The organism is Micromonospora sp. CCTCC AA 2012012 (genome assembly GCF_040499845.1).
In the GTDB taxonomy this organism is placed as follows: Bacteria; Actinomycetota; Actinomycetes; order Mycobacteriales; family Micromonosporaceae; genus Micromonospora; species Micromonospora mangrovi.
Map to the genome: position 1 here is coordinate 1,646,969 of NZ_CP159342.1, position 57,671 is coordinate 1,704,639.

Annotated in this window: 49 protein-coding genes (1 of these 49 cut by a window edge); 26 read left to right on the plus strand and 23 right to left on the minus strand. The window is 72.3% G+C overall.

The window, feature by feature from the left end:
* Window positions 1-25: 25 nt before the first annotated feature.
* On the minus strand, window positions 26-1,567 hold the full coding sequence (locus ABUL08_RS07450) for a VCBS repeat-containing protein (protein WP_350935806.1): 1,542 nt from the start codon (window positions 1,565-1,567) through the stop codon (window positions 26-28).
* Between the two features lie 196 nt (window positions 1,568-1,763).
* Here ABUL08_RS07450 and ABUL08_RS07455 point away from each other — a divergent pair, with 196 nt between their 5' ends.
* The 5 genes from ABUL08_RS07455 (at window position 1,764) to ABUL08_RS07475 (ending at window position 6,122) form a co-directional block, all read left to right on the plus strand.
* A complete protein-coding gene (locus ABUL08_RS07455) occupies window positions 1,764-3,359 on the plus strand; it encodes a BTAD domain-containing putative transcriptional regulator (RefSeq protein WP_350935807.1) in 1,596 nt (531 codons plus the stop codon).
* Between the two features lie 71 nt (window positions 3,360-3,430).
* Window positions 3,431-3,562 (plus strand): hypothetical protein, encoded by a 132-nt coding sequence (locus ABUL08_RS07460; RefSeq protein WP_350935809.1) that lies wholly within the window; start codon window positions 3,431-3,433, stop codon window positions 3,560-3,562.
* On the plus strand, window positions 3,559-4,878 hold the full coding sequence (locus ABUL08_RS07465) for an MFS transporter (RefSeq protein WP_350935811.1): 1,320 nt from the start codon (window positions 3,559-3,561) through the stop codon (window positions 4,876-4,878). Before ABUL08_RS07460 ends, ABUL08_RS07465 begins: the two co-directional genes overlap by 4 nt.
* A gap of 38 nt (window positions 4,879-4,916) precedes the next feature.
* Window positions 4,917-5,714 (plus strand): FkbM family methyltransferase, encoded by a 798-nt coding sequence (locus tag ABUL08_RS07470; RefSeq protein WP_350935813.1) that lies wholly within the window; start codon window positions 4,917-4,919, stop codon window positions 5,712-5,714.
* Between the two features lie 24 nt (window positions 5,715-5,738).
* Entirely contained in the window at window positions 5,739-6,122 is a 384-nt protein-coding gene (locus tag ABUL08_RS07475) for a VOC family protein (protein WP_350935814.1), read from the plus strand.
* Between the two features lie 103 nt (window positions 6,123-6,225).
* Here ABUL08_RS07475 and ABUL08_RS07480 read toward each other — a convergent pair whose 3' ends face one another.
* The 12 genes from ABUL08_RS07480 to ABUL08_RS07535 form a co-directional block, all read right to left on the minus strand.
* Window positions 6,226-9,363 (minus strand): amino acid adenylation domain-containing protein, encoded by a 3,138-nt coding sequence (locus ABUL08_RS07480; RefSeq protein WP_350935816.1) that lies wholly within the window; start codon window positions 9,361-9,363, stop codon window positions 6,226-6,228.
* Between the two features lie 3 nt (window positions 9,364-9,366).
* On the minus strand, window positions 9,367-16,737 hold the full coding sequence (locus ABUL08_RS07485) for an amino acid adenylation domain-containing protein (protein ID WP_350938540.1): 7,371 nt from the start codon (window positions 16,735-16,737) through the stop codon (window positions 9,367-9,369).
* Between the two features lie 48 nt (window positions 16,738-16,785).
* A complete protein-coding gene (locus ABUL08_RS07490; RefSeq protein WP_350935819.1) occupies window positions 16,786-16,980 on the minus strand; it encodes an MbtH family protein in 195 nt (64 codons plus the stop codon).
* A 2-nt stretch (window positions 16,981-16,982) separates the two neighbouring features.
* Complete coding sequence (locus ABUL08_RS07495; RefSeq protein ID WP_350935821.1) at window positions 16,983-17,846, minus strand: [LysW]-aminoadipate kinase; 864 nt, start codon at window positions 17,844-17,846, stop codon at window positions 16,983-16,985.
* Between the two features lie 7 nt (window positions 17,847-17,853).
* Complete coding sequence (gene argC / locus ABUL08_RS07500; protein WP_350935823.1) at window positions 17,854-18,873, minus strand: N-acetyl-gamma-glutamyl-phosphate reductase; 1,020 nt, start codon at window positions 18,871-18,873, stop codon at window positions 17,854-17,856.
* The gene (locus tag ABUL08_RS07505; protein WP_350935826.1) at window positions 18,870-19,043 is read right to left on the minus strand and encodes a lysine biosynthesis protein LysW; all 174 of its coding nucleotides are present in this window, start codon (window positions 19,041-19,043) and stop codon (window positions 18,870-18,872) included. The genes argC and ABUL08_RS07505 overlap by 4 nt, the downstream gene beginning before the upstream one ends.
* A 14-nt stretch (window positions 19,044-19,057) precedes the next feature.
* Window positions 19,058-20,008 carry a transketolase family protein gene (locus tag ABUL08_RS07510; protein ID WP_350935828.1) on the minus strand — a complete coding sequence of 317 codons (951 nt, stop codon included), beginning with the start codon at window positions 20,006-20,008 and terminating at the stop codon, window positions 19,058-19,060.
* Window positions 20,005-20,835, minus strand: coding sequence for a transketolase (locus tag ABUL08_RS07515; RefSeq protein WP_350935830.1), 831 nt, complete (start codon window positions 20,833-20,835; stop codon window positions 20,005-20,007). The genes ABUL08_RS07510 and ABUL08_RS07515 overlap by 4 nt, the downstream gene beginning before the upstream one ends.
* Window positions 20,832-22,124: a DegT/DnrJ/EryC1/StrS family aminotransferase gene (locus tag ABUL08_RS07520; RefSeq protein ID WP_350935833.1), complete on the minus strand. Its 1,293-nt coding sequence runs from the start codon at window positions 22,122-22,124 to the stop codon at window positions 20,832-20,834. The genes ABUL08_RS07515 and ABUL08_RS07520 overlap by 4 nt, the downstream gene beginning before the upstream one ends.
* 19 nt (window positions 22,125-22,143) lie before the next feature.
* Window positions 22,144-23,166: a BtrH N-terminal domain-containing protein gene (locus tag ABUL08_RS07525; protein ID WP_350935835.1), complete on the minus strand. Its 1,023-nt coding sequence runs from the start codon at window positions 23,164-23,166 to the stop codon at window positions 22,144-22,146.
* Window positions 23,156-23,746 carry a hypothetical protein gene (locus ABUL08_RS07530; RefSeq protein ID WP_350935836.1) on the minus strand — a complete coding sequence of 197 codons (591 nt, stop codon included), beginning with the start codon at window positions 23,744-23,746 and terminating at the stop codon, window positions 23,156-23,158. Before ABUL08_RS07530 ends, ABUL08_RS07525 begins: the two co-directional genes overlap by 11 nt.
* A 148-nt stretch (window positions 23,747-23,894) precedes the next feature.
* On the minus strand, window positions 23,895-24,626 hold the full coding sequence (locus tag ABUL08_RS07535) for a sulfotransferase-like domain-containing protein (RefSeq protein ID WP_350935838.1): 732 nt from the start codon (window positions 24,624-24,626) through the stop codon (window positions 23,895-23,897).
* Between the two features lie 206 nt (window positions 24,627-24,832).
* Here ABUL08_RS07535 and ABUL08_RS07540 point away from each other — a divergent pair, with 206 nt between their 5' ends.
* From ABUL08_RS07540 to ABUL08_RS07575, 8 genes are all read left to right on the plus strand, one after another.
* Window positions 24,833-25,711, plus strand: coding sequence for a RimK family alpha-L-glutamate ligase (locus ABUL08_RS07540; protein WP_350935840.1), 879 nt, complete (start codon window positions 24,833-24,835; stop codon window positions 25,709-25,711).
* The gene (locus ABUL08_RS07545; protein ID WP_350935842.1) at window positions 25,708-26,862 is read left to right on the plus strand and encodes a M20/M25/M40 family metallo-hydrolase; all 1,155 of its coding nucleotides are present in this window, start codon (window positions 25,708-25,710) and stop codon (window positions 26,860-26,862) included. The genes ABUL08_RS07540 and ABUL08_RS07545 overlap by 4 nt, the downstream gene beginning before the upstream one ends.
* Before the next feature lie 17 nt (window positions 26,863-26,879).
* The gene (locus ABUL08_RS07550) at window positions 26,880-30,137 is read left to right on the plus strand and encodes a non-ribosomal peptide synthetase (protein WP_350935844.1); all 3,258 of its coding nucleotides are present in this window, start codon (window positions 26,880-26,882) and stop codon (window positions 30,135-30,137) included.
* Window positions 30,138-30,143: 6 nt separating this feature from the next.
* A complete protein-coding gene (locus ABUL08_RS07555) occupies window positions 30,144-32,765 on the plus strand; it encodes an acyl-CoA dehydrogenase family protein (RefSeq protein WP_350935846.1) in 2,622 nt (873 codons plus the stop codon).
* A complete protein-coding gene (locus ABUL08_RS07560; protein ID WP_350935847.1) occupies window positions 32,711-33,976 on the plus strand; it encodes a cytochrome P450 in 1,266 nt (421 codons plus the stop codon). Before ABUL08_RS07555 ends, ABUL08_RS07560 begins: the two co-directional genes overlap by 55 nt.
* Window positions 33,977-34,007: 31 nt before the next feature.
* On the plus strand, window positions 34,008-34,586 hold the full coding sequence (locus ABUL08_RS07565; protein ID WP_350935850.1) for a GNAT family N-acetyltransferase: 579 nt from the start codon (window positions 34,008-34,010) through the stop codon (window positions 34,584-34,586).
* Window positions 34,587-34,603: 17 nt separating this feature from the next.
* Complete coding sequence (locus tag ABUL08_RS07570) at window positions 34,604-35,926, plus strand: MFS transporter (protein WP_350935852.1); 1,323 nt, start codon at window positions 34,604-34,606, stop codon at window positions 35,924-35,926.
* 446 nt (window positions 35,927-36,372) lie between these two features.
* A complete protein-coding gene (locus ABUL08_RS07575) occupies window positions 36,373-38,211 on the plus strand; it encodes an NB-ARC domain-containing protein (protein ID WP_377522600.1) in 1,839 nt (612 codons plus the stop codon).
* Here the strand turns inward: ABUL08_RS07575 and ABUL08_RS07580 are convergent.
* Entirely contained in the window at window positions 38,162-38,854 is a 693-nt protein-coding gene (locus tag ABUL08_RS07580; RefSeq protein WP_350935855.1) for a response regulator transcription factor, read from the minus strand. The genes ABUL08_RS07575 and ABUL08_RS07580 overlap by 50 nt on opposite strands.
* Window positions 38,851-39,081 (minus strand): phosphopantetheine-binding protein, encoded by a 231-nt coding sequence (locus tag ABUL08_RS07585; RefSeq protein WP_350935857.1) that lies wholly within the window; start codon window positions 39,079-39,081, stop codon window positions 38,851-38,853. Before ABUL08_RS07585 ends, ABUL08_RS07580 begins: the two co-directional genes overlap by 4 nt.
* Window positions 39,082-39,435: 354 nt before the next feature.
* On the opposite strand from ABUL08_RS07585, the gene ABUL08_RS07590 reads away from it, so the two are divergent.
* The 3 genes from ABUL08_RS07590 to ABUL08_RS07600 all read left to right on the plus strand — a co-directional run bounded on the left by ABUL08_RS07590 (window position 39,436) and on the right by ABUL08_RS07600 (window position 44,043).
* On the plus strand, window positions 39,436-40,224 hold the full coding sequence (locus ABUL08_RS07590) for a hypothetical protein (protein ID WP_350935860.1): 789 nt from the start codon (window positions 39,436-39,438) through the stop codon (window positions 40,222-40,224).
* Window positions 40,225-40,612: 388 nt separating this feature from the next.
* Entirely contained in the window at window positions 40,613-42,511 is a 1,899-nt protein-coding gene (locus ABUL08_RS07595; RefSeq protein WP_350938542.1) for an AfsR/SARP family transcriptional regulator, read from the plus strand.
* A 239-nt stretch (window positions 42,512-42,750) separates the two neighbouring features.
* Window positions 42,751-44,043 carry a GAF domain-containing protein gene (locus ABUL08_RS07600; protein WP_350935862.1) on the plus strand — a complete coding sequence of 431 codons (1,293 nt, stop codon included), beginning with the start codon at window positions 42,751-42,753 and terminating at the stop codon, window positions 44,041-44,043.
* A gap of 132 nt (window positions 44,044-44,175) precedes the next feature.
* Here ABUL08_RS07600 and ABUL08_RS07605 read toward each other — a convergent pair whose 3' ends face one another.
* Both ABUL08_RS07605 and ABUL08_RS07610 read right to left on the minus strand, forming a co-directional pair.
* Complete coding sequence (locus ABUL08_RS07605) at window positions 44,176-45,300, minus strand: SPFH domain-containing protein (RefSeq protein ID WP_350935864.1); 1,125 nt, start codon at window positions 45,298-45,300, stop codon at window positions 44,176-44,178.
* A gap of 32 nt (window positions 45,301-45,332) precedes the next feature.
* Entirely contained in the window at window positions 45,333-45,530 is a 198-nt protein-coding gene (locus tag ABUL08_RS07610) for a hypothetical protein (protein ID WP_350935866.1), read from the minus strand.
* Between the two features lie 215 nt (window positions 45,531-45,745).
* On the opposite strand from ABUL08_RS07610, the gene ABUL08_RS07615 reads away from it, so the two are divergent.
* From ABUL08_RS07615 to ABUL08_RS07625, 3 genes are all read left to right on the plus strand, one after another.
* Window positions 45,746-46,444 (plus strand): SDR family oxidoreductase, encoded by a 699-nt coding sequence (locus tag ABUL08_RS07615; protein ID WP_350935868.1) that lies wholly within the window; start codon window positions 45,746-45,748, stop codon window positions 46,442-46,444.
* Between the two features lie 114 nt (window positions 46,445-46,558).
* Window positions 46,559-47,116, plus strand: coding sequence for a dihydrofolate reductase family protein (locus ABUL08_RS07620; RefSeq protein ID WP_350935870.1), 558 nt, complete (start codon window positions 46,559-46,561; stop codon window positions 47,114-47,116).
* A gap of 141 nt (window positions 47,117-47,257) precedes the next feature.
* Window positions 47,258-48,082, plus strand: coding sequence for a methyltransferase domain-containing protein (locus ABUL08_RS07625; RefSeq protein WP_350935872.1), 825 nt, complete (start codon window positions 47,258-47,260; stop codon window positions 48,080-48,082).
* A gap of 98 nt (window positions 48,083-48,180) precedes the next feature.
* On the opposite strand, the gene ABUL08_RS07630 is transcribed toward ABUL08_RS07625, so the two are convergent.
* Window positions 48,181-48,624 carry a winged helix-turn-helix transcriptional regulator gene (locus tag ABUL08_RS07630; protein ID WP_350935874.1) on the minus strand — a complete coding sequence of 148 codons (444 nt, stop codon included), beginning with the start codon at window positions 48,622-48,624 and terminating at the stop codon, window positions 48,181-48,183.
* 58 nt (window positions 48,625-48,682) lie between these two features.
* Here ABUL08_RS07630 and ABUL08_RS07635 point away from each other — a divergent pair, with 58 nt between their 5' ends.
* Complete coding sequence (locus ABUL08_RS07635; RefSeq protein ID WP_350935877.1) at window positions 48,683-49,564, plus strand: SDR family NAD(P)-dependent oxidoreductase; 882 nt, start codon at window positions 48,683-48,685, stop codon at window positions 49,562-49,564.
* A gap of 21 nt (window positions 49,565-49,585) precedes the next feature.
* Here ABUL08_RS07635 and ABUL08_RS07640 read toward each other — a convergent pair whose 3' ends face one another.
* Entirely contained in the window at window positions 49,586-50,572 is a 987-nt protein-coding gene (locus ABUL08_RS07640; RefSeq protein ID WP_350935879.1) for a zinc-dependent alcohol dehydrogenase family protein, read from the minus strand.
* Between the two features lie 53 nt (window positions 50,573-50,625).
* The gene (locus ABUL08_RS07645) at window positions 50,626-50,910 is read right to left on the minus strand and encodes an antibiotic biosynthesis monooxygenase family protein (protein WP_350935881.1); all 285 of its coding nucleotides are present in this window, start codon (window positions 50,908-50,910) and stop codon (window positions 50,626-50,628) included.
* Window positions 50,911-51,123: 213 nt separating this feature from the next.
* Here ABUL08_RS07645 and ABUL08_RS07650 point away from each other — a divergent pair, with 213 nt between their 5' ends.
* The gene (locus ABUL08_RS07650) at window positions 51,124-51,672 is read left to right on the plus strand and encodes a YceI family protein (protein ID WP_350935882.1); all 549 of its coding nucleotides are present in this window, start codon (window positions 51,124-51,126) and stop codon (window positions 51,670-51,672) included.
* A gap of 35 nt (window positions 51,673-51,707) precedes the next feature.
* On the opposite strand, the gene ABUL08_RS07655 is transcribed toward ABUL08_RS07650, so the two are convergent.
* Window positions 51,708-52,127 carry an MmcQ/YjbR family DNA-binding protein gene (locus tag ABUL08_RS07655; protein ID WP_350935885.1) on the minus strand — a complete coding sequence of 140 codons (420 nt, stop codon included), beginning with the start codon at window positions 52,125-52,127 and terminating at the stop codon, window positions 51,708-51,710.
* 177 nt (window positions 52,128-52,304) lie between these two features.
* Between ABUL08_RS07655 and ABUL08_RS07660 the strand changes: the two genes are divergently transcribed.
* Window positions 52,305-52,988 (plus strand): nucleotidyltransferase domain-containing protein, encoded by a 684-nt coding sequence (locus tag ABUL08_RS07660; RefSeq protein WP_350938543.1) that lies wholly within the window; start codon window positions 52,305-52,307, stop codon window positions 52,986-52,988.
* A complete protein-coding gene (locus ABUL08_RS07665) occupies window positions 52,985-53,770 on the plus strand; it encodes a nucleotidyltransferase domain-containing protein (protein WP_350935887.1) in 786 nt (261 codons plus the stop codon). The genes ABUL08_RS07660 and ABUL08_RS07665 overlap by 4 nt, the downstream gene beginning before the upstream one ends.
* A gap of 10 nt (window positions 53,771-53,780) precedes the next feature.
* On the opposite strand, the gene ABUL08_RS07670 is transcribed toward ABUL08_RS07665, so the two are convergent.
* On the minus strand, window positions 53,781-54,485 hold the full coding sequence (locus ABUL08_RS07670; protein WP_350935889.1) for a GAF and ANTAR domain-containing protein: 705 nt from the start codon (window positions 54,483-54,485) through the stop codon (window positions 53,781-53,783).
* Window positions 54,486-54,776: 291 nt separating this feature from the next.
* Here ABUL08_RS07670 and ABUL08_RS07675 point away from each other — a divergent pair, with 291 nt between their 5' ends.
* The 3 genes from ABUL08_RS07675 (at window position 54,777) to ABUL08_RS07685 (ending at window position 57,073) form a co-directional block, all read left to right on the plus strand.
* On the plus strand, window positions 54,777-55,139 hold the full coding sequence (locus ABUL08_RS07675; RefSeq protein ID WP_350935891.1) for an STAS domain-containing protein: 363 nt from the start codon (window positions 54,777-54,779) through the stop codon (window positions 55,137-55,139).
* 131 nt (window positions 55,140-55,270) lie between these two features.
* A complete protein-coding gene (locus ABUL08_RS07680; protein WP_350935893.1) occupies window positions 55,271-56,200 on the plus strand; it encodes a diacylglycerol/lipid kinase family protein in 930 nt (309 codons plus the stop codon).
* A 90-nt stretch (window positions 56,201-56,290) separates the two neighbouring features.
* A complete protein-coding gene (locus ABUL08_RS07685) occupies window positions 56,291-57,073 on the plus strand; it encodes an AfsR/SARP family transcriptional regulator (RefSeq protein ID WP_350935895.1) in 783 nt (260 codons plus the stop codon).
* A 12-nt stretch (window positions 57,074-57,085) separates the two neighbouring features.
* Here the strand turns inward: ABUL08_RS07685 and ABUL08_RS07690 are convergent, their stop codons facing one another.
* Window positions 57,086-57,671: the final stretch of a tetratricopeptide repeat protein gene (locus ABUL08_RS07690; protein ID WP_350935897.1), read on the minus strand. The gene runs 1,496 nt beyond the window's last position; only the last 586 of its 2,082 coding nucleotides appear in the window; the start codon falls outside the window, past its right edge — the gene reads right to left on this strand; the stop codon is at window positions 57,086-57,088.

Below are 57,671 nucleotides of genomic sequence, written 5' to 3' on the forward strand. Positions count from 1 at the left end.
AACGGACGGCTCACCGGTGCCGGTCCTACGCGGTGGTGTAGACGGAGTTGTTGCTGACGGGGATGTCGTGGCAGCCGCCGTAGCGGTAGCTGGAGACGATGCTTCCGCTCAGCCGGACGTTGTACATCTGCCAGGTGGACCCGTTGGTGCAGTCCTGCCGGTAGAGGACGAGGTCGGCGTAGCCGTCGCCGTTGACGTCGCCGGTGGTGGGGATGTCCGTGCAGCCGCCGAATCGGAGGTCGGTGCGGATGGTGCCGCCGAGCCGGACGTTGTACATCTGCCAGGTGGACCCGTTGGTGCAGTCCTGGCGGTAGAGGACGAGGTCGGTGTAGCCGTCGCCGTTCACGTCACCCGTGCTCGGGATGTCCGTGCAGCCGCCGAATCGGAGGTCGGTGCGGATGGTGCCGCCCAGGCGGACGTTGTACATGTTCCACACCGAGCCGTTGGTGCAGTCCTGCCGGTAGAGGACGAGGTCGCTGTAGCCGTCACCGTTGACGTCGCCGGTCGTCGGGATGTCCTTGCACCCGCCGAAGCGCAGGTCGGTGCGGATGGTCCCGTGGAGGCGGACGTTGTACATCTGCCAGGTCGAGCCGTTGGTGCAGTCTTGGCGGTAGAGGACGAGATCGGTGTAGCCGTCGCCGTTGACGTCGCCGGTGGTGGGGATGTCCTTGCAGCCGCCCCAGCGCAGGCCGCCCTCGATCTGGGTGCCGGTGGCGCCGCTCTTGATCCACCAGGTGGAGCCGTTGGTGCAGTCACGGCGGTAGAGGGCCATGTCGGCGGTGCCGTCGCCGTCGAAGTCACCGGTCAGCGGGATGTCGTTGGCCCCACCCCACCGGTGGTCGTTCCACAGGTCGGCCTTCGTGGTCCAGGATCGTACGTCCCACACCGACCCGTTCACCGGGTCCGGCCGGTACAGCGCCAGGTCGCTGGAACCGTCGGCGTCGAAGTCGGCGACCACCCGGCCACCGTCCTCAATGATGTTGTTGTAGCGGAAGAAGCGGTAGTCGCCCACCGGGTGCCCCGACCAGGAACTGTCGGACCGGCTCGCGTGCGTGACGTGGGCGATCGGCGAGGAGCCGAAGCTGTAGTAGGAGAAGTGGACGTGATCCGCTTCCCAGGCCTCGAACAGGATGGCGTGGGTGCTGACGTCGTCGATCAGGTCGCCGGGTCGGAGGCTGTCGAAGCTGATCTCCGTGGAGATGCTCGGCAGCTGAGAGGTGTTGTACCCGCCGGCCGACTCGTTCGGCTGGCCGAGCGCCACGTGCCAGGCCATCGAGACGTAGCCGGAGCAGTCGGGCGCGTACATGGTGCCCTGGGGGTCGGGATAGAAGCTCGACGAGTTGCGGGAGTTGTCGTACTGGAGTGACGCGCGTTGGTCGTACCAGAAGCGAGCGCGATCCAGCACCTCGCTGCGGGTGATGGACCCGCCGATCGAGGAGGCGGCGTGCGCGGCTCGCGGCACCGCGGTCACCGCGGTCACCGCGGTGGCGGCCCCGGCGGCCAGCAGCACGAAGGCCAGCGCGGCGCGCACCAGGTGCGCGAGGACGGTACGGCGGGATTGGTTCAAGGAGGACCTCCGGTCACGTGGAAGACGTGGCCGGATCGTGTCCGAGGGCGCTGGAACGAAAGTGGACAGATTGTTGCAGGCCGATGGAAGGCGCACGTCGGAGCCGGTCCCGGAACCGCCGGTCGCGCTAGATCAACCCCTTGAATCCGGCGTACGCCCTCTGGTTGGATGACGCGACACGGCTTGCATCACGGGGGTGGTCGAGGTCGAGTTCAAATTGCTGGGGCCGTTCCGTGCCTTTCGGGACGGAGCGGAGCTGGACCTGGGTCCGGCGAAACAGCGGATCCTGCTGGCCGCGCTGGCGGCGGAAGCCGGACGGCCGCTGTCCGCCGAGACACTCAGCGCCCGGCTCTGGGACGGTGACCCGCCGGACAACGCCAGGCGTCTTCTCCACACCTACGTCGCCCGGGTACGACGGATCCTCGCGCAGGCAGCACCCGGCACCGGCTCGACGGTCGAGGTGGGCCGCACCCCCGCCGGTTACCGGCTGGTGGCCGATCAGAAGGCCGTCGACCTGCACCGGTTCCGGCACCTGCTCCGGGACGCCCGCCGGATCACGACAGCACCCGTCGACCGCCTGACCCTGCTGGACGAGGCCATCCGGCTCTGGCAGGGCGACCCGATCGCCGACATGACGGGGGAGTGGGCGACGCGGCTCCGGCAGAGCCTGCGGCAACAGCGGCTGGACCTGGTGGCCGACTGGGCCCGCTGCGCCCTGCACCTCGGCCGGTACGACGAGGTGGCCCCGCTGCTGGAGGCGACCCTGGCGGACAACCCGCTGGCCGAGCCCCTGACGGTGCTCCTCATCGAGTCGCTGCTGGCCACCGGGCACCACGCGGAGGCCCTGACCCGCTACGCCTCGATCCGCGACCGGATCCGCGAGGAACTGGGCGTCGAGCCCGGGCCCGAACTGCGCCGACTGCACCAGCGGCTGCTCCGGCGCGACCGACTCGGCCAGGCCGGCGACGAGGGGTCGCGGCCGTGGCGCGAGCCGCAGATGCTGGGGGTCGACCGACCCGTACCCCTGGCTCCTGCGGGGTCGGGGGCCGGGCCGCGGCGGCGGCGCGAGGGGTCACCGCCGGGCGACGCGGCGGATCCGGCCGGGCGGGGTCCCGGCCGTGCGGTACCCGCTGCTCGCCAGCCCGGCCCGGAGCTGGACCGGGACCGGGTGGTCGCCGCCGCGGTCGCGGTCGCCGACGCGGACGGCATGGCGGAGCTGTCGATGCGGCGGGTCGCCGTCGAGCTGGACGTCTCCACCGTGTCGCTGTACGGGCACGTGGCGAGCGAGGACCTGCTGGTGGGATACATGATCGACGCGGTGCTCGGCGAGCAGCCGTTGCCGCCGCCCGCGCCGGGTTGGCGGGCCGAGTTGGAGCAGGTGGCGCGGGCCGCGTGGGCGGCGTTCACCCGGCATCCGTGGGTCGCCCAGGCCATGTCGCTCACCCGTCCGCAGCTGTCCCCGAACGGCCTGGTCATCGTCGACCGGGTGTTGCACGCCCTCACTGGCACCAGCCTCAGCACGTCGGAGCAGTTGCACGTACACGTGATGTTGATCAGTTTCGTGCGCGGCGTCGCCGCCTCGTTGGAGCCGGAGGTGCGGGCGGAGCGGGACACCGGCCTGACCAACGAGGAGTGGATGGAGACGCAGGAGCACGCGTTGCGGGAGGTGGCGTCGGCCGGGTCACCGCTGCTGCGCGCCGCGCTGAGCAAGGAGTTCGACTTCGACCTGGACACGCTGTTCGAGTTCGGGCTGGCCCGGATGCTCGACGGGCTGGCCACCCGGCTGGAGTGACCCCGCGTCCTTGACCCTCGACCTGGTCGAGCCCGGACGATCGTCGCATCAACCGATCGACGGCCCACGGGATGACCATGTTTCTCCGCACTCCACCGCTCGCCGCGCACCGCCACGTCGACGTCGTCGACCCGCCACCGCTCCCGCGCCGGATCGACCTCCGGGGGCGGGTGGGGTCGCCCGGGCCCGGCGGCGTCGCGTGAGCGCCGACCGGTCGATGCTCGCGGTGCTGAGGATCCCGGACTTCCGTCGCTACGTCATCGGGTGCACGGCGTCGGGATTCGGCGACAGTCTGACCCCGTTCGCGCTGGCCTTCGCCGTCCTGGAGCTGACCGGCTCACCGTCGGCGCTGGGCCTCGTGGTGCTCAGCACCCGCCTGCCGATGATCCTGCTCGCGCTGGTCGGCGGCGTGGTCGGGGACCGGTTCTCGCGTCGTACGATCATGCTGGTGACCGACGTGGTCCGCTGCGTCGTGCAGGCCGCCACCGCGACGATCCTGCTGACCGGCGTGGCGCGGGTGTGGATGCTGATCGTGCTGCAGCTGGTCGCCGGCGCGGGCGCCGCCTTCTTCAACCCGGCCGCGCAGGGTCTGATCCCCGCGGTGGTCGACAAGCCGCGCCTGCAACAGGCCAACTCGCTGCTGGCCATGTCGCGCAGCGCCGCCTCGATCGTGGCGGTCGGGTCGGCGGGCGCGCTCGTCGCGCTGGCCGAGCCGGGCTGGGCCATCGGCGTCGACGCGTTGACGTTCCTGGTCAGCGCCCTCGCCCTGGCCCGGCTGCCGCGTACGCTCACCGCCGCCCGGCCGGGCCGCCGGGCCGGACTGGTCGCCGGTCTGCGCAGCGGCCTCGGCGAGGTACGCGGCCACCCCTGGCTGTGGGTCTGGGCGGCGCACGCCGGTCTGGTCAACCTGTTGGTGATCTCCCCGATCTTCGTCCTCGGCCCGTTCGTCGCCGACGACCACCTCGGCGGCGCGCCGGCCTGGGCCTCCGTCGGCATCAGCTACACGGTCGGCGCCCTCGTCGGTGGTCTCGTCAGCTCCCGGTGGACGTCCTCGCGGCCGATGGTGGCCGCCGTCGGCTGCTTCCTGCTGATCGTGCCGCTGGCGGTGGCGCTCGCCGTGCCGGCGCCAGTCTGGCTCCTCGTCCCGGCCGGTCTGCTGGGCGGTCTCCAGGTGTCGATCTACAACGTCTTCCAGAGCACGGCGGTGCAGCGTCACCTGCCCGACCATCTGATCGCGCGGGCGACCTCGGTGCTCATGCTCGGCGCCCTCGTCGCGGTCCCCTTCGGTACCGGGCTCGCCGGCCCGGTCGCGGCGGCCTGGGGCACCCGTACGGTCCTGGGTGCCGTCGCGCTGCTCGCCGTGCTCGTCACCGTCGGCACCCTCGCCCTCCCGGCGACCTGGCGCGTCGTCTCGACACCGCCGGTGCGGGTGGAGCCGGCCCCGGCGGCCGTACCCGCCCCGACCGATCCGGCGGACGGGGTCCGGGACCCGCTTCCGTTGCGGCGGACCACGGCATAACCGGGATGATCCGGTACGGACCGGGCTAGGTTGGTGCGGTGGACGCCCGAACTGTCGTGATCGAGGCGCTCAAGGCGGACCCCGCAACGTCGTCCTTGCGCCGCTCGCTGGAGTTCTATTACGGCAACCCGGCGCGTGACGACGCGATGGACGCCTTCTTCTCGCGTTTCGTCGCGGCCGGCGACCTGGTGTTCGACGTCGGTGCACACGTGGGCGACCACGTCGGCTGCTTCCGCCGGCTCGACGCCCGGGTGGTCGCGGTCGAGCCGCAACCGGTCTGCGCGCGCGCCCTCCGCGCCATCTACGCCGGTGACGAGCGGGTCGTCCTGGTCGAGGCGGCCTGCGGCAGGTCGGTGGGGCGGCTTCCGTTGGCCGTCAACACGGCCAACCCCACGCTCTCCACCGCCTCCCCGCACTTCATCCACGCGGGCCATGATGCGGACGGCTGGCGGCACGAGGTCTGGGACACCGGGGTCGAGGTCGAAGCGGTCACCCTCGACTCGTTGGTCGACACGTACGGCGTCCCCGCCTTCGTCAAGATCGACGTGGAGGGCTTCGAGGACGTCGTCCTGGCCGGGCTGAGCCGAGCGCTGCCGGTGCTCTCCTTCGAGTTCACCACCATCGCCCGGCCCGTGGCGTACCGCTGCCTGGACCGGCTCGTGGCGCTCGGCTTCGACGCCTTCAACGTCGCGCCCGGGGACGGGGGTGCACTGACGTTTCCGGGCCCGGTGACGGCCCAGGAGATGGCGGACCACCTGCGAGCGCTGCCGCCCTCGGCGAACTCGGGTGACGTGTACTGCTGGTCGGGCCGCGCCGCACCCGTCCGGCCGGGATAGCGCAACGCCGCGTACGTTGGCGCCATGGCGACTTTCTGGACCTTGGGATGCGACGCCGACGATCCGCAGCGGATCGCTGCCTTCTGGGCGCTGGCCCTCGGCTATGTCAGGGAATCCGGCTTCGACGAGCCCGACAACGCGTCCATCGTCGACCCGGACGGTCGCGGACCGGCCATCAGTTTCCTGAAGGTGCCCGAGGCCAAGCGCCGCAAGAATCGCCTGCACATCGATGTTCGGGTGGCCGGGCCGGGCCCCTGGGACATGGCCGAACGCGCCCGGCTGATCCGGCAGCGAGTCCCCGAGTTGGTCGCTGCCGGCGCGACGGTGCTCCGCGAGGAGTGGTACGGCGATGTGCTCGGCCACGTCGTCATGCAGGACCCCGAAGGCAACGAGTTCTGTGTCGCGTGAGGCCGCGGCCACCTCGCCGGGCCAGGCGGTCGCCGGTCGAGGGCCGGCGTCAGCCGAGGCCGCTCGTGCCAGCCGGCACGTGGCGGCCCGCGCGCCGCTCGGGTCAGCCGGGCTCGGCGGCGGCCATCGTGGCGGCCAGACCGGCGACCGTGGGATCGGAGAAGAGCGTCCGGATCGGTAGGTCGATGCCGTAGTCGGCGCGGATCCGGGCCATCAACCGGGCCGCCGTCAGCGAGTGCCCGCCGAGGGCGAAGAAGTTGTCCCGGACGCCGACCGGCGCCGGCAGCAGCAGCAGTTCGGCCACGATCGCGGCCAGTCGGGCCTCGACAGGGGTACGCGCGGCGACCGGCTCCTGGCTCGACGACGCGCTCCAGTCGGGCTCGGGCAGGTTGCGGTAGTCGATCTTGCCGCTGCGGGTGAGTGGCAGCTCGGGCAGCACCACGTACGCGGCCGGGACCATGTACTCGGGAAGCGTCCGCCGCAGGTGGCCGCTCAGCCCGGCGGGCGGCTGGTCGGCCCCGTTCGCGGTGACGACGTAGCCGACGAGGCGTACGTCGTCACCGCCGCCCCGGACCGACACCACGGCCTCGGCGATGTCGGGGTGGCTGCGCAGGGTCGCCTCGACCTCGCCGCTCTCGATCCGGTACCCGCGGATCTTGATCTGCCGGTCGACCCGGCCGGCCAGCTCGATCCGGCCGCTCCGGCGCCATCGGCCGACGTCACCGGTCCGGTAGAGGCGGGCGCCCGGCCGGGGGTCGAACGGGTCCGGCCGGAAGCGGGCCGCGGTCATCCCGGGTGAACCGTGGTAGCCGTGGGCCACCCCGGCTCCGCCGATGCAGACCTCCCCGAAGACGCCGGGCGGGACCGGCCGCAGCCGGGCGTCGAGTACGTACAGCCGGGTCCCGGCGATGATCGACCCGATTTCGATCGGGGCGGGCGATCCGGCGACGGCGTCACCGCCGGAGTAGATCGTTGTCTCGGTCGGGCCGTACAGGTTCCACACGCGCGCCTGCGGGCCCGCGCCCATCAGGTCCGCGAGGTCCCGGGGCAGGGGCTCCCCGGCGGTCATCCGCAGCGACACGGTGTCCGGGATGCCGCCGGCGTCGATGAGCATCCGCCAGCCGGCCGGTGTGGCCTGCATGGCCGTCGCGCCGCTGTCGATCAGCAGTTCGCGCAGTCGGGCCGGGTCCTTGACCTGGTCGGTGTCCGCGACCACGACGCGTCCGCCGGCGAGTACCGGCGCGATCAACTCGACCAGGGCGATGTCGAACGCGAACGTCGACACGGCGACGAACCGGTCCCGCGGACCGAGGGCCAGCTTCGGCACGACCGCGTCGAGCAGCGCCGCGATGCCGCCCTGGGTCACGGTGACCGCCTTCGGCCGGCCGGTCGACCCGGAGGTGAAGATGGTCACGGCCGGGGCCGACGGCGGCCGGTCGAGTACGGGCTCGGGCCGCTCCGGGTCCGCGGGGAGCGCGGCCAGGTCCACGACAGGTATCGGCGCCGCCGTCGGCGGGAGGGTCGGCGCGCCCGCGACGCCGCTGTCGACCACGATCGCGGCCGCCCCGGCATCGGCCAGCATCATGGCGATGCGCTGTTCCGGATAGATCGGGTCCAGCGGTACGTAGGCCGCGCCGGTCGACCAGACGCCCAGGACCGTGGGCAGCAGCCGGGTGCCGCGGGGCAGCAGGATCGCCACCCGGTCGCCCGCGCCGACGCCGCGGTCGGCGAGCGCGGCGGCGATCCGCCGGGCCCGGTCGCGCACCTGCGCGCCGGTCAGCTCGCCGTCGCTGCCGGTGACCACGACCGAGTCCCCGGCACACGCCGCGTGCAGCCGGGCCACCGCGGTCGCGTCCGGGTCGAGGCGCGGGCCGCCGTCCGGCCAGCGGTCGGTGACCAGGGCCGACAGCTCGGGGGACATGATCTCCGCGGCGGCGACGACCCGGTCCGGGTCGTCGGCGAGGCAGCGCAGGATCGCCTGGAAGCCGTCGCTCACGAGTTGCCCGGTCGCGTCGTGGAAGAGGTCGCGGTTGTAGGTGACCCGCACCTGGGGGCCGTCCTCCGCCTCGGTGACGGTCAGTTCGATCTCGAACTTCGTGGTGTCGTTCTCCACCAGCTCGGGTCGCCAGTGGAGCCCGCCGCGGTCGGGGACGGCCCAGGACTCCTCCATCGCGAACATCACCTGGGTCAGCGTGAACCGGGCCGGGTCGCGGTCGGGGCGCAGCAGCTCCACCATCCGCTCGAACGGCAGCTCCTGGTGGGCCAGCGCCCGCGCGGTCGCACGGTGGACGGAGCGCACCAGGTCGCCGAGCGTGGCGTCCCGGTCGATCCGGACCCGGACCGGCACGGTGTTCATCAGCAGGCCGACCATCGTCTCCGTCTCCGGCCGGGTCCGGGCGGCCATCGGTACCGCGATGACCAGGTCGTCGGCGTCGGTCAGCCGGGACAACACGACCGCGTAGGCGGCCAGCAGGACGGCGAACACCGTGGTGCCCTGGCGGGCCGCGAGCTGCCGGAGCGTGTCGGCCAGGCCGTTGTCCAGTGTGGTGTGCAGGGACCGGCCGGCGAAGGTCTGGCGCGCCGGGTACGGTTCGTCGTTCGGCAGCGACAGCGACGACGGCGCGTCGGCCAGCTCGTCCTGCCAGAACCGGCCGGCCGGCGCGAACCCGCCGTCCTCGGCGTGCCCGAGCTGCCAGATGGCGTAGTCGGCGTACTGGATCGCCGGCTCCGCCACGGTCGGCGCGCCGGCGCGGACGATCGCCTCGTAGTCGGTGGACAGCTCGTCGAAGAGGACCCGGAACGACCAGCCGTCGGCCACGATGTGGTGGGCCACCACCGCGAGGACATGGGCGTCCGCCGACATCCGGACCAGGGTGGCCACGGCGAGCGGCCCGGTGGCCAGGTCGAAGGTGATGCCGGCCATGTCGCGGATCAGCGCCCGGGCCGCCGGTGTCCGCTCGCCGTCGGGCCGGTGCTCGACCGAGGCGATCCGCAGCGGCCGCGGATCCGGCTCGTCGTCGATGATCTGCACCGGCACGCCCGCCTCGTGGCGGAACGTGGTGCGCAGGGACTCGTGCCGGGCCAGGGCCGCGTCCCAGGCGCCCTGCAGCGCGGTGACGTCGAGCGGACCGTCCAGCCACACGGCCCAGGAGATGTTGTACGTGGGCAGGTCGGGGTCCATCTCGACCAGTAGCCACATCCGCCGCTGGGCGAACGACGTCGGGAGCTCGTATACAGCCACGCCTCAGCCTTCCTGACTCTGCTCAGCCGTCTTCTGATCGACTGCGACCAGGCGCAGTTCGCTGGTGTAGCGCTGGCCGTCGGCGTCGACGAGCCAGGCCTGATCCGGTTCCGGCAGCATCTCGACGACGGTCACCGTCGCCTCGGCCCCGGCGTGGCGGCGGCACCGCCGTACCGACCGGGAGATCAGGTCGATCGACGCGAGACTGGTCAGGTCGGCGTAGATCGGCTTGCGCTCGCCGGAGAACCGGAGGAACACGTGCCGGGGGAGTCCGTGGCCGGTCGCCCAGGCCCGGGCCTGCAGGTACCGGGTGCTCTCGTCGGCCGTACCGGCGAACGCGAGGGCGGTGGCGGCGAACGTCCACCGCTCCCGGCCGATCACGAGATCGTCCACCGTGACGCGGGGGGTGTGGGCGGCGGGCGGCACCGGGTCGAAGCTGTTGATGATCACGCTGATGATCAGGTCGCCGAGGACCGGGAGCAGCTCGCGCTCGAAGGTGCCGTCGCGGCGCCGGACCCGCAGCCCGGTCGCCGAGTCGACCACGTCGCAGTCGCCCACGGCCAGGGTCGTGGCCGGGTCGTAGCCGTTGGCGTCGTGCGACCAGAGCAGCCACCGGTCGCCCGGGGACACCAGCGCACCGGCCTGCCGGGTGGCGCTGCCGCTGATCTCGGCCGTCTCGGCCTGCCAGACGACCGGTCCGGCGAGGTCGTGTCGCATGGCCGCGTGGTAGCCGTCCGGGTCGTCGTGCAGCTCCAGCCACGTGCCGTAGCGGGCGGTGACCTTGCTGGGGTGGACCTCGCCGAGCACCCAGGTGAGCCGGCCACCGGCGGCGGCGTCCGCTCCGGCGATCATCAGATCCGGACTGTGGAACACGGCCGTCGGCCACGGCCGTGGCGGGGACGGGAACCGGTCGGCCGCCCGCCGCCGCAGGTCGGCCGAGCGCAGCCGGACCCGCCGGGAGCCCTCGGGCAGGTCGAGGATCGCCGACCAGCGCTCCTGCAGCGCCGTCACCGCAGGCCGGATGAGGGCCGGCGCCCGGTGGAACAGGGCGTCGTTGACGAGCAGCCAGAAGTCGGCGAAGGGCACGACGTCGGTGCCGAGCGCGGCGGCCCGCTTCCGGTGGGCCGCCTCGAAATGGCGGGTGTACAGCTCGGCACAGGCACCGAGGAACCATCGGGCGCTGTCGAGCACCAGCGCCAGCGGCTCCCGGATCCCATCCAGGGTGTCGGCGCCGAGCCGTACGGTGTCGGCGCGCCGGCACTCCTCGTAGGCGACCGTGCGGCCGGCGTACAGTTCGCCGGCCCGGCGGGTGGGCGGGACGCCGGCCAGGCGGGTGAACGTCTCCTCCAGGCCGGCCATGGCCGCGGCCAGCCGCTCCGGGTCGCCGGCCGCGTCGGCCAGCGCGTCCCGGGCGGTGGTCAGCTCGTCGAGTGCCCGGGTGGCCGCCTCCCGTACGGCGTCGTCGGTGACCCGGGCCAGCAGCGCCCGCATGGTTCGCTCCGGATGGATGTCGGGCGGGGAGATCTCGACCTGCCAGGCCAGTCGGCGCTGGTCGGCCAGTCGGGCCAGCACGGCGAAGACGTCGTCGACGTCGCGCAGCCCGGCCGACTCGTCGGCGAGCGCCAGGTCGGCGACCGCACCGGCGTCACGCGCGCCGTCGACGGCCCGCAGGACCGCCGCCTCGGCCGGGGTCAGCGGCACCGGCGGCGCCAGCGGCACGCGGAGCTGGGTGCCGTCGAGGCCGACGAACGGCATCCGTCGCGGTACGAGCCAGGGGCGAAGGGCCGTGGTGTGGTCGGCCAGGATCGCCGCCACCGCCCAGCCCTCCAGGTAGGTGATGCGCTCGGCCAGGAACCGCCCCGCCGGATCGTGGGTGATCCGCAAGCCGGTGCCGTCGTCGATCCGCGACCAGCTCACCGGGCCGAAGAAGCCGATGGTGTCGTTCTTCGCGCAGTACCGCTGCAGGTAGCTCGCGACGAGCGCCTCGTGCTGGCGGGCCTTGGTGTCCCGCCTGGCTGGCTCCGGTCCCCGCCGGACGACGGGGTCGAGGCCGGTCGTCAGCGCGTGCCGGTTCTGCCAGGCGACCGCTTCCCGCAGCGCCGGTCGGCTGGCCGCCTCGTGCAGGGCCGCGGACTGGCGTCGCACCGCCGCGGCGAACGCGGCGGAGTAGGCGGCCATGGCCGGCTCGCCCGCGGCGACGACGGCGTCGGCCGCCTCGGCCAGGTCGGCGGCGCCGAGGTCGGCCAGCAGGTGGACCGGGAAGCCGGCCGCCCGCAGGCAGACCGTCCGCCACAGCGCCCAGTCGCCGCCCAGGTGGACCAGGTGCGGCGCGAGTTTCCGGCCCGGCGGCGGCTGCGGGGCGCGGGTCCGGTAGGCGCGGCGGTCCTGGCGACCGATGGTGGCCGGTCGCGCCGGAGCGGTACCGGCCCGGTCGCGGGCGGCGTCGATCGCGGCGGCGCACTCGACGAGCGTGGGCTTCTCGTAGAAGGTGGCCATCCGCAGCTCGACGTCGAACATCTCGCGGATCCGGAACATCAGGCGGGACGCCAGGAGCGAGTTGCCGCCGAGGGCGAAGAAGCTGTCCTCGCGGCCGATGTCGCCGTGCAGGTCGGGGTCGGGCAGCAGCCGCCGCCAGGTGTCGGCCAACCGTTCCTCGGTGTCGCCCCGGGGCGGGGTGACCGGCCCGCGGGTCTGGACCTCCGGCGCGGGCAGCGCGGCCCGGTCGATCTTGCCGTTGGCGTTGAGCGGGAACCGGTCGAGGGCCTTGAACCCGGTGGGCACCAGGTATTCCGGCAGGCGTCCGCTCAGGAAGTCGCGCAGCGACGCCGGCCCCAGGGTGCCCGGGTCGACACCGTCGGCCGGGGTCACGTACGCGATCAGGTGCTTCTGCGCGCCCTGACCGGCCACCAGGACGACCGCGTCGCCGACGTCCGGATGCGCGCGCAGGACCGACGCGACCTCGCCGGGCTCGACCCGGAAGCCACGGATCTTGATCTGGTCGTCGACGCGGCCGACGAACTCGAGCGTCCCGTCGGCGCGCCAACGGGCCAGGTCCCCGGTCCGGTACAGGCGCGTGCCGTACCCGTGGGGATCGGGCACGAAGGCCCGCGCGGTGGCCGAGGCGTTGCCGACGTAACCGCGGGCGAGGCCGTCCCCACCGGTGAACAGTTCGCCGGTCACGCCGATCGGCACCGGCTGGCCGCTGTCGTCGAACAGGTGCACGGTGGTGCCCTGGATCGGGCGGCCGATCGGCACCGTCGACGCCACCACCTGGTCCGGGCCGGTCATGACGTGGCACGTGGTGAACGTGGTGTTCTCGGTCGGGCCGTACCCGTTGACCAGCGGTCGGCGGTCGCGGGCCGACAGCACGGCGCGCACCGTGGCGGGGCTGAGCGCGTCGCCGCCGGCCAGCAGGACGGGCACTCCGGCGACGACCTCGACATCCGACTCGGCCAGTTGGTGGAACAGACCGGCGGTGAGCCACGCGACCGTCACGTCGGCGGTGCGCAGCAGGGCGGCGATCTCCGGCAGTCCGAGCGGGCCGGGCGGTGCGATCACCGTCGTCGCGCCGGTCAGCAGCGCGCCCCACAGTTCCCAGGTGGACGCGTCGAACGCGACCGGGGCGAGGTGGAGGAGCCGCTGGCCCGGCCCGAGCGGGGCGAACGACGGGTCGTGGACGAGCCGTGCCACACCGCGGTGTGGCACGGCGACACCCTTCGGTACGCCGGTCGAGCCCGAGGTGAAGCTGATGTAGGCGAGGCTGTCCGGGTGGGACAGGTCCGGTACCGCCGTCCACTCGTCGGCGGCGTCGGTGGGCTCGGCGTCGACGTACACCGTGTCCACCTCGGGTGTCGCGGCCCGGTCGGTGGCCCGCGTGGTCAGCAGGAGGCGGGCGCCCGCGGCGGCGATCATGGCTGCCACCCTGGGCGCCGGGCTGCTCGCGTCGATCGGCAGGTACGCGCCGCCGGCCTTCGACACGGCCAGCAGGGCCACCACCAGGTCGGGGCTGCGCTCGACGGCCACCGCGACCGGCACGTCGGCGACCACCCCGCGGCGGCGGAGCCGCACGGCCAGGGCGTTGCTGCGCCGGTCCAGCTCCGCGTACGTCATGGACTCGCTGCCGAAGACCAGCGCCGTCGCGTCCGGCCGGATCGCGACCTGGGCCGCGAACAGGGCGGGGATCGTCCGGCCCGGCTCGGCGTCGGGCACCGCGGGTCCGCGGCTCCAGCGTTCGAGTCGCCGCGACTCGTCGTCCGCCATGAGCCGTAGCCCGTCGAGTGCGGTGTCCGGTCGGGCCAGGGCGTCGGCGAGCAGGTTCAGGTAGTGCCCGGCCATCCGGGACATGGTCGACGCGTCGAACAGGTCGGTCGAGTACTCCCAGATCAGGTGCAGGTCGTCGTCCTCGGGCCGGGGCTCCCGGCCCACCCGCTGCGCCCCGCGCGGTACCACGATGACGTTGAGGTCGGCCTTGGCCGAGCCGTTCGCCCGCTCGGTGACCGCACCGGTCAGCCCGCCGAAGTCGAGGTCGGGCACGGCCGAGTCGTGGAAGCTGAACATGACCTGGAACAGCGGGAGCCGCGAGGAGTCGCGTTCCGGCCCGATCGCGTCGATCACCGTGTCCAGCGGGGTGTCCGACCAGGCCAGCGCGTCGAGCACGGTCTCCTGGACCTGGTCGAGCAGGTCGGTGAACGACATCCGGCCGTGCGGCCGGGTGCGCAGGACGACCGTGTTGACGATCATGCCGAGCAGCGGCTGGAGCTCGGGCAGGCTCCGGTTGGCCATGCCGGTGCCGACCAGCAGGTCCTGCTGCCCGGTGTACCGGTGCAGCAGGGCGGCGAAGGCGGCGTACATGGTCGAGAAGAGCGACACCCGGTGCCGCCGGCTGAAGGCGCGCAGCGCGCGGGCCAGCTCGGCCGGGACCCTGATCCGCGGCGCCGCGCCCCGCAGGCTCATGACCGGCGGTCGCGGCCGGTCGGCCGGTAGCTCCAGCCGGTCGGACGCGCCCGCGAGCCGGGTGGTCCAGTGGTCGACGTGGGCCTTCAGCACGTCCCCGTCCATCCACTGTCGCTGCCAGATGGCGTAGTCCGCGTACTGGACGGCCAGCTCCGGGAGGGGCGACGGCTGACCGGCGGCGAACGCCGGATAGAGCGCCGACAGTTCGGACAGGAACACCGCGAGCGACCAGCCGTCGTGGATGAAGTGGTGTTCGACGTGGACGAACGTGTTCTCGCCGTTTCCGTGGCGCAACAGCAGCCACCGGGCCAGCGGCGCGCTCGTCAGGTCGAACGGCTGGGCCAGCTCGGCGGAGACCACGTCGTCGGCCTGCTCGCGCGGCACGTCCAGGACGCGCAGCGGCGCGTCGACGTCGGTGACCGGCCGCTGCACGGCGACGCCGTCGACGCTGACGAAGGTGGTCCGCAGCATCTCGTGCCGGCGCACGATCTCGTCGAGGGCGGCGCGGAGGGCATCGGTGTCCACGTCGCCGTGCAGGGTCACCGTGGCCTGGAAGTTGTAGGCGATGTTCTCCGGGGCCAGCTGCGCGAAGAACCACACCCGTTCCTGCTGGAACGACAGGGGGATCAGCCCACCGTGGTCGGCCCGGGCGATCGACGGCGGCGTCGGCGGGACCGGGAAGTTCGGGTCCGGGTCTGGGTCCACCTCCGGTCGGCCGGTCCGCTCGTCGACCAGGTCGGCGATCGCGGCGATCGTCCGGGCGCAGGCCAGCTCCGCCAGGCTGAGCTGCGCGTCGAGTTCGACGGCGAGCCGGGTCGAGAGCCGGCCGGCCAGCAGCGAGGTGCCGCCGAGGGCGAAGAAGTCGTCGTCGGCGCCGGCCGCCACGCCACCGAGCAGGTCGGACACGATCCCGGCGACCGCGCCCTGGGTCGGGGTGCGAAGCGGTGCGACCACCGCGGCCAGCCCGGCGGCCACCCGGTCGGGTGCGGGCAGTGCGGCCCGGTCCACCTTGTCGTTGGCCGTCATCGGCAGCGCGGGCAGCACGACGACGGCCGCGGGCACCATGTAGTCGGGCAGCCGGGCCGCCACGAAGGCGATCAGCTCGGCGGGCGTGGCGTCCGCGGCGACGTAGGCGTGCAGCACCGGGTCGGCGGAGCCGCTGCGTTGGGCGGCCACGTACGACTCCCGGACGGCCGGGTGCTGCCGCAGGACGGCCGCGATCTCGCCGGGCTCGATCCGGAATCCGCGGATCTTGACCTGGTCGTCGAGCCGGCCGAGGTACTCGAATGTCCCGTCGGGCCGGCGGCGGACCAGGTCACCGGTGCGGTACATCCGCTCGCCGGGGACCGTGACGTCGGGCACGAACGACCGCGCGGTGGCGGCCGGATCGTTCAGGTAGCCCCGGGCCACGCCCGCGCCGGCCAGGCACATCTCGCCGGGCTCGCCGTCGGCCACCACGTCGACGCCGTCGAGCACGTAACAGCGCACGCCGTCGAGGGGTACGCCGATCGGCGGCGGCACCGGCCCGTCCGACGGCACCGTGGCGGTCGTCGCGGCCACCGTGCACTCGGCCGGGCCGTAGACGTTGACCAGGGTGAACGGCAGGCCGGGCGCGACGCCGCGCTGCAACGCGGAGCCGCCGGTGTGCATCCACCGGAGCGCGGTGTGCGCCGGCCACGGCACGTCGAGCACCGCCTCGGCCAGCGGCGTGGGCAGGAAGGTCGCGGTGATCCGCTCCTCGGCCAGCCAGGTGACCAGGTCCGGCGGCGAGGCGCGTACGGCCGCGGGTGGCACCACCAGCGTGGCACCGGCCGCCAGCGTGGGCCAGGTGTCCCACACCGAGACGTCGAATCCGGGGGCGCACAGCAGCGTGGTGCGGTCCTGCGGGCCCAGGCCGAAAGCGCCCTCGTGCCAGCGCAGGAGGTTCGCGAGGGCGCCGTGGCGGACCGCGGCCGCCTTGGGGCGGCCTGTCGAGCCCGACGTGAAGATGACGTAGGCCAGCGCGTCGTCGTCCGGTCGTGGAACCGGCTCGTAGCGGCCGGCGGGCGCCTGCGCCAGGTCGACGACCTCGGCATCGCCGAGTTCCGCGCCGGCCGACAGCAGTGGCCGGGTGGTGAGCACGGCGGCGGCTCCGGACAGCTCCAGCAGCTCGGTGGTCCGCGAGGTCGGATGGGCCGGGTCGAGCGGTACGTAGGCCGCGCCGGCCAGCAGGACGGCCAGCTCGGCGACGACGATCTCGGCGGACCGGTCGGCGTAGACGGCGACCACGTCACCCGGTCGGACTCCCCGCCGGGTGAGCCGGGCCGCCAGGCCGGAGGCGTGTCCGGCCAACTCCAGGTAGGTGAGCCGCCGGTCGCCGTCCTGTACGGCGACCGCGTCCGGCGCCTGGGTGACGCGGGAATGGAGTTGATCGAGGATCATCACGCACGCTTCCTCTGGTGGTGGCGGCTTGATTCACGGCGTCGTGGGTCAGGCGCCCGACGCCATCGCGCGGCGCAGGCTGAGCGGACGCATGTCGGTCCAGATCTGTTCGATGTGCGCAAGGCAGTCGGCCTCGGGGCCGCGGAAGCCCTCACCACGCCACCCGGGAGGCAGGTCGCGGTCGGCGTCCCAGATCGAGTACTGCTCCTCGTCGTTGACGACCACGAGGTAGGTGCGGTCCATCGTCAGTTCCCCTCTCGCGTGGACCGGCCGGCCGCCGACGGGGCGCCGGCGATGGTCACCGTTGTCCCGGACCCGGCCAGGGCCCGGCTGATCGGATCGGGCACCCGTCCGTCGGCGATCCGCACCGAGGGCACCCCGCCGGCCAGGGCCTCACGGGCGGCGACGAGCTTCAGCGCCATGCCGCCGCCGGCGACGGATCCGGGCGCGCCGGTCGGGGGCACCTGGTAGCTGCTCTGGACGCTGGTGTCGTCCCCGGGATCGGCGAGCACGCCCGGTGCGCCGGTCAGCAGCACCAGCCGGTCGGCGCCGAGCGCCACCGTGAGCGCCGCCGCCACCCGGTCGGCGTTGACGTTCACCGGGTGGTCGTTTTCGTCGATCGCGGGCGGCGAGACCACGGGCACGACACCGGACCGCAGCAGACCTTCCAGCAGTTCCGTGCGGACGGCCCCGAGCTGGCCGCTGTGGTTGTCGCGCACCAGCACGGTCCGACCGTCCACCACCGCCCGGACGGCCGGTTTGCGGCGGGCCCGCAGCATGCCGCCGTCGAGGCCGGTGAGGCCGACGGCGGGCACCCCGAGACCGGACAGCGCGGCGACGATCGCCGGCTTGACCGCCCCGGCCAGCGCGAGCACGACGACCTCCAGCATCGCCGGATCGGTGTACCGGGCCGACACCCCGTCCGGGGCGACCAGGGTGCGCTGCGGCACGCCCAGCCGGCCGGCCAGCCGGGCGATCTCGCCGGAGCCGCCGTGCACCAGGACGACGGACTCGCCCCGGTGGACGAGCCGGGCGACGTCGGCGCAGATGCCCGCGGAGTCCACGGCCGGGTTCCCGCCGCACTTGACGACTGTCAACGGTCTGGTCACGGCTCTCCTAGGCGGGGTGCAGGCCGGGGAAGGACAGGCCGAGGGTCTCCGGCCAGCCCATCCGGATGTTCAGACACTGGACCGCGTTGCCGGCGCCGCCCTTCACGAGGTTGTCCAGCGCCGCGATGGTGGTCAGCCGGCCGGTGTCCTCGTCGAACGCGAACCCGACGTCGCAGAAGTTCGAACCCGAGAGGATCTTGGGTTCCGGGTACCGGTACAGGCCGCGCTGCTGCGCGACGAGCCGGACGAACGGCTCGTCCCGGTACCGCTCCCGGTAGGCCCGGCGTACCTCCTTGCCGTCGACGCCGGGTTTCGGGGTGACGTGACAGATCGTCTGCACGCCCCGTACCGCCTCGACCCCGGTCGCGGTCATGGTGACCCGCACGCCGACGTGCCGGGCGATCTCCGCCTCGTGCCGGTGCGCGGTCGGCGCGAAGACCCGCATCGCCCCGCTGCGGAACGCGTGCAGGTTGCCCTCGCCGGCGGTGGCCCCGGACCCGCTGGACCCGGTGCGGGCGTCCAGGCGTACGTCCGGTCCGATCAGGTCCCGGATCGGGTGGAGCGAGAGCACGCCGGCCACCGCCATGCAGCCGGGCACGCTGATCAGGTCGGCGCCGCGCAGGCGCTCCCGGTGCAGCTCCGGTATCCCCGGGACGAACTCGCCGAGCAGGTGCGGCGCGGCGTGCCGGGTCCCGTAGTAGCGCTGGAAGACCTCGGTGTCGTCCAGCCGGAAGTCGCCGGTGAGGTCGATGACCTGCTTGGTGTGTCCGATCCAGCGGTCGATCTGGGTCATCGCGGCGCCGTGCGGCGTGGCCAGGAAGACGGCGTCGTACTCGTCCACGTCGTCCACCGAGCAGAACAGCAGGTCGGTGGCGGAGCGCAGGTTGGGGTGGACGCCGTCGACCCGTTTGCCGGCGAACCGGGAGGAAACCGCGGCGGTCACCTCGACCTCGGGGTGGCCGATGAGCAGTCGCAGCAGTTCTCCGCCGATGAACCCGGCCGCGCCGACCACAGCGACGCGGATCACTCGCCCCAGTCCTCTTCGATCTCGGGGGCGAGCGCGAGTACCGCCGGACTGAGGGCGACGATCTCCAGTTCGTTCCGGCAGCCGGCGCACTCGACGATCTCGTTGAGCCGTACCGATTCGCTGATCGGCACCTCGTCCGCGCATTCGGGGCAGGCCGACATGGTGGTCATGGGTTGACGTCCTTTCATTGGTGGGTCCCGATGCGAGCCGTCGCGTCGAGTGCGGTGCGGACCATGGTCACGATCCGTTCCGCGGTGATGTCGTAGCGGGTGAGGAGGTGTTCCTGGTTGCCGACCGCGTCGACGAACTGGTCCGGCATCCCCAGCCGCAGGACCGTCGTCGGTGCGGCCTCGGCCAGGGCCTCGGTGACCGCGCCGCCGAGGCCGCCGCTGCGCCAGTGCTCCTCGACCGTCACCACGAGCGCGGCCGGTCGCGCCGCCTCGATCAGCGTCCCGGTGTCGAGCGGTCGCACCGTGTGCAGGTTCAGCACGGTCGTCTCGATGCCGTGTCCGGCGAGGGTGTCGGCCGCGGCGAGGCAGGCCAGTGTCGGGTAGGGGCCGCAGCACGCGAGGACGACGTCGCCGCCCGGTCGCAGCGTCTGCGCGCGACCGATGACCGGGGGAGGGGCCGGAGGTAGCGGCGGCGACGGTTTGCGGTCGAGCCGGACGTAGAGCGGTCCGGCCAGGCTCAGGCTCTGCGCGACGAACGCCTCGGCGGCCGCCGCGTCGGCCGGCACCACCACGGTCATCCCGGGCAGCACCCGCATCACGGCGAGATCCTCCAGGGCCTGGTGGGTCGGTCCGAGGTGGCCGGCGGCGAGACCGCCGTGGGTGGCCATGATGCGGACCGGCAGCCGGTTGTACGCGATGTCGATCTTGATGCCTTCCAGGGCGCGTGAGGCGGCGAACGCGGCCATCGTGTTCACGAACGGCATGCGCCCGCACGCGGCCATTCCGGCGGCGATCCCCATCAGGTTGTGCTCGGCGATGCCGAGGTTGAGGTACTGGTCCCCGGCCGCCGAGACGTGCTCCGGGCGGAACAGGCCGGTGTCGGTGTCCAGGCAGATCACCTCCGGATGCCGCTCCAGCAGGGAGAGCAGGCAGTCCCGGTACGCCTCCCGCATCGCGCGGCTCATCGGGCGGCGTCCGTGACGGCCAGCGCGGCGAGCGACCGGGCGTGGTTGCGCGGCGACAGGGTCAGGTAGTGGCTGTCGGCCCGCCCGGCGAGGAAGGGCAGCCCCTGTCCCTTGACCGTGCGGGCGATCAGCACGCTCGGCCGACCCGGCTCCCACGGTGCGGCGGCGAGGTGGTCGGCCAGCCCGCTCGCGTCGTGGCCGTCCACGTCGCGGACCGCCCAGCCGAAGCTGCGCCAGCGTTCGGCCAGTGGTTCCATCGGCGCGATCCGTTCGGCCGGACCGGTCAGCTGCAGCCCGTTGCGGTCCACGACGGCGACCAGGCGGTCCAGCCCCAGCGACGCGGCCGCGATGGCCGCCTCCCACACCGAGCCCTCCTGCAGTTCGCCGTCGCCGAGCAGCACGAAGCTGCGCGAGTCGCGGCCGGCGTGCCGGTTGGCCAGCGCGAACCCGCAGGCCAACGCGAGACCGTGACCGAGCGACCCGGTCGGCAGCTCGACACCGGGCACCGCGCGCACCGGGTGGCCCATCAACCGGCTACCCGGTCGGCCGTATCCGGCGAGCTCCTCGACCGGGAAGAAACCCCGTTCGGCGAGCGTCGCGTACAGGGCCAGGGCGGCGTGGCCCTTGCTGAGCAGGAAGCGGTCGCGGTCCGGGTGGTCCGGCCGCCGCGGGTCCACGTTGAGCACCGAGAAGTACAGCGCACTGAGCACCTCGACGCAGGAGAAGGCGCCGCCGAGGTGGCCGCCTTCCGGCCCCGCGCACATGTCGACGACGTGCGTGCGGATGCGGGTGGCGACCGCTTCCAGCGTGTCCTGGGCCGTGGTCATGACGCCGCCGCCGCGAGCGTGGCCACCGCGTCCCGGTTCGTCCAGACCTTCTCGAACGCGTCCGCGTAGAGGCCGAGCAGCTCGCCCGATCTCGGATTGAGGTGACGCTTCTGGAGAGTGAGGGAGTCAGCGATGATCGCGCGGGCCACCGGGTAGTCCGCGCCCGCAGCCGGGTTGCCGGTCAAGGTCCACGGATAACCGGCGCCGAACCCCACGCGGTCGACGAAGACCTTCTGGTCGGGCAGCGGCATGAGCTGGTACTGCGACATCGGCACGCCCTCGGCGCGCAGCAGCCGCCGCAGCGCCGAGCGCAGCGCCGCCGGCCGTACGTCGTCGGAGAGGCCGAATCCGGCCCGCTCGAACCGGAACCGCAGAATGTGCCAGACGTGCGTGGTGTCCGGGAGGGTGGTCGGTACGCGCAGCCCGGGCAGCGCCGCGAGCCGCGCGAGGAATTCGGCGATGTTGTGTTGCCGCTGACGTTCGTACTCGTCGAACCGGGCGAGCTGCGCGGTGGTGAAGGCGGCCTGGATCGCGTTCATCTTGTGGTTCCAGCCCAGGCCGTGGGAGACGTAGTCACGGTCGCGGCCGCTCTCGATCACCTCGCCGAACTGCCGGGCCCGCCGGACCGCCTCGGCCAGCTCGGCGCGGCCGGTCACGAGCAGACCACCTTCGCCGCACGTCGGGATGTTCTTCGTGACCTGCAGGCTGAACGCTCCCGCGTCGCCGATCCCGCCGACCGGTCGACCCCGGTAGGTCGCTCCGGGGGCCTGGGCCGCGTCCTCGATCACCGCGAGGCCGTGGCGGCGTGCGATGTCGAGGAGCCGGTCCATGTCGGCCGGCGCGCCGTGCAGGTGCACCGGGATGATCGCCGCGGTTCTCGGCGTGATCCGGCGCTCGACGTCGTCCGGGTCGAGGTTGAACGTGACCGGGTCGACGTCGGCGAACACGGGAGTGGCCATCTGGTGTACCGGCGCGAGCCCGGTGGCGATGAAGCTGAGCGCGGGCACGATCACCTCGTCGCCCGGCCCGATCCCGAGCCCGGCCAGCGCCAGGGATAGCGCGGCCGTACCCGTGGACACCGCGACGCAGTGGTCGAAGCCGAACCGTTGCGCCCAGTTCGCCTCGAGGGTGGCGACCGGGTTCACGCCCTCGGTGTTGGACACCAGCCGGCCGCCGTCGAGCGTGTCGAGGACGGCCTTGCGGTCTTCGTCCTCGATCAGCGGCCAGTCCACGCCGCGCCGGTCCTTCGGTACGGCGGCGGTGCCGCCGAACGCTGCCAGCTTGCTCATCGCTGCCTCTCCGGGGTGGTCAGATCGCCGCGTCGACGGCGTCGACGGCGTACGCGTACTTGCCACGCAGGACGGTGGCGTGGTGTGCGATGTCGGCGGCGACCGCCCGGGCATCGGCGATGCCGTGCGCGCCGGTGATGCGTAGCCCGGTCCAGGCGTGGGCGACCGCCTCGACGGCCCGTCCGGCCCCGGCGAGGGCCGGATCGCCCCACTCCCGACCGCAGCGACGCAGGAGTTCGCCGTGCAGCGACGCCTGTGCCTGCATGCCCCACCCGAACGGGTACAGCTCGCGCAGCGCGGTGGCGTCCCCGGCCCGGCACCGGTCGACGAGTTCCTCGGCGAACGCGTCGAACCCGGCGAGACCGGTGCGGGCCGCGGTGGCGGTGGTGAAGCCGTCGACGTCGACGCGCAGGTAGGTGTCGAGGAGTTCGGGGGTCAGCGGCGCGGGCGGGGCGTCGAGCCGGACGTCGAGACAGCGCCGGCCGATCCGGGAGTCGCTGAAGAACGCGTCCTGCACGTCGGCCGGGTTGGCCGAACCCCAGCTGTTCAGGAACTCCCCGATCGGCACCGGACCGCGGTAGGCCGGCGGCATCGCGTCCGAGACGTACACGAGCCCGCGGTCCTCGTCCAGGCCGTAGATCACCACGAGGTGGGCGGCGTGCACGTCGCCGTAGGCGGGCCGGAAGGGCAGGTAGAAGTTGTCCACCGCGGCGATGACCGGCTGGTCCCGGGCCAGCGACTCGCGGACCTCCCGCCACACGTCGTCCTCGTCGGCCGGCTGCCACCAGCGGGCCCGCAGCTCGTGGTGCGGGGCCAGGGCCGCGCCCAGGTCGCCGTCCGGGCAGGGGTAGTAGAACTCGTCGAACCGGACGTCGCCGGGCAGGTGCAGGAACCGCCAGCCCGCCCCGAGCACGGCCAGCGGGTCGGCGCCCAGCCGGGCCACCAGCGTGCCGAACGTGGCCTGCAGGCAGCTGATCAGGTCGCGGTACCACAGTTCCGGCTCGGCGACCAGGTAGGTCCGGGCCGTCACCTCACTGGTCATGATCGGCCTCCGCGTGCTGGAGCGTGACCGCGAAGAGGTGCATCGCGACGTTGCGCGGTAGGCGGATCCCGGCGAGGTCGGCCCGCCGGGTGACCGGCACCCGTTGGGCCCACATGACCGCCGGCACGCCTCGCTGCACGTGGTGCGGGTAGTGCATGACCGGGCTCTGGAACGCCAGGAGTTCGCCGAACCAGGCCGGTGCCGCCCAGAAGTCCGAGACCCGTAGCGCCTCGGCGTCGACCGGGCCGCCGCTGTAGTGCAGTTCCACGGTGTCCTCGCAGCGCCGCTCGGCCGCCGCCAGGACGTGCACCCAGTCGTAACGGCCCTCCGCCACGGCGATGAACTGTCCCTCGCAGCGGACGTTGTCCGGGCCGGCGCAGACCGGCGGGAACTGGAAGGGCACGCCCGCCACGTGGACGAGGCTTCCGCCGGCCGGTAGGTGCTCGGCGGCGAAGGAGTTGCCCCACACGTTGAAGTGGCCGGCCTTCGTCGCCGTCGCCGACGAGATGGCGGTGTTGTTGCGGTGCTGGGATATGTCGACCGGATCGCACCGGCGGGAAACGGCACTGGAGACGAGCATGTCTCTCCCTCACTGGAACGCTCTTCGGTGGCACCAATCTAGGCCGCTGAATCCCTGGTTTCGTCTCCATGACGCTTACCGCGAATTCCCTGAGCTACCTTTCGATGTACTCCCCGGGTAATCCAGCTGACTATTTCCACGCCGGTGGTCAGGGCCGGAGCGCGACCGCGCGCAACCGCTCGTAGTACGGCAGGTGGTAATCGCGGTAGCTCCGCAGCACCGGATCGGCGTCGACCACCGCGGCGCCGTCGCCGGTCTTCCGCCCGAAACCCGTGGTCCGGCTGGTCGACTGGTGCCACCGGCCGGTCGCCTGCCACTCCGGCCGCATGCCCGCCTGCCAGTTCAGCGCCGACGGCACGAACGGGATGCCCACCGCCGCGCAGTACGCCCGCACGGTGTCCTCCGGCCGGTCCAGCAGGTCGTCGGAGTCGATCACGGTCGGCGTCGTACCGGTGGCCGACCGCACCGCGTCGAAGACCTCGTACAGCCAGGCGAAGCCGATCTCGTCGCGACCCAGGTCCGGGTTCAGGGCGAAGTGCGAGGCGATGGCCTCGGTCGGGTGGCGAATGATGAACGTGTGGGTGGCGGCCCTCAGGAAGGCCCGGTCGGCGAGCAGTGCCGGGTAGTGGAAGTCCATGGTGTCCTTGAAGAACACCGGCCGCTCGGCGGCGACCGCGCGCAGGGCGTCGAGCACGTCCTGTTCGGTGTGCGCGACCCGGTCGCCCACCTTGGCCTCGCCGAAGTCGACCACGTGCGAGAACGGTTCGTGCACCACGAGGTGGTCGTTCCGCTCCGCCATCATCCGGGCGAAGGCGGTGGAGCGGCTGCGCGGCGCGCTCCACAACGCGAGCACCGGTATCCGTTCGGGCGCGTCTTCCATGGGGTTCCTTCCGTTATGACGCATTGAACGCGGTCCATTGTCGTACGGTCCGGGCGCGGATCGGGTAAGCGAAATGCGCAACCGGTGGGCGGGAAAGTCAGTGTGATGTGTCGCCCCGGTTGAACCTCGCGCGGACGTGTTCGAGGTCGGACCGCCCGTAGCGTCACGGAGCAGCCGAATTGCGCCGTCCATTTACGGAGGTCATGGTGCCATTGATACCAGCGCGCCCCGACGACGGCCGGATCGCCGTGTTGGCCAGCCGGGTCGGCGCGGACGAGAAGCGGCTGTTCGAGGCGCTCGACCGGCGCGGTGTCGCCTTCGACCAGGTCGACACGCGGCGGCGTTGGTTCGCGGCTGGGCAGCGCGACCTGCCCTGGCGGCTCGTGCTGAACCGGGAGATCGGCCAGGTCCGGGCCGAGTACGCGGCCCGCTGCCTCGCCGCGGCCGGCGTCGACGTGGTCAACAGCGCCGACGCGACGGCGGTGTGCGGGGACAAGTGGCGTACCACCATGGCGTTGCAGGCGGCCGGGTTGCCGGTGCCCCGCACCGCGCTCGGCCTCACCCCCGAGGCCGCGCTCGACGCGCTGGACGCCATCGGCTACCCGGCGCTGGTCAAACCGCTGGTCGGGTCCTGGGGCCGGCTCGTGGTCCGGCTACCCGACCGGGTGGCCGCGGAAGGCGTGTTCGAATACGTCGGGGCGCTGCCTGGCCCCCAGTCACACCTCGGGTACGTGCAGGAGCTGGTCGACAAGCCGGGCCGGGACATCCGGGCGATCATGGTCGGCGGTGAGCTGCTGGGCGCCGTCTACCGGGTCGGCGAGGTGTGGCGCACCAACGTGGCGCTCGGCGGGCGGACCCGGCCGTGCGAGCCCTCACCGGAGATCACCAAGCTGTCGACCGACGCCGCCGCCGCGGTCGGCGCCGACATCGCCGGCGTCGACCTGATCGAGGACAGCGCCGGCCGGCTGCTGGTCCTTGAGGTCAACCACCGGGTCGAGTTCTCCGGCTTCCAGGCCGCGCTCGGCGACCGCGTCGACGTCGCGGACCGCATCGTGGAACACCTACTGGAGCGAGAGCCTCGATGAACTTCGCATTCACCTCGTCCGGCACGGTCACCGAGACGTACGCCGTGGGCCTGCTGCGCGGGATGCTGGAGGTCCCGTCTCCCTCCTACCAGGAGCGCGCGCTGGCGGACTTCCTGGCCGACGCCATGGCGGTCCTGGGTTTCCGGTCGCACATCGACGCGGTCGGCAACGTCATCGGCGTGATCGAACGCGGCGACGGACCGACCCTGATGCTGCTGGGACACCTCGACACCATCCCGGGCGAGATCCCGGTCCACTCCGAGGACGGCAAGCTCTACGGCCGGGGCGCGGTCGACGCGAAGGGGCCCCTCGCGGCGATGATCTGTGCTGCGGCCAGCGCGGTGGACTTCCCCGGCCGGCTCGTGGTGGTCGGCGTCGTGGAGGAGGAGACCCCGTGCTCGCGCGGGGCGATGGCGATCAGGGTCACCCACGAACAGCCGGACGCGCTGATCGTCGGCGAACCGAGCGGCTGGTCGAGCGTGGTGCTCGGCTACAAGGGCAAGCTCGACCTGCGCTACACGGTCCGGCTTCCGTCCACGCACCCGAGCAACCCGGCGCCGAAAGCCTCCGACCTGGCGGTCGCCTGCTGGACCGCGCTGGTCGACCTGCTCGGACCGGACGCGAGCCTCGGCGTGTTCGACCGGCCGGGCGCGACGCTCTGCCAGATCAACGCGGACCTGACCGCGGCGAGCGTGGACCTCAGCATCCGCACCCCACCGGGGCACGACGCCGAGGCGCTGGTCCGGGACCTGCGTGACCGCCTGCCGGCCGGCGACATCGAGGTGCTGAACGCGGTCGCGGCGTGCCGGACGAACCGGTCCACGCCGGTGGCGCGCGCGCTGGTGTCCGGCATCCGGCGGTTGCACGGCCAGCCGCGGTTCCTGGTGAAGACCGCCACCTCGGACATGAACACCCTCGCCGAGGTCTGGGACATCCCGATGGCCACGTACGGCCCCGGCGACAGTCGGCTCGACCACGCCGACACCGAGCACATCGTGTTGTCGGACTACCTGCGTGGCATCGACGTGCTGTCCGTCGCCATCTCGGAGCTGGCGCAGCTGCCCGTCCGGTCGGGCGGCGACCAGCACACCGGTTCCCGAGAGGACTCTCCGATGTTCGATGCGACCAACCTGAAGGGGACCTTCGCGTGACTTCAGACGTGAGATCAGTGCCGGAGAGTGTCGCCGGCAGCAAGAAGCAGTCGCTCGCCGCGATGCTGGCCAACGCGCGTGCGAGGGTCACCGGCGGGCCGCGGCCTCGACAGGACCGCACCAACGTGCCGCTGTCCTATTCGCAGAACACGTTGTGGTTCGTGGACCAGCTGCAGCCGGGGGAGACGACGTACAACGTCGCGTTCGCGTTCCGGCTCGACGGCGAGCTGAACGCCGACGCCCTCGCCGCCTCTCTCGCCAGCATCGTCGCGCGCCACGAGGCGCTGCGGACCTACGTCCTCGTCGAGAACGACCAGTACTTCCAGGGGATCGTCGAGGATCCGGAGGTCGTCGTCGGGCGGTCACGCGCGGACTCCGAGACCGAAGCGAACGCGATCCTCGCCGACCTCGCCGAGACCCGCTTCACGTTGACGACGTTTCCGCTGTGGAAGTTCGATCTGGTCACCGTGCGTGATGACCTGCACTTCCTCAGCGTGGTCTTCCACCACATCATCTTCGACGGCGTGTCGTCGGCCGTCTTCTTCGACGAGCTGGTGCGGGAGTACAACGCCCGGCGGGTCGGTGTCGTGCCGGAGATCGAGCCGCCGGCCGTCCAGTTCGCCGACTTCAGCGCGTGGCAGCGCAAGCGCCTGCAGGACGGGGCGTGGCAGGCCAGCGTCGACTACTGGACGGAGACGCTGCGCGACGTCGAGGTCATGGACATTCCCGGCGATCGTCCGCTGCCGCCCGACGCGACGTACGCCGGCAGTTCGGAGACGAGCGGCTGGAAGGGGGTCGCGGCCGACGTCAAGCGCCTCGCCCTGGCCTTGTCGACCACGCCGGCGACGGTGTACGCGACGGCCATGGCCTGCGTGTACCACCGCTACTCGGGATCCGAGGACGTCATCTTCGGGATGCCCAACGCGAACCGCGGCGAGATCGAGACCGAGCGGACCATCGGCTTCTTCATCAACATGATGCCGCTGCGCTGCCAGGTCGCACCGGACGAGACGTTCCAGGAATGCCTGGCGCGGGTCCAGCAGCGGCTGCGCGGCGCCCAGGCGCACGGCTACCTGCCGCTCGAGGAGATCGTCGCGCACACGAACGTCCAGCGGGACTCCTCGCGGTCGACGCTGCTCCAGTACACGTTGACCATCAACGAGTGGACCGATCAGCTCCAGCTCCTCGACGGCGTCTCCCTGACCGGCATCCTGCCCGAGACGACGCGCGCGAAGTTCTTCCAGCAGTGGACGCTCAACCAGGCCGACGAGGACCTGGACGTCAACACGGTGTACAACACCGACATCTTCGACCTGGCGACGATCCAGACCATGCAGCGGGTCTTCGTCGGGTTCCTGCGCCGGGCGCTGGCCGCGCCGGACGTCAGCATGCAGCGGCTCTGGGACTCCGACGAGGAGTCCCGCGAGCTGCAGGCCCGCCTCGGCGTCGGTACCCGGGCGCCGGTGCCCACCGGCAACGTCTACGCGCACTTCCGCGACGTGGTCGAGGAGCACGAGCACCGGGTGGCGGTCAGCACGCCCACCGGGCAGCTCAGCTACGGACAGCTCCTGCGCCGGGTCGACCTGCTGCGCGCCCACCTGAGCGCGGCCGGGGTCGGCGCCGGCAGCCGGGTGGGTGTCGCGCTCGAACCGTCGCCCGACTTCCCGGCGGCCGTGCTGGCCCTCATGTCACTGGGGGCGGTCTACGTCCCGATCGACGCGATGAACCCACGCGGCCGGATCGAGGCGATCATCGCCGACGCCGACCTGTCGGGTGTGCTCTGCGACGAGACCACGGCCGGGATCTCACCGGCGCTGGAGTGGCGGTTGCCGGCCGACTCCGACCCTCCGGCCGACCGGCCGGAGGTGGCCCGCGGCGAGGACACGGTCGCCTACCTGATGTACACCTCGGGCAGCACGGGGACGCCCAAGGGCGTGCTCATCAGCCACGACAACATCCTCGGCTTCATCCGCAACGTGCGGACGCTGTTCGAGCTGTCGCCCGCGGACCGGGTCCTCGGCTACGCCTCCTGCGGGTTCGACGTCTCGATCTTCGAGATGTTCGGTGCGTTGCTGAGCGGCGCGTCGCTCCACCTCGTGCCGTCCGCCCAACGGCTGAGCATGCCGGATGTCCAGCAGTTCCTTCAGGAGCGCCGGATCACCGTGACGGACCTGCCGCCGTCGGTGATGAAGCTGCTCGATCCGGCACCGCTGCACGACCTGCGCATCGTGTTCGTCGGCGGCGAGGCGTTCTCCCACGAACTCGTCCGGGCGTGGGGCAGGGGCCGCCGGATCTTCAACGGGTACGGCGTGACCGAGTGCACCGTCACCAGCGTCGTGAAGGAGCTGCGGGAGCCGCTGGCACCGGGCGCCCTGCCCATGGGCGGACCGATGGACAACCACACGGCGTACGTGCTGGACGACCAGCACCGACCGGTGCCGCAGGGGGTCATCGGACAGCTGGCGCTCGGCGGCGTCGGACTGACGTCGGGCTACTGGCGCCGGGACGAGGACAACCAAAAGAAGTTCATCCTGGACCCGATCGGCCCCGATCCGACGGCCCGGGTCTATCTCTCCGGCGACCTGGCGCGGCTCAACGGCAGCGACGAACTCGTGTACGTCGGGCGGCGCGACCGACAGGTCAAGATCAATGGCGTACGGATCGAGATCGGCGAGATCGAGAGCGTGATCCGCGCCGCCGACGGGATCAGGAACGTGTACGTACAGGTCCGGCCGGACGGGGCTCAGAAGCGGGTCGTGGCGTACTGCGCGACCGGGGCGGGGGGCACCGTCTCCGAGGCGGTGCTGCGGGAACACTGCCGCAAGCGCCTCGTGTCCACGATGCGGCCGAGCAGCTTCGTGATCATGGACGAGCTGCCGATCAATGCGAGCGGGAAGATCGACGAGCGGGCGCTGCCCGCCGCCGGCTTCGACGGCGTCGTCGAGTCCAGGCCCGTGGAGCAGCTCAGCGACATCGAACGCACGATGCTCACCGAGGCGTTCGGGCCGATCCTGGGCCGGGTCGACTTCTCCAAGACGGCCAGCTTCTTCGACCTGGGCGGGACGAGCCTCCAAGCCGTCCAGCTGATGTCCAAGATCAAGAAACTCTTCTCCACGACGATCTCCCTGGTGGTGTTCTTCAACGACTCGAGCGTGCAGAGCATGGCCCTGGAGGTCGAACGGGCCCGGCTGGCCAGCCTGTCGCCCGAGGAGCTCGAGCGGGCCATCGAGCAGATGAGCGAAGAAGACGTCGCCCGACTCCTGGCCAGCGAGTAGGCCGGCATGGACTACGGAAAACGCCTCAGCACGTACCTCGGTGCGAGGTCGACGGCGACCGGCGTACCGGGCCTGGTCGAGATGAGCAGGCCGGCACACGCCGAGCGGGTCCTCCTGTTCGCGCATCCGGTCGGTGGCAGCCTCCTCGCGCTCCAGCCGCTGGTGCGCCGACTCCTGGACCACCGGTGCGTCGGGCTGGAGGCGTCGCTGGAGGTCCTCGTCGACGGGGAGCCGGCCCCGTCCATGCAGGAACTCGCGCGACGGTATGTGGCGAGCTTCGGCGATCGGTGTCCGGACATCGACGTGGTGTGCGGCTGGTCGTTCGGCGGCGGTCTCGCCTGGGAGATCGGCTGCCTGCTGGCGCGCCGGGGAGTCCGCCCGAAGGTGGTCCTGCTCGACTCGACGTGGCCGTTCCGGGCGTACAAGGAGCCCAGGCCGAGCGAGCAGCTGCAGGAGTTCGTCGGCGACGCGCTGAGGTCGGGCGGACAGAACGGCGAGTGGCTGGTCGACTCGCCGGCGGCGGCCGCCGAGGCCCTGGGCATGGACATGGAGACGTTCTCGGAGCGCTTCGAGATCTTCGTGCACAACTCCCGCATCATCGGCACCTGGTCGCCCACGCCCGGCGATCTCGACATCGTCTCGATCCGCGCCACACAGTCCTCGAGGTCGGACTGGCGCGAGATGACCACGGGCGACGTCGACTTCCAGGAGCTGCCCGGCGGACACTACGACCTGCTCAACGGTCCCGAGAACCTGGCCGCCATCGAAAAGATCATCCGATACGGTCTTCCGGCCGCGGGCACCGTCGCAGAGACGGGCACGGGCACGGGCACGGGCACGGACGACGGGAACGCCGCGCCCGATCTGTTCGCGTCGCTGGCCGAGCTGACCGACACGGCCCGGTGGCGCGACCTGGTGATCCGGTCCCGGCGGATGGACGGGAAGGCCATCGCCGAGGCGTACCGGGAACTCGGCCGACGCGGTCTGCTCACCCCGGACTGGCCGCGCGAGTTCGGCGGCTCGGGGACGTCGACGCGGGTGAGCGTCGAGCTGTTCGAGCGGTTCATCGCGACCGGTCTGCCCGACCTCGTGTACGCGCTCACCGTGCAGATCGTCGGCTACTTCGTGCTCAAGTCCGGCTCCGACCGGCTGAAGCGCGAACTGCTTCCGCGCATCAGCCGGGGCGAGGAGTTCGCCACCGTGCTCTACAGCGAGCCGGGCGCGGGCAGCGACCTCGCCGCGCTCCGCACCCGGGCCGAGCGCCGCGGCGATCGGTACGTCGTCAACGGCGTCAAGGTGTTCAGCATCTACAGCGACATCTCGGGTTCGGCGCTGGTGGCCGCCCGTACCGGGGCGGACGGCAACAAGTACGACGGCATCACCCTCTTCGTCGTCGACCTGGCCGCACCCGGCGTGACCGTCGAGCTGGTCGACACGATCCAGCCCGAGCGCATGTGTCGGGTGACGCTGCGCGACGTCGAGGTCGAGAGCTGGCGCCGGATCGGTGCGGACGGCCGCGGGTGGGGGCTGCTCGACGGCGCCCTGGCCATCGAACGCACCGGCATCGACCATGTGGTCCGGGCGGCCCGATGGCTGACCGCGCTCCGTACGGCGACCGGCCGACCCGACGACCTCCCGCTGCTCGAGGGGCAGGTCGAGTGCGCCACGACGGTGGCCCGCGCGGCGACCGAGGTGTTCCTGCGCCCCGATGTCGCGGCGACCGACACCGCCGTGGCCAAGCTGTACACGAGTGAGACCTGCCAGCAGGTCGGGCACGAGGTGCTGCGCCGCTGGCGTACGCTCGCGGACCGGACCGATCTTGACGAGCTGGTCCGCGAGGAGCTCTATTCCGGACTCACCGAGTCGCCCGGGCTCACGCTGTCGGCCGGCTCGTCGGAGATCATGCTCTCCACCATCAAGGTGGACCTCGGCGAGGAGTACTCCCGCCGCTGTCGGGACATTCCCCGACGCTTCGGGGCGGAGCTGGTCGACACCCTGGTGGAGGTCCTCGAACCGGTCGGCGCCGGCGTCCGGGCACAGCCCTTGTTCGCCTCTTCGCCGACCCGCCGCACGGCGCTCGCGGAGACGCTGGCCGAGCTGGGGTTCGACCGTGTGGAGCGCCCCGAGGACGAGGGCGGTCTCGGGCTCGGACTCACCGCCGGGTGCGCGATCACCCTGAGCCTCGGGTACCTCGGTTACGAGAACGCCTACCGACCCGGTCCGACCGGGTCCGGTGAGGACCGCGTACGCCACGCGGCGTACGTGCTGGGCCTGGGCGTCGGGCTGTTCCGCACGGCCTGGGAGTACGCGTCCGGCCGCGAACAGTTCGGTCGGCGCCTGGTCGACCTCGACGCGTTGATGTTCCCGCTCGTGCGCTCCTACGCCGAGATGTACGCGGTGGGCACCCGCCTGCACGAGATCGCGAACACCGCGACGCAGCCGGACCAGGGTGCGCTCCGGCGGTTCGAGCTGGTCCAGCAGGACGCGATGGTCCGCCTCGTACGCGCCGCGATGCAGGTCATGGGCGCCCGAGGCATCACGGAGTGGTCGGTCGCGTCGCGCTTCTACATGCGGTGCGCGGAGAACATCGGGCTGCTCGACCCCCTGTCAGGCGAGGAGAAGTGCTGATGCGAGTCGATCTCGACGCTCGCGGGTCGTCGGAACTCTACGACGAGTCGCGGTATTCGGACCAGGGCATGCACGCGGTGTGGCGGGAGATGCGCGCGCGCGGCGGACTCCACCGTCAGGTCACCCCCGACGGTCAGGAGTTCTTCGCGGCGATGCGGCACGCCGACGTCCGGGAGGTGCTGAGCAACCACACGGCGTTCTCGTCGGCGTACAGCACGATGCTCAGCGTGCGCGGCGACGGGGACGTCGCGGCCGGGGCGGCGATCCACCTCACCGACCCGCCGGTCCACTCCGAACTCAAGCGGATCTTCACCCCGCTGATGACGGTGCCGGCGACGCAGCGGCTCGCGCAGGGGATCGAAGAGCGCATGCGAGAGTTGTTCGACACCATCCGGGGCCGTGAATCGTTCGACTTCTGTGCGGACATGGTCACCCTGCCGATGACGGTCACCGGCGCGCTGATGGGCATTCCCACGAGTGAGTGGCCGGTCACCGGCCGGGCGACCGTGCGCGCGATGGGCGGAACGGACGCCGACGAGTCGGACTACCAGCGTCGTCTCAACCTCTTCGAAGCCCACACGACGATCATGACCGTGCTCGGGGACGTCCTGGCGGACGCTCCGGCGGGTGACTCCGTGATCGGCCGCTGTCCGCAGACCGCCGACGTGGTCGACGACCCGGGCCGGGACGTCGCGTTGCTGAACGCCTACGCGTTCCTGATGGGCGCGAATCCGACCATCCCGCAGACGGTCAACCAGATGTTGATCCTGCTGGCCGGCGACGACGACCTGTGGTCGTGGTTCACCCGCCAGGACCGTACGGACCAGAAGTTCATCGACGAGGCACTGCGGTGGGCCAGCCCGATCAACCACGTGCTGCGGCGTACCAGCGTGGACGTGACGCTCGCCGGAACCGAGGTCCCGGCCGGGTCGTTGGTCACCGCGTGGCTCGGCTCGGCGAATCGCGACGAAGAGGTGTTCCCGGAGCCGTTCCGGTTCGTCCCCGACCGATCCCCGAACCAGCACACCGCGTTCGGGTTCGGTGTCCACCGGTGTATCGGTCAGCATGTGGCCACGGTCGGGATGAAAACATTCTTCGATCTCTGGCGCGAGAACGTCCGATCCGTTTCCCTTGCTGGTGAGCCCAGGCATCTCGTGTCGAACTTTCTGAACGGCGTCGTGAGCCTGCCGCTCTCGGTCAGCTGGAGATGAGGCGGCACTGACGCCGCGGAGAGAAGGACGTGTGAGTGACCTCGTGGCAACTGTGGTCGGCCCGGACGACTGGCCGAGGGTGGACCGGTTCTTCGGCCCGAAGGGGCTCGTCGAGCACTGCTTCTGTCAGTACTTCCGACTGGAGCGGAAGGACTACTCCGCATGCCGTTCCGCGGCGCGGCGGGACCGCCTCGGCGAGCTGATCACCACGGGGGAGCGGGTCGGCGTCCTCGGTTCGATCGACGAGGAACCGGTGGGCTGGATCGGGGTCGGTCCCCGCCTGGGCTTCGCGCGGCTTCGCACCTCCCGCGCGGCGAAGCTGCTCCCCGGGGACGACCCGGCGCGCATCTGGTCCATCGTCTGCGTCTACCTGGCGCGTGAGCAGCGGCACCGGGGCCTGCTCCAGGTGCTGATCAACCGGGCCGTGGAGTGGGCCCGGGACGAGAAGGCCGACCTGATCGAGGCCTATCCCGAGGACGACCGGGACCCGACGACCCGGATCGACCCGCGCAGCTTCCGTGGCCGGGTCACCACCTTCGAGGCCTGCGGATTCACCGTCGTCGAGCCCAGGTTGCAACGCCGGGCGCTGATTCGCAAAGACCTTCGATAACCTGTTGAGGAGTGGGCATGGGCATGGGCTTGGGGCGTAGTTTCAACCGCCTGTGGTTGTCGCAGGGCCTGTCGAACACGGCCGACGGCCTGGTGTCGGCGGCGATGCCGTTGCTCGCGGTGGCGATCACCCGGGATCCCCTGCTGATCGGCGGGATGACCGTGGCGAACTTCCTGCCGTGGCTGCTGTTCACCCTGCCGTCCGGTGAGCTCGCCGACCGTGTCGATCGGCGCCTCATCATGGTCGCCGGCAACGTGTTCCGTGCGGTCGCGTTCGGTCTGCTCGTCCTGGCGCTGCTCGCCCACCTGCACAGCATCGCCATCCTCTACCTGGCGGTGTTCCTCTCCGGCGCGGCCGAGACGATGGTCGACAATGCGGCGCTGACCGTCCCACCGCGCCTGGTCGAACGCAAGGACCTGGAGCGGGCGAACGGACGACTCTTCGCCGCCCAGTCGGCCATCAACACGTTCGTCGGTCCGCCGGTGGGCGCCGCGCTCTTCGCGGTGTCGGCGTGGTTGGTCTTCACCACCGGCGCCGGGCTGTTCGCGATCGCCGCGCTGGCCCTGATCACGCTGCCCCGGCTGTTGCCGACGCCGAGCACCGTCGACAACTCCCGGCCCACGCCCGGCTCCATCGCGCGGAGCATCCGGGCCGGCTGGTCCTACTTCTGGAACCACAAGCTGCTGCGTCGGGTGGCGTTCATCTCCGCGTCGATCAACGGTTTCGGAGCCGCCACCGGCGGTCTGATCGTGCTCGTGGCGACCGGGCCGCTCGGCGTCACGCCGGCGTGGTGGGGCGTCTTCATCGCGGTGCCGGCGGTGGGCTCCATCGTCGGCTCGCTGATCGCGTCGAAGCTGGTCCGGGCGATCGGCGGTGGGCCGGTGACCTGGCTCGCGGCCCTGGTGCCCGCGGCCACCTACACCGCGTTCGGCTTCAGCACCAGTGTCGTCCTCGTCGAGATCTTCCTGTTCTGCAGCTCGGTGGCGACCGCGATGAACCAGATCGTGGTCAGTACGCTGCGGCAGGCCTCGGTCCCCGACGAGCTGATGGGCCGGGTCACCGCCGCCTATCGCCTGATCGTGCTCGGCGTCGTTCCGCTGGGTGCGTTGCTGGGTGGGGCGCTGGCCCACTGGCGGGGCACGTCGGCCACGTTCATCGCCGCCAGCATCGGGTTGACGCTCGCCGCACTCGTGTTCGCCTCGCGGGTGACGACCCGGGGGCTGCGCGAAGCCGAGCAGGCCGGCCACGCGACGACGACCGCGTCGTCGCCGGAGCCCGACCGGAAGGACTCCGACCCGGACGAGCTCGCGGACGCCAAGGTCGTCACCCCGCAGACCTGACGACGGCGCGACGGTGCTGACCCCGAACGGTTCGGGGCCAGCACCGTCCGGTCGGGGCACGCGGTCCCTTCGCTGGTGGGAGACCGGGCCCGGGTGGCGGCCGGCCGCGGATGTCCCCCGGCCGGTGTCCGCGCGGCCCGCCCGGTGCCGGTCGGGCCTCCGCCCGTAGGCCGGAACCGCCCGCCGTGTGTGGGAAGACTTCAGCCGTACGAACATTCACCTTGGGCACGCACGTGTGATTCGATGTCCGGACAGGCGCCGGACATCGACGTTCGCACACGCAGGCGATCGCGTGGGTCAGTCGCTCCGAGCGTTCTACAGCATCGGACACAGGAGACCGCGATGCCATGGACCTGGCGCTTCAGTCGCTAGAGCAACTATGCCTGGACCTACGGCAACTCCGACTTCAAGCGGGCGGCCCCAGCCTGCGTGACCTGGCCGACCGCGTGGGCATCAGCAAGAGCCAGCTGGGCTCGATCCTGTCCGGGCAGGTCCGCCGGCTGCCCGACTGGGACGTGGTCAAGGGGCTGGTGGAGGCCGTCCGCCAGTACAGCGCCGACCGCGGGCAGCTGGGCCAGCTGTCGTTGACCACCGGCGTGGAGGAGTTCTGGCGGCCCCGTTACGCGGCGGTCGAGCACGCGTTCAGTTACCGGCAGATCCAGCCCGCCGAGACACCGCGGATCCCCGAACCGGCTCCACCCGAGCCGCACCCGCTGGTCGTACCGCATCAGCTGCCGCCCGCCGTGTCCCACATCAGCGGCCGATCGGCCGAGCTGGCCGCGTTGGACGCGGTGATCGCGCAGGACGTACCGGCTGGCCGCGCGGCGATCGCGGTCGTCGGCGGCATGGCCGGGGTGGGAAAGACGGCGCTGGCCGTGCACTGGGCCCACAAGGTCGCCGGTCGCTTTCCCGACGGGCAGCTGTACGTCAACCTCCGCGGGTGTGACCAGGACGGTCCGCCGATGTCCCCCGACGCGGTCGTGCGGGACTTCCTGACCGCCCTCGGCGTGCCGGCCGGACAGATTCCCGCGACCGAGGCGGCGCGCATCGCCCTCTACCGTTCGCTGCTCTACGACCGCCGGATGCTGGTGGTGCTGGACAACGCCCACGCGGTCGAGCAGGTGCGGCCCCTCCTGCCGGCGGGCTCGGGTTGCCTGGTCCTGGTGACCAGCCGGAGCCGGATGGCGGGTCTGATCGCCGCCGACGGCGCCCGCTCGGTGATGCTCGATGTGCTGGCCGGCGACGCGGCCGGCGACCTGCTGGCGCGTGGCCTGGGGGCGCACCGGGTGGCCGCCGAGCCGCGCGCGGTCCGCGACGTCGTCGAGTGGTGTGGAGGGCTGCCCCTGGCGCTGGTGCTCGTCGCCGCCCTGGCACTGACCCACCCCGGCGTGGCCCTGGACGCGCTGGCTGTCCGACTGCTCGACGGCGGCCACGACCCGTACGCGCTCGCCGGCGATCCGGCCACCGACCTCGGGGCGGCGTTCTCCTGGTCGTACCGGACGCTCACCCAGCGGGCCGCCGGGCTGTTCCGGCTGCTGGGCCTGCACCCGGCACGGGAGGTCAGCGTGGCCGCGGCCGCCAGTCTGGCGGCCCTCCCGCTGACCGAGGCGACCCGTCGGCTGTCCGAACTCAGCGAGGCGGCCCTGGTCACCGAGCGGGGGTCGGGCTGGTACGCGCTGCACGGCCTGGTCGGTGCGTACGCCGGCGGCCTCGCCGTGCACACTGATCCCGAGGACGCCCGGCGTGCCGCGACGGTCCGGCTGCTCGACCATTACGTGCACAGCGCGCGGGCCGCCGCGACCCTCCTCGACCCCGGCGACGATCCGGACCCGGTGCCGCTCGCCCCGCCGGCCGCCGGCGTCACCACCGAGCCGCGGTGCACCGACAGGTCGTCGGCGATGGCCTGGTTCGACGAGCGGCGACCCGTGCTCCACACCGTGCTGCACCACGCGATCGGCGCCGGCTTCGCCGCTCACGCCTGGCACCTGGCCTGGAGCCTGGACGCGTACCTGGCGCACGGCGGCCACCGGCCCGACCGCCTGGACATCTGGCAGGTCGCGCTGCGCGCCGCGGAGCGACTCGACGACCCGGACGCCCGGACGCTCGCCCGCCGCCGCCTGGTCGGTGCCTCCGTCCGGCTCGACCGGACGGTCGGGGTCCTCGCCCACAACGAGCGTGCCCTCGTGCCCCACCAGCGTCGCGGCGGCACCCGGCGGACCGTCCTCGACGGCGAGGTCAGCTCGCCCGCTTGTCAAGGTCGGGGCCGCGCCCATCCGACTGGATGAGCCCGGAACGGTAGGCCAGCGACACCAGCTCCGCGCGGTCGCGGACGCCGAGCTTGGTGCGTACCCGGTAGAGGTGCGTGCGCACGGTGGCCACGCCGATGATCAGCTCACGGGCCACGTCCTCGGTGGACATGCCCCGGGCCACCATCCGTGTCACCTCCCGCTCACGCGGGGTCAGGTCGGTCACCTCCGGATACTGCGTCGAGGCCGTGGTCTCCGGCTGCTCGCGGAACCAGGTGACCAGGCGCTGCGCGACGTTCGGGGCGAGCATGGCCCGACCCGCGGCCGCCGCCCGGATCGCGGTGACCAGCTCGTGTGGGCTCGCGTCCTTGCCGAGCAGGCAGCTCGCGCCCGCGTGCAGCACGTCGCTGACGGTCTTGTCGGCGTCGGACGCGGTGAACACGACGATGTTGGGCGGCGGGTCCTCCTTGCCGAGTCGGCGGATCATCTCGAGGCCGGAGATGGTCCGCAGGTTCAGGTCGGTGACCACGACGTCGGGCCGTGCGGTGCGCACCAGCATGATCGCCTCCATGCCGTTGTCGGTCGTCCCGGTCACGTCGATGTCCGGTACGGCGTCGAGCAGCGTCCGCATGCCGTCCCGGACGACCGGCAGTTCGTCGCAGATGAGTGCGCGGATGGTCATCGCGTTTCGCCTCCGGACGGGTCACCGGAGACCCGGTCGACGAAGGTGGTGATGCCGGCCACGGTCGGGTCGTCGAACAGATCGAGGAGCGTCATCTCCACCTGGAAGTTCGAACGCACCAGCGCGACCAGTCGCGCGGCGAGCAGCGAATGGCCGCCGAGGGCGAAGAAGTTGTCGTCGACACCGACCTCTTTCCGGCCGAGCAACTCGGTGAACAGCGCGGCCACCCCCTCTCTGGTCGTCCTGCGGGAGCTGGTCGGGTCGTCGACGCCCTCGCGAGGCGGGAGATCCGCCGTGTTCGTTCTCTGCGACACATCAGCCATCTGTCCGTTGTTCTGCGTGTCGGTATCGGTGGGCTATCCAACAGATATCGGCGTTCGGGAATACGTGATCGACCCGCCCTCCCCGGACTGGTGGTTCTCGGGTGTTTCGCCCGGTTGCCCGCGCGACGGAAGTCCGTCGTCGGGTGGCGGGACACCGTGGTCACTCCCGCAACGGTCGTCGGCGATCGTCGGGCGATACGCGATCGATATCGTCCCCGGGTTACCTGGGGCGCTGGCGAACGAGCGGAGGGGTCGGCGGTGGAGTTGACGACGTGGCGGGAGCTGTGCGATCGGGGACGTGACCTCGTCCTGTGCCTGGACTTCCCGGGCGGCCGGGCCGCCGCCGGCTTCGCCGACCTGGCCGCCGGGGCACCCGTCGAGCTGTGCTTCCTCCACATCGCCTGGTCGGGCCTGCACACCGATTCGACGCTGGACGCGCACATCGCGCAGTGGGTGGGCGAGGCGCTCGGGACCGGTCGCCCGGTGCGGGCCGTGCTGGGCTTCTGCGCCGGAACGGCCCTGGCGACCCGGGTCGCGGACGCGGTCAGCGCGACCGCCGGCGCGGCACCGCCCGCGGTGCTGCTCTTCGACGCGGCCACGGTTGCCGACGACGCGCTCCGCGACCAGTTCGTGTCGTCGGTCCAGGCCTCCGCGGCCCATCTGGCCGAAGGCGAGCTGGACGATGCCCGGCAGTGGTCGCGGGAACTGCTCGCCACCGGCCGGGACGACCTGCCGCGGGTCGCCTCGGCGTTGGTCGACCGGTACGGCCGGCTCATGTCGGGCATCGCCGAGCGGTTGTCCCTGGGCGAGACCATCCGCCGGGAACTCACCGACGGCTTCGCCGCGTACCTGGCCTACCTGCTGCTGGCCGCCCAGGGTGGACTGGATCTGCGGGTGGGAACTCCGATGTTCCTGTCGTCGCGGGACCACAAGCTGCCGGTGGACCCGGCGCGCGGCATCTCGTTCGGAGTCGACCGCGAAAGGTTGCTGGGCGACGCCGACGTGTGGAGGGTCGTCGCCGGCGTGCTGGGCGAAGAGCGGTCGTAGTCCGGATCCGGGGCCGGGCCGCTCCGGCAGTCACCAATGTGACGGTTGGCGATCGCGCGGCCCGACTCTCGTCCCGGCGTCGTCACATCCGTGGCTCACCGGATATCCGCACAAAAGGAGCGTCGGTCACCGCAGGATTCCCGCCGCGTCCATTGCTGTCCGCAAGATTTGTCGGACACGCGAGCGCGACCTGCGAGTACGGTCTAGCTGTCCGCAGCCTGTCCGGAATGCAGGGCAACCATCCATCGGCGAGCAACAATTCCCCCAGTGGGCGTGGAGCCTGAGGTGCCGCCGGTACGCCGATTATCCAGCGCGGTATCGCCAATTGTGCGATGGACGCGCCGAAGCCACCTCATATGGGGGAGGGAGCATATTTGTGTGGTTTCGCGTGCTCGGTCCGCTGGAAGTTGTCGGCACGACCGGCCATCTGTCGTTCCCACCTCGGCAGCGGACCGTTCTGTCCATGCTGTTGCTCGAGCCCAACCGGGTGGTGACCGTCGAGCGCCTCGTGGACGCCGTCTGGGACAACACGCCGCCACGCACCGCGAAGGAGCAGGTCCGGATCTGCGTCTCGGCCATCCGGCGAGCCGTGACCGCCGGCGGTCGGCCCGATGCGATCGTGACCCGCCCGCCGGGCTACTCGATCCAGTGCGCCGACGACGAACTGGATCTGCTGAAGTTCAACGAGCTGGTCGCGAACGGCCGGCGACTGCTGGGCCAGGGCCGGCCGCACGACGCCGCCGACACGCTGCGCGACGCCCTGCGGCTGTGGCGGGGCGCTGTCCCGCTGGCCGGCGTACGCAGCCAACTCGTCCAGTCGATCGGCAGCCAACTGGCCGAACGGCGACTGGCCGTGATCGAGGAGTACGTCGACATGCGACTGCGGCTCGGCCAGCACCACGAGTTGACCAGCGGGCTGGCCGAACTGGTCGCGGCGAACCCGTTCCGTGAGCGGCTGCGGGCGCGGCTGATGATCGCGCTGTACCGGGGCGGACGGCAGGCCGAGGCGCTGCACACCTACCGGGTCGGCCGGCAGTTGTTCGTGGAGCAGCTCGGCCTGGAGCCCGGGGTCGAGCTGCACCGGTTGGAACGGGCGATTCTCGCCGGCGAGGGGGCCGACCTGCTGGAGCCGGAGGGGGCGTCCCGTCCGGTGCCGGTGCGGGCGGCCGTACCCCATCTCCTGCCGGCCGACATCGGCGACTTCACCGGCCGGCGGGACCTGATCGGACGGGTCCGGACGGCGCTGCGTGGACCGCGCGACGCCGGGTCCCGCGCGATGCCCATCGTGGTGGTCACCGGCCGGCCCTGGCTGGGTAAGACCACCCTGGCCGTGCACGTCGCCCACGCCCTCGACCGGGAGTACCCGGACGGCCAGCTGTTCGCCCGACTCGGCGGCACCGCCCGCCCCGCCGACGCCGCCGGGGTGCTGGCCCGCTTCCTCGGTGCTCTCGGCGTGCCCGGCCGCGCCGTGCCCGACACCCTGGAGGAGCGGACGGACATGTACCGCAACCTGCTCAGCGACCGCCGGGTCCTCGTGGTCCTCGACGACGCGGCCAGCGGGCAGCAGGTGGCGCCGCTGCTGCCCGGCGGCCCGACGTGCTCGGTGATCCTGACCAGCCGGACCCGGCTGGCCGTGCTCGGCGGCGCGACCACGCTGGGCATCGGCCCGCTGGACGCCCGGGAGTCGGTCGAGCTGCTCGCCAAGGCGGTAGGCCAGGAGCGGGTCGACACCGAGGCGGCCGACATCGCCCTGCTGGCCGACCTGTGCGCCGGTGAACCGCTGGCGCTACGGCTGGCCGCCGGTCGGCTGAAGAGCCAACCGCACTGGCCGGTACGCGACCTGATCGTCCGCCTGTGCGACGACCGCCGCCGGCTGACCGAACTGTCGTACGGCGGCCTGAATCTGGTGGCGATGGTCAGCGAGATCTGGCAGGGGCTCAGCCCGCTGGCCCGGCGCCTCCTGCGGCGCGTGAGCCGGCTGGACGACCTGCGCTTCCAGGGCTGGATGTGCGCGCCGCTGCTGGACGTCGCCGAGCAGGAGGCGCAGGACGCGCTCACCGAACTGCTGGACGCCGGGCTTCTGGACATCGACCGGCAGGACGGTCAGGTCGTGTTCCAGCTCCGGGGCCTGCTGCGGGCGTTCGCCCGGCGGCTGGCGGTCGAGGAGTCGTCCTGCGGCGACGCCGGCCGCGCGGCGGAGCGGCCCGACGAGAGCCGCGACGACATCCGCGGGGACCGCATCCGCCTCGGCTCGTCCCCGTCGAAGACCGCGCCCGATCCGGGGTGACCGGGCATCGGGAGGTGCGACGGCTCTGCTGGTGCGTGCGGAATGCCGGTCGGTGACGCTGGGGAACCGCGGTGAGGGCAGCCCCTCGTACGTCGGTGCGCTGAGCGTTGGCGGCCCGGTCGTCACGTCGGTAGGCTGCACGAACGGCCTCGGCAAGCCCTCTGTGAGGTGTGGAGACCGTCGGTGACCGGCGCGCCACCGACCGTTTTGCGTATCCGCAAGGAGAGGCGGACCAACACGTGACCGCGGTATCAGGTCACCGGCCCACCGCTGTGGATCCGGCTTCTGCCCGGGCGGCGGCAGAGGAGGACCTACGAGCGCTCTTCGGGCAGTCCACCGCCGTCTTCGCCTCGCTGTCGGGGCCCGAGCACCTGCTGGAGACGGCGAACCCGGCGTTCATCGCCACCATCGGCGAAGAGCGGCTCCGCACCGGCGCCCCACTCGTGGACCTGCTGCCCGAACTGGCCGGCCAGGGCTTCCTCGCTCTGCTCGACCAGGTCTACGGCACGGGGGAGCCCTACACCGGCCGTGACGTGCGGGTGATGCTGGGCAGCGGCCCGCACACACGGGAGGCGTTCTTCGACGTCACCTACGAGCCGCGCCGGGACGCCAGCGGCACCGTGACCGGGATCCGGGTCATCGGTGTGGAGACCACCCAGGTCAAGCACGCTCAACGGCTGATGACCGAACACCGTGCCCTGCTGGAGCAGATCGCCCGCCAGGCACCCCTGGCCGAGGTGCTCGACGGGATGGCCCGCTGTATCGAGAATTTCGCCCCGCAGGAGGTGCTCGTCTCCGTTCTGCTCGCCGACCCCGACGGCCGGCACCTGCGCCACGGCGCCGCGCCGAGCCTCCCCGACTTCTACAACCAGGCCATCGACGGAATCGCCACCGGGGAAGGTGTCGGTTCCTGCGGCACCGCCGCCCACCGCCGGGAACCGGTCATCGTCACCGACATCGCCACCGACCCGTTCTGGGACGACTTCCGGGGCCTGGCCGAGCGGGCCGGCGTGGCCGCCTGCTGGTCGACGCCGATCCTGGCCCGCGACGGTGGCCTGTTGGGCACCTTCGCCATGTACCACCGCACCCCGCGGGTCCCGCAGGACCACGACCTCGCCCTCACCCGCGTCTTCGCCGGCACCACCGCCCTGGCCATCGAACGTCACCACGTCGAACGGGCGAAGGCAGCCGCCGAGGCTCACGCCAGGGCAGCCCACGATGAGCTGGCCAGAGCGGTACGCGCCGAGCAGAAGTTGCGCGCCGAGGCCGAGCAGCGCGCCGCCACCGCGGCGGAACTGACCAACCGGGTTCGTGCCGCCGCGGCCGCGCAGGCCACCAGGCCGCGTCCCGATCGCTGTCAGCTCGGCGGTGAACCCGGCTGCACCGCCGCGGCGGAGATCAAGGTCGCCGACTCCTGGGGCGACGCCGCCTGGGGCTGCCCGGCCCACGTCGAAGAGGCCATCCTCAACGTGCGATCGGTGTTCATCGCCACCGAAGAACTCGGTGGCCTCGCCGCCTACCTCAACCGCTGACCACCGTCGCGTTCCTCGACTGCGCTCCGCACACCGGCGCGGACGCCGGTCCCGCCAGGTCACCGAGGTGACTCGCCGGACGATCCCGCCGGCGAGGACCGGTCGACGTGGCGGCCGGTCCTCGCGGCCGCATCAGTTGGTGGAGACCGGCGTCCCGTTCACTGCCGGCCGCTCCACGGGAGTTCCGGCGGTCGGCGCGATCCCGCTGCGGACGGCGTCCAGCAGTGCCATGCCCTGACCGGCCAACGACGCGACCACGCCGTTGAGCCCGTCGGCGCCGTTGAGCACCGTGACGTTGGCGCCTTGCAGGCCGGCGGCTGCGGCGCGCAGCATGTCGGGCAGCTGCTCGATCACCCGCTGGTCCAGGGCGATCCGGTTCTGCGCGGCGGCCGCCTCGGCGGAGAGCTTGGTGGCGTCGGCCTGCGCCTGGGCCAGCGTGCGGATCCGCTCCGCCTCCGCCTGGGCGGGACGGACCACTTCGGCGATCAGTTCGGCCTGCCTCAGCTCAGCGTTGCGCTCGGCCACCAGAGCCCGCTCGACCAGCACCTCCTGCTGAGCGCGCGCCGCCGCCAGCGGGCCGGCCTGGGCCGCGGTCTGCTGGGCCTGGTCGATCTCGGCCTGGTACTGGGCGCGGGCGATCGCGGTCTGTCGGGCGTACTCGGCCTGGTGGCGCACGCTTTCCTGCTGCGCCATCGCACTGGCCTGGTCCGCGGCGGCCTGCGCCACCTTGGCGTCCTGGTCGACCTTGGCCTGGTGCGGCGCGGCGAGCGCCCGGATGTAGCCGACGCCCTTGTCGTCGATGCTGCTGATCTGCAGGGAGTCGACGGCCAGGCCGATCCGGGCCATCTCGGTCTTGCTGGCGTCCACGATGGCGTCGGCGAGGGTCTGCTGCTCGCGGATGATCGACTCGACGGTCATGCTGCCGATGATGCTGCGCAGGTGGCCGCTGAAGATCCGCCCGACCAGGGTGGGCATCTGGCTCTGGTCGCCCTGGAAGCGCCGGGCGGCGGCGGCGATGGACTCGTGGTCGTCAGCGACCTTGAACGCGATGACGGCCTGCACGGTCAGCGTGATGCCCTGCTTGGTGTAGCAGTCCTCGACGACCTCGGCCTCCTGCATGGCGAGCGTGAGCCGGGTGGCTTTGGAGAAGACCGGCACCACGAAGACCCCGTGACCTGTGACGATCTTGAATGGCAGCGCATCCGCTCCCCGCTGCTTGCGTCCGCTGATGAGCAACGCCTCGTTGGGGGCGGGCACGCGGTATCCGAACACTGGACGACCCTTCTGTCCTACCGGGGGCTCTCGCCCCCGGCCACGGTGGGCCATGGCTCGACGTCGACCTGGCGCGCGCCACGGTTGTTGATGATCAGTACCTCGGAGCCGGCCGGGACCGGCGTCGACGCGTACGCGAGGTAATAGTGCGCGATACCGTCCACCATGACCCGGACCTCGCCAGGGCGATCACCGCCGCGCAGCGCGTGCACCACGCGCCCGATCCTGCCGACCAGCAACCGACCGTCCACCATGCTCCCCGCGATCGGGCGCCGACCACTGCCCGCGCCCTCGCAGAGCATTGTCCGCCCGGATCGGCCAGGGGAAAAGGGGGCCGACGTCCCTCGGTGGCTCGGATATCATGCGTCGGTCGGCGTTGATCAACAACTGGATTCCTGCCGACGCCCGGCGTCGATGAGGAGACCGTCTGATGGCACCTGTCACCGTGGTCACGGGCGGTTCGAGCGGGATCGGCGCGGCCACCGCCCGGGGACTGCTCAAGCAGGGGCACCGCGTGGCGGTCACCGGCCGCGATGCCGCGCGGCTGGCCGCTTTTGCCGCCTCCGCCGGGGCCGGGGAGCAGCTGCTGACGATCGTCGGTGACGCCGGCGACGCCAGCGCTGTCGCCGCGACCGTACGTCAGGTCGTGGACACCTGGGGGCGGCTCGACACCGTGATCGCCAACGCCGGTTTCTCCCTGCCCGGCACGCTGGAGGACCACGACCCCGAGGCCATGCGTTCCATGGTCCTGACCAACGTCCTCGGCCCGGCTCTGCTGGTGCGCGAGACCCTGCCGTACCTGCGGGAGTCCAAGGGCCGGATCGTGGTCGTCGGTTCGGTCGCGGGCATCAGGAACACGCCCGGCAACATGTACTCGGTCACCAAGTGGGCCGTGCACGCGCTGGTCGAGAACGTCCGGCTGCTGGTGGCCAAGGACCGCGTCGGGGTCACGCTCGTCGCCCCCGGCGTGGTGGACAGCCCGTTCTGGGACGAGCGCGGCGGAACCCCGCAGGCGGCACCGGCGCTGACCGTCGAGCAGATCGCCGACACGATCCTGTTCGCCGTCAACCAGCCCGAGGGCGTCGACGTCAGCCAACTCGTGGTGCGGCCCACCGGCCAGCTCGGCTGAGACCCCGGGTGCGCAGCCAGGCCGACGAGTCGAACGAGACCGGCGCGCGCACCCCCCGCTCGCTGACGCGTCGACCGCCCGACCGGCGCCGTCGTGGCGCTAGACTCGCCGGCCATGGGATCGCTGACCTTCAGCCTCAACGTCACCCTGGACGGTTGCGTCGACCACCAGGAGGGGATCGCCGACGACGAGACGCACGCCTTCTTCACCCGTCTCATGGACGAGAGCGGGGCGATGCTGTGGGGCCGCGTCACCTACGAGCTGATGGAGAGCTACTGGCCGGCCGTCGCCCGCGGCGACCAGGAGGCGCCGCCGGCCCTGCACGAGTGGGCGGTCAAGCTGGAGGCCAAACCCAAGTACGTGGTGTCGTCGACGCGCGGGGACTTCGGGTGGGCCAACAGCCACCAGATCGTCGGCGATCTGCGCGAGGGCGTGCAGAAGCTCAAGGACGCGACCCCGGCCGGAGTCCTCCTCGGAAGCGGCAAGCTCGCGACCGCGCTCGACCGGCTGGACCTGATCGACGAGTACAGGCTGCTCGTCCAGCCCAGGATCGTCGGCCACGGCCCGACGCTGTACCAGGACGGGCTGCCCGGCACGCGCCGGCTCGAGCTGCTCTCGGCGGAGCCGATGAGCAACGGCGTGGTGGCCGTGCACTACCGCCGCGCGCGCTGAACCACCGGAGTCCATCGCGGTCGGCTCACCGGCGGTTCGGCGTCCTCCGAACCCATCGCCCGGGTCGGCGGGAGCCGGCCGCGGCTGGTTTCCGCCCGGGTCGCGCTGACACCGCACCCGGCCGGGCGTGAGGATGTACGCATGAGTTCGTCGTCGCGGCGCACCCCTGGGTCTGCCCCGGATCAGCGCTACCTGCTCGACAACGCCCGGGTGGAGGCGGGCGAGCGGTTCACCTGGTTGGCCGAGCTGTTCGACGGTGTCACCCGGGGGCACTTCGACCGGCTCGGAGTGCGGGCGGGCTGGCGCTGCTGGGAAGTCGGTGCCGGAGGCCCCGGCATTCCCCAGGCACTCGCCACGGCCGTCGGGCCAACCGGTCACGTGCTGGCCACGGACCTCGATCCGGCCTGGTTGGACCCGCACGGCGGGTACGAAGTGCTCCGGCACGACGTCGTGGCGGACCCGCCGCCGCAGATGGGCGCGTTCGACCTGGTGCACGCGCGGCTCGTACTCGTTCACGTGCCCGACCGTGCCCGGGCCCTGGCGACGATGGTGGCGGCGCTGCGGCCGGGCGGTTGGCTGTTGGTGGAGGACGCCGACACCGAGCTGCAGCCGCTCGCCTGCCTGGATGAGGTCGGCCCGGCGCAGCAGCGCGCCAACCGGCTGCGGCGTGCCGTCCGGGAGTTGATGACCCGCCGCGGCGCCGATCTGCGCTACGGCCGTACGCTGCCGCGGGCGTTGCGTGCGGCGGGCCTGGTCGATGTCTGTGCGGCCGGCTGCTTCCCGGTCGGCGGGGTGGCCTGCGACCGGCTGGAGACCGCGACGGTACGCATGGTCCGCGCCGAGTTGCTCGCCGCAGGGCTGGCCGACGACGCCGAGATCGACGCGCACCTGGCCGCCGTCGACGCCGGCGAACTCGACCTCACCCTCGCGCCGCTGATCTCGGCGTGGGGACGCCGCCCGGGCTGAGCACACTCCCCGAAGCCCCCGGAGGTGACCGGGTGGCGGCATGAGCGGGCCGCCACCCCACCGCGATCACCACTGCGGACGGGGACTCGGAGCGCCGGTCACCCCGCCGGGACGGCGTCGATCTGGTCGAAGGAGAGCGACTGCCCGCACGAGGCGCAGCTGAACCGCTCTGTGAGTCGCCCGCCGCAGCCCCGGTGCAGCAGCGCCCGCGGCGGCCCACCCTCGGCCGGGTAGTGCCGGTCGCCCCACATCATCAGCAGCGCGACGACCGGAAACAGCTCCCGGCCCTTGGGCGTCGGCACGTACTCGAACCGGTCCGGGCGACGCTGATAGGGGCGGCGCTCCAGCACGCCGTGCTCCACCAGGCGCGTGAGGCGTCGGGTGAGGACCGTCCGTGGCACGCCGACGCTCTCGGCCAGCTCGTCGAAGCGGCACCGGCCGAGCAGGACATCCCGCAGGATCAGCAGCGTCCACCGCTCACCGACCACTTCGAGGGTGCGCGCCACCGAGCAGACCTGGTCGGGGTAGTCGTTGGCGAGCACGGGCCGATCCTAACAAGTGGGTAGCGTGACGAGACCCACGACCGATAAAGTCAGTCTCGTGAAGCTACCGACTGCGGAGGGAACCCTTCGCCGCCCTTCCGCCTTCCGGCGGCGCTACGGCCCGTGGGCGCTGGTCACCGGCGCCTCGTCCGGCATCGGCCGGGCCATGGCGACCGCGATCGCCTCGACCGGCATCAACGTGATCGCGGTCGCCCGCCGCGGTGAGGAACTCGCCGAGGTCGCCGCGACGCTCCGGCAGCGCCACGGCGTCCAGACCCGGGTCGTCGCCGCCGATCTGGGGACGCCGCAGGGAACGCAGGCCGTCCACGACGCGACCGCACAACTGGACATCGGCCTCCTGGTCGCGGCCGCCGGCTTCGGAACGAGTGGACCATTCGTCGACGCCGACCCGGCGACGGAGCAGTCCATGCTCGACGTCAACTGCCGGGCCGTGCTGGACCTCACCCACACGGCGGCGCTCCGGATGACGCGCCGAGGCGGGGGAGGGATAGTGCTGCTGGCATCCCTGGTGGGCCGGCAGGGAACGCCGCAGGCGGCCCACTACGCGGCGACCAAGGCGTACGTGCAGGCGCTCGGTGAGGCGCTCCACGTGGAGTTGCGTCCCCGCGGCGTCGACGTCGTCACCAGCACCCCGGGCCCGGTCACCTCCGGCTTCGGCGACCGGGCCGGCATGCGCCTCACCACCGCCGCGCAACCGATGCAGGTGGCGCAGGCGACGCTCAACGCTCTCGGGCGACGGATGACCGTCAGTCCCGGCCCCCTGTCCAAGACCCTGGCCTGGTCGCTGGCCCCGCTGCCCCGGCCGCTGCGGACCAGGATCATGGGACGGGTGATGAGCGGCCTGGTGGCAGCCCCGGAACACCGCGACCCCGGCCCCGGCAGCCATCCTCGACTCGCCCAGGACAGCCCCGCCGGATAGCGCAGTAGGGGTGCCGCGCGCTCAGCCGTCGATGTCGACGACCACCTTGCCCTGCGTGGCACCCCTGCCGACCACGTCGTGCGCCTCGCCGACCGTGCCGAGAGTGAACCGACGTGGGTCGAGCCGGGGGCGCAGCTCACCGGCGTCGGCCAGTGCCGCGCCCGCACGCAGGATCTCGCCGTGGTGTTCGCGGCGCTGCCCGGTCAGCAGGGGCAGCAGGGTGAACACCCCGGAATAGGTCGCGCCGCGGAACGACAGCGGCGCGAGGGAGTGCGTCCCCCAGCCCAACGCGCTGACGACGTGTCCGTGGTAGGTGCGCACCGCCGCGAACGACGCGTCGAGCGTCGAGCCGCCCACGTTGTCGGCGACGACGTCGAAGCCCTCACCTGCGGTGTACGCCGCGACGTACTCCTCCACGCTGGTGGCGCGGTAGTCGATCGGCACGGCGCCCAGGCTCTCGATCACCCCCAGGCTGGACGGGCCACCCGTGGCGTACACCTCGGCGCCCCGGGCCCGAGCGAGCTGGACGGCGACGTGCCCGACACCGCCGGCACCCCCGTGCACCAGCACCTTCTGCCCGGCGTGGACCCCGGCGCGGTCGACCAACCCCTCCCAGGAGGTGATCAGGGCCAGCGGCAGGGCGGCGGCCTCCCGCATCGACAGCGCGCGCGGCTTGCGCGCCAGCAGCCGGGCGTCCACGGCGGCGTACTCGGCCAGCGAGCCCTGCAGATCGCCGACGCCGCCGGTGAGTCCGTACACCTCGTCACCGGGCGCGAAGCCCGTGACGGCCGGGCCCACGGCGACGACGACGCCGGCGAGGTCCATGCCGAGGACCGCCGGCGGTCGTACGCGGGCGTGCGGAGCCTTCCCGGCCTGGATCTTCGTGTCCAACGGGTTGACGCCGCTGGCCCCGATCCGCACGAGCACCTGGCCGGTGCCGGCGACGGGTTGATCGATCTCGTCGACCCGCAGGGGAGCACCGAATTCTCGCAGTACCACCGCACGCATGCCGGCCTGTCCTTCCTGTTCTCGAGGCCTCCCAGGGACGCTGGTCGACTGGATCAGGTGAGGTGGTGCAGCACGGGGGCGATCCGGAAGTCGACCGTGGCGTGGTCGATGGTGGCGTGCACCGGGGAGTCGGCCATCTCGGTCATGATCCCCGAGGCGCTGCGCCGGGCGTCGGCGGCGGAGTCCCAGGCGACGATGTCGGTGATCGTGCCGTCGTCGGCCTGGGTGATCCGGCGCCACCGGAAGCCCGGCTGCCGCCGCAGGTAGTCGTCGATGTCCTCGTTGGCGGCGAGGAAGTCGGCGCCGGTGCGGCCGGGGGCGAGCCGGAACGTCGTCATTTCGAGTGCCTCGCTCAAAGTCGTCCTCCTGACCTGCGGTTTGCGGCTGTTGCCGCTTGCCCAACGATCCGGTGGGCATGCGCGCCCGGAAGGGCGAGGTTTCCGGGACGCACGTGACCCAGGGACGCCCTACGTTCACCCGGTTCCGTGCCCACCTGTCCGGTCCGCCGTGAACGGGACGCGACAACGGGCATTTCGCCTACCCTGGGCAGGGTGGTGATCAGCACCGGCCGACTGCGGTTCGGCCCGGATAACGGACGGATGCTGCTGCGTACGGGCCGCGCGGGCGTCGGCTCGGCCGTCGGCCACGACCTGACCATCGAGGTCACCGACTGGTCGGCGCAGGTCGACGTGCCCGAGACAGGGGCGGCGGACGCCACCGTGACAGCTCACGTCGAGCTCGGTTCCCTGGCCGTGCGGGAGGGCAGCGGCGGCGCGCGTCCGCTGACCGACAAGGACCGGGGCGAGATCGAGACCAACGCCCGGCGGACGCTGGACGTCCCACACCACCCGAGGGCCACCTTCGACTCCACCAGGGTCACCACCGCCGACGACTGCACCACCGTCAGCGGAACTCTCAGCCTGCACGGGGTCACCGCCCCCATCGACGTGCAGGTGCGGGAGGTGGCCCCCGACCGGTACCGCGCCACGACGGTGGTGACCCAGTCGGCCTACGGCATCAAGCCGTACTCGGCCTTCCTCGGCGCGCTCAAGGTCCGTGACGACGTCCAGGTGGAGATCGAGTTCCGGCCGGGAGGGTGACCTCCGGGTCGCCCGGCTTCCCGCCCGACGTGTCGCTATCCGGGCTCGGGCGGCCGGTCGACCTGGGCGGCCAGCCGTTTCGGCGCCAGCACGCGGTAGCTCTCCGTCAGCAGCTCGGCGACCTCGTCCCAGCCGACCGTGCCGTCCAGCACCATGCCGACCACGTCCGCCGCCCAGTCCGGCTTGTAGAACGGGTGGCCGCCGCCGATCAGCCCGCCGATCTCGTCGCCGGGTGACCGGAACGTCAGCACACAGAACGGCTGGTCGGTCGCGGCGGCCCGGGCGCGGGCCGCCGGATGGTCGGGACCGACCGCGAGCACGTGGGCGAACGTGCGCTTGCGGATCCGCCAGCGCGTGCCCACCCACGCCGGCTCCTCGTAGGTCTCCGGTAGCCCGAGGCAGACGGGCCGGAGCCGGTCGAGGATCTCGGGTGGGACGTCGCCGGGGCCGGTCACGCCCCGGACGCTATCCGGCACCTCCGACACTCCCGCCCAGCCGCACCACGACAGCGGCCCCGCCCCGGACCCCGAGGGCCGACGGGCCGGGACGGATCCGGCACCGAATCACACCTGCGGCGCGGGTGGCCGGGTGAGTAGGGTGCGGCGGTGACGTACCGCGAACCCGACAAGGCGATGGACCGGCTGGTCGACGACCGGACGATCCTCCAGGTCGTCGTGGGGTCCCACGCGTTCGGTCTGGCCGGTCCCGGCTCGGACACCGACCGGCGCGGGGTGTACGCGCTGCCGGCCGCCGCCTTCTGGGGCCTGACCAAACCGGCGAAGCACCACGAGGGCCCCCAGCCGGAGCAGTTGCGCTGGGAGGTGGAGCGGGTCTGCGTCCTCGGCCTGGCGGCGAACCCGAACGTGCTGGAGGTGCTGCACTCTCCGCTGGTGGAGATCTGCACGCCGGTCGGCGACGAGTTGCGGGCGCTCGCCCCGGCGTTCCTGTCCCGGCGGGTGGCCGACACCTATCTGGGCTACGCCGCCGCCCAGTTCGCCAAGGCCGAGCGGGGTGTCGCCCGGTCCGGTACGCCGACGTGGCGGCACGTCGTACACCTGATCCGGCTGCTCACCGCGGGCGGGCACCTGGTGCGGACGGGGGAGTTGGTGCTGGACGTGGGCGCGGACCGGGACCGGCTGCTCGCGGTCAAGGCCGGTCGGCTGCCGTGGACGGAGGTCGCCGCCTGGCGGGACCGCCTGGTGGCCGAGCTGGTGCGGGACCTGGACGCCAGCCCGCTTCCCGACCATCCCGACGAGGCCCGGGTGGACCAGTGGTTGATCTCGGTACGACGCCGCTCGGTGGAGGAGATGGCATGAACGCGCTCGACGCGGCCGGGCTGCCGGCCCGTCTCGACCTGACGGCGGTGGTCGCGGAGCAGCCGTACCCGATGGTCTTCGCCACGGTCTCCGGCGCCCACCTGTACGGCTTTCCGTCCGTCGACTCCGACGTGGACCTGCGCGGCGTCCACCTGTTGCCGGTCGCGCAGCTGATCGGGCTCGGCGAGCCGGCGGAGACCCGGATGGTGATGGCGGACCGCGACGACGTCGAGATGGACCTCGTCACGCACGACCTGCGCAAGTTCGTCCGGCTGATGCTGCGGCGCAACGGGTACGTGCTGGAACAGCTCCTGTCGCCGCTGGTGGTGCAGAGCACGCCGACGCACGCGGCGCTGGTCGAGTTGGCACCGCGCGTGCTCACCCGGCACCACGGCCACCACTACCGGGGTTTCGCCGCCACCCAGCGGCGACTCTTCGACACCACCGGGCAGCTCAAACCGCTGCTCTACACCTTCCGCGCCCTGTTGACCGGCATCCATTTGCTGCGGACCGGGCAGGTGCAGGCGCACCTGCCGACGCTGCTGGCGGCCGAACCCGCCCCGGCCTACCTGCCGGAGTTGATCGCGGCGAAGCGTACGGCGGAACACGGCGATCTGGGCGATCTGGTCTCCCGCGACGTCCTCGACCGGGACCTGCGGGACCTGGCCGAGCGGCTCGACCAGGCACAGCAGGACAGCCGACTGCCCGAGCAGCCGTCCGCGACGCCGCAGCTCGACGCCCTGGTCGTCGACGCCCGGCTGGCAACGCTCGCGTCCCGTTAGAAGCCGCCGGTCAGGGCTGCTGGCGGGGGTTCACGAATCCGGGCGCGGGCCGCGGGGACTCCCCGGTGACCTGGGTGATGATCTCCGTGGCCACGTCGCGCAGTTTGCGGTTGCGGTGCTGCGACGCCTGCCGCAGCAGGGTGAACGCCTCCGTCGCGGTGCACCGCTGCTGACCCATCAGCACCCCGAGCGCCTGGTCGATGATGCTGCGGGAGGCCATCGCGTCGGCGAGCTGCTGCTGCAGGAGCGCCTGCTCGGCCTGCCGGAGGATGACGGCCAGCGCAGCCGCCGCCTGGTCGGCGAAGGCGACGGCCTGCCGGTGTGTCGTGCCGGTGAAGGCGGCGGGCCGGGTGGCGTACAGGTTCAACGCGCCGACCGTCTCCCGCTCGACCGTCATCGGCAGCGACAGCGAGCTGACCGCGCCGAGCCGCAGCGCGTGGTCCCGGTAGCGGGGCCAGCGGCCGTCGGTGCCCAGGTCGACGACCTCGACGACCCGGCCCCGGCGCAGTGCTTCGAGGCAGGGCCCTTCGTCGGCCCCGTACTGGACCTCGTCGCCCCGCGCGGCCAGCTCGCCGCTGCTGGCGACGGTGAACGCGCCGCTCTCGCGGCGCACGGTCAGCCCGCACGCCTCGGCGGGGGCGACGACCTCCGTCGCGACCCGGACCACCTGGTCGAGGAAGACGTCGACCTGCGGTGAGTCGGCCAGCAGGACCAACAGACTGCTGTACGCCGAGGCGAAATGCGACTGCGCGGTATGGGAGACCACTGCCACCTCCCCGGAAGTGGATGTCCGTTTCGTTGCCGGTGACGCGTTGACCCGCCTCGTCACCGGCAGGTCGGCGGAGTTCATCGCCGACGCGTACGCGCCCGCGACGAGAGGGGTGCGGATCGGGCCGTACCCGGCTAAGGTCGGGGTGGGTTCGGACATGAGCCCAGGACCAGTGCCGCCCGCAGCCAGCGGGCCGAGCGCCGACCCGGTCCCGACATCCTCGCCGAGGAGCTGCTCATGTCTGTCCATCAGGCACCACCCTGTGCGGTGCGGGAAGTCATCAGACCGTCGCTGCTGTCCCTCGCGCTCGCCGACGAGGGCGCGGCGACCGTGGTGAAGGCGCACGGCCCGCTGGACATGGACACCGCCGGCCTGCTCGTCGACCTCGTGGACAGCGTGCTGGCGGGCCAACCGCCGCCGGTGCTGGTGCTCGACCTCAGCGGGGTGGACTTCTTCTGCGCGGCCGGGGTCACGGCGCTGCTGACGGCGCGCCAGCGGGTCGCCTCGAGCGGGCGCGCACTGGTGGTGCGCACGCCGTCCCGGATCATCGTCGCCGTACTCGAACTGGTCGGCCTGGAGCAGGAGTTCGCCACCGACTGACCTGCCTTTCCCTCCGCGTCCATTGGGTCGTACCCGTTGCTGACGGCGGTCCTGGTACCCGGCCGTTGATCAACGTAAACGCGTGCGTCGGCGGGTCGGGGGCGTGACGTGCGGCGATAGGCTCTGGCAGCATGCGGACCAAGCAGGAGCTGGGCGCGGCCATCCGGCGGGACCGACGGGCGGCGCTCGTCGTCAACGCCCACTCCCGGCGCGGGCGCCGGCTCTACGAGGGTGCCCGGTCCCGGCTGCTGGCGGCCGGCTTCACCCTGCTCGGCAGCTGTCCCGTCGACCGGCCCGCCGAGCTGGAGCAGCGCCTCGCCGAGGCCGCCGACCTCCGGCCGGACCTGCTGGTCGCGGGCGGCGGCGACGGCACCATCGGCACCGCCGCGCGGCTGCTCGCCCACCGGGACGTCGCGCTCGGCCTGCTGCCGCTCGGCACCACCAACAACTTCGCCCGCACCGTGGGCATCCCGCTCGACCTGGACGCCGCCGTCGCGGTCCTCACCGACGGCACGGTGATCGACGTCGACCTCGGCCTCGTCGGCGACCTGCGCTTCACCAACCACGTCGGGATCGGCCTCTCCGCCGACGTGATGCTCGCCGCGCCGCCGCGACTCAAACGGGTCGCCGGACGGCTCGCGTACCCGCTGACCGCGCTGGGGCTGCTGCGCCGGCACCGTCCGCTGCGGGTCACCGTCCGCGCCGAGGGGCGCGACCACGACTTCGCCACCCACCAGGTGTACGTGGCCAACGGCGGCTTCCACGCCGGCCGGCCGATCACCGCCGACGCGAACGCCGACGACCGGCTGCTGGTCGCGTACCCGGTGGGTGGCCCGACCCGGCGCGGGCTGCTGCGCGAGACGGCCCGCAACGCGGCCGGGGGCCGCCGCCGCACCCTGCGCGAGGAGCCGTTCCTCGCCGTGCGGCACCTCTGGGTGGAGACCGACCCGCCGGCGCGCGTCGAGGTCGACGGCGAGCCCTACGGCGAGACCCCGATCCGGATCGGGCTGGACCCGAACGCGCTGCGGATCATGGCCGCCGCCGGCAGCCCCGACCACTGACGGGCACCGCCACGCGGCAGAGGCGATCTTCGATGAAGGCCGCACACCACGAGAATCACCTCCGACCCACCGGGCCGATAACGTACTGTCATGCTTCAGTACGCGAGAGTAACCAGCCGGTGGGGTCACGCGGTGCGCTACCGGGTGCTGGACACCGTCGCGGTGCGCACCACCGACGGCACCTGGCGCGAAGCGCCGACAGCCAAGCAGCGCAGCCTGCTGGCGAGCCTGCTGATGCGCAGCAACGAGTGGGTCACCGCCGGCCGGTTGACGGAGCTGCTCTGGGCCGAGCATCCGCCCCGCTCGGCACCGGGCAACCTCAAGACCTACGTGTGGCGGCTGCGCACCCTGCTCGTCGAGGCCGGACACGGCAGCGACCGGCTGGAGAGCCGGCCCGGTGGCTACCGGCTGCGCGTCGAGCCCGGCGAACTGGACCTGCACGTCTTCCACGGCCTCGTCGACCAGGGCCGACAGGCGCTGGCGGCCGGTGACCCGGCGGACGCCGGCCGGCTGCTCGCCGCCGCCCTGTCGCTGGGACCGGCCGAACCGGTCGAGAGCAGACCGGAGGCGATGTCCGCGGCGGACCGGGCGCACCTGCACGAGCTGCTGCGCGGCACCCAGGCCGTGTTGATCGAGGCGGAGCTGGCGGCCGGCCACCCGGACGGCACGATCACCCTGCTCCGCCGCCTCGTCGCGGATCAGCCGTTGGCCGAACAGTGGTGGGCGATGCTGATCCGGGCTCTCGCCCTGGCCGGCCGGCGGGCCGAGGCGATCACCGCGTACCAGCGGGCCTGCCGGCTGCTCGACCGTGAGCTGGGCCTGACCCCCGGCGCGCTGCTGCGCGACGCGTACGGGCGGGTCCTCGTCGGGTGACCGGCGGGCCGGTCACCGACCGGCGGCCACCCCCAGGGCTCGGGCGCACTCGGTCCGCTCGCGGCGGATCTCCTCGTCGGTCGGGTCCAGCTCGGCCGCCCGGGCCAGGTCGGCCAGGGCGTCGTCGTACCGGCCCAGCGCCCGGTAGGCGGTGGCCCGGTTGTACCGCAGCGCCGCGTCGTCGCCGACGGCCAGCGCCCGGTCCAGGTGGTCGACGGCTGCCGACGGATCGCCCGCGTCGAAGGCCAGCGCGGCCAGACCCGACCAGGCGGCGGTCGAGCCCCCGTCCACCTCCAGCGCCCGCCGGTACGACCGCTCCGCCTCGGCGGTCCGGCCCTCCTCGGCCTGCACCTGGCCGAGCAGGCACAGCAGGTGCGGGTTCTCCCCGTCCAGGGCCAGCCCGGCGTCCAGATCGGCGCGCAGCGCCGCCCCGTCGTCCAGGACGGCGTACAGGCCGGCCCGGTTGACCAGCGCGTCCACATTGGTCGGGTCGATCTCCAGCACATAGCTCAGATCGGCCAGCGCGGCGTCGAGGTCGCCCAGGCCGGCCAGCACGTCGGCCCGGTTGTAGTGCGCCTCCGGGAACGGCGGACCGAGC

What these genes read in the sequence shown, in the direction of transcription:
- ABUL08_RS07680 (WP_350935893.1), top strand. Translation starts at nt 55,271, where the DNA reads ATGCGGACCAAGCAGGAGCTGGGCGCGGCCATCCGGCGGGACCGACGG.
- ABUL08_RS07570 (WP_350935852.1), top strand. Translation starts at nt 34,604, where the DNA reads ATGGGCATGGGCTTGGGGCGTAGTTTCAACCGCCTGTGGTTGTCGCAG.
- ABUL08_RS07535 (WP_350935838.1), bottom strand. Translation starts at nt 24,626, where the DNA reads ATGGAAGACGCGCCCGAACGGATACCGGTGCTCGCGTTGTGGAGCGCG.
- ABUL08_RS07640 (WP_350935879.1), bottom strand. Translation starts at nt 50,572, where the DNA reads ATGCGTGCGGTGGTACTGCGAGAATTCGGTGCTCCCCTGCGGGTCGAC.
- ABUL08_RS07485 (WP_350938540.1), bottom strand. Translation starts at nt 16,737, where the DNA reads ATGATCCTCGATCAACTCCATTCCCGCGTCACCCAGGCGCCGGACGCG.
- ABUL08_RS07645 (WP_350935881.1), bottom strand. Translation starts at nt 50,910, where the DNA reads ATGACGACGTTCCGGCTCGCCCCCGGCCGCACCGGCGCCGACTTCCTC.
- ABUL08_RS07515 (WP_350935830.1), bottom strand. Translation starts at nt 20,835, where the DNA reads ATGACCACGGCCCAGGACACGCTGGAAGCGGTCGCCACCCGCATCCGC.
- ABUL08_RS07660 (WP_350938543.1), top strand. Translation starts at nt 52,305, where the DNA reads ATGGACCGGCTGGTCGACGACCGGACGATCCTCCAGGTCGTCGTGGGG.
- ABUL08_RS07530 (WP_350935836.1), bottom strand. Translation starts at nt 23,746, where the DNA reads ATGCTCGTCTCCAGTGCCGTTTCCCGCCGGTGCGATCCGGTCGACATA.
- ABUL08_RS07685 (WP_350935895.1), top strand. Translation starts at nt 56,291, where the DNA reads ATGCTTCAGTACGCGAGAGTAACCAGCCGGTGGGGTCACGCGGTGCGC.
- ABUL08_RS07510 (WP_350935828.1), bottom strand. Translation starts at nt 20,008, where the DNA reads ATGAGCCGCGCGATGCGGGAGGCGTACCGGGACTGCCTGCTCTCCCTG.
- ABUL08_RS07620 (WP_350935870.1), top strand. Translation starts at nt 46,559, where the DNA reads ATGGGATCGCTGACCTTCAGCCTCAACGTCACCCTGGACGGTTGCGTC.
- ABUL08_RS07580 (WP_350935855.1), bottom strand. Translation starts at nt 38,854, where the DNA reads ATGACCATCCGCGCACTCATCTGCGACGAACTGCCGGTCGTCCGGGAC.
- ABUL08_RS07525 (WP_350935835.1), bottom strand. Translation starts at nt 23,166, where the DNA reads ATGACCAGTGAGGTGACGGCCCGGACCTACCTGGTCGCCGAGCCGGAA.
- ABUL08_RS07545 (WP_350935842.1), top strand. Translation starts at nt 25,708, where the DNA reads ATGAACTTCGCATTCACCTCGTCCGGCACGGTCACCGAGACGTACGCC.
- ABUL08_RS07625 (WP_350935872.1), top strand. Translation starts at nt 47,258, where the DNA reads ATGAGTTCGTCGTCGCGGCGCACCCCTGGGTCTGCCCCGGATCAGCGC.
- ABUL08_RS07665 (WP_350935887.1), top strand. Translation starts at nt 52,985, where the DNA reads ATGAACGCGCTCGACGCGGCCGGGCTGCCGGCCCGTCTCGACCTGACG.
- ABUL08_RS07505 (WP_350935826.1), bottom strand. Translation starts at nt 19,043, where the DNA reads ATGACCACCATGTCGGCCTGCCCCGAATGCGCGGACGAGGTGCCGATC.
- ABUL08_RS07675 (WP_350935891.1), top strand. Translation starts at nt 54,777, where the DNA reads ATGTCTGTCCATCAGGCACCACCCTGTGCGGTGCGGGAAGTCATCAGA.
- ABUL08_RS07475 (WP_350935814.1), top strand. Translation starts at nt 5,739, where the DNA reads ATGGCGACTTTCTGGACCTTGGGATGCGACGCCGACGATCCGCAGCGG.
- ABUL08_RS07555 (WP_350935846.1), top strand. Translation starts at nt 30,144, where the DNA reads ATGGACTACGGAAAACGCCTCAGCACGTACCTCGGTGCGAGGTCGACG.
- ABUL08_RS07520 (WP_350935833.1), bottom strand. Translation starts at nt 22,124, where the DNA reads ATGAGCAAGCTGGCAGCGTTCGGCGGCACCGCCGCCGTACCGAAGGAC.
- ABUL08_RS07460 (WP_350935809.1), top strand. Translation starts at nt 3,431, where the DNA reads ATGACCATGTTTCTCCGCACTCCACCGCTCGCCGCGCACCGCCACGTC.
- ABUL08_RS07490 (WP_350935819.1), bottom strand. Translation starts at nt 16,980, where the DNA reads ATGGACCGCACCTACCTCGTGGTCGTCAACGACGAGGAGCAGTACTCG.
- ABUL08_RS07615 (WP_350935868.1), top strand. Translation starts at nt 45,746, where the DNA reads ATGGCACCTGTCACCGTGGTCACGGGCGGTTCGAGCGGGATCGGCGCG.